The sequence below is a fragment of the Bacteroides sp. 90-K9/2 genome (assembly GCF_047310725.1).
GTDB lineage: Bacteria > Bacteroidota > Bacteroidia > Bacteroidales > Bacteroidaceae > Bacteroides > Bacteroides vicugnae.
In genome coordinates, this window is the sequence record NZ_JBCGVL010000001.1 from 1,087,613 (window position 1) to 1,145,283 (window position 57,671).

At 40.5% G+C, this 57,671-nt stretch carries 60 protein-coding genes, 1 tRNA gene and 1 riboswitch (1 of these 62 cut by a window edge); of the genes, 29 read left to right on the plus strand and 32 right to left on the minus strand.

What is annotated here, in order from left to right:
* The 4 genes in view from mads8 to AAHJ11_RS04180 are tightly spaced (at most 23 nt apart) and all read left to right on the plus strand, a layout consistent with a single transcriptional unit that may run on beyond the window.
* Positions 1-1,806, plus strand: the final stretch of a protein-coding gene (gene mads8, locus AAHJ11_RS04165; protein WP_413579107.1) for a methylation-associated defense system ATP-binding protein MAD8. 3,645 nt of this gene lie to the left of the window's left edge; 1,806 of the gene's 5,451 nt are visible here — the last part of the coding sequence; its start codon lies beyond the left edge, outside the window; the stop codon is at positions 1,804-1,806.
* On the plus strand, positions 1,806-2,492 hold the full coding sequence (locus AAHJ11_RS04170) for a PP2C family protein-serine/threonine phosphatase (protein WP_005785836.1): 687 nt from the start codon (positions 1,806-1,808) through the stop codon (positions 2,490-2,492). The genes mads8 and AAHJ11_RS04170 overlap by 1 nt, the downstream gene beginning before the upstream one ends.
* A gap of 1 nt (position 2,493) precedes the next feature.
* A complete protein-coding gene (locus tag AAHJ11_RS04175; RefSeq protein ID WP_413579109.1) occupies positions 2,494-2,787 on the plus strand; it encodes a hypothetical protein in 294 nt (97 codons plus the stop codon).
* 23 nt (positions 2,788-2,810) lie between these two features.
* On the plus strand, positions 2,811-3,029 hold the full coding sequence (locus tag AAHJ11_RS04180) for a hypothetical protein (RefSeq protein ID WP_232304507.1): 219 nt from the start codon (positions 2,811-2,813) through the stop codon (positions 3,027-3,029).
* A gap of 408 nt (positions 3,030-3,437) precedes the next feature.
* On the opposite strand, the gene AAHJ11_RS04185 is transcribed toward AAHJ11_RS04180, so the two are convergent.
* The 10 genes from AAHJ11_RS04185 to AAHJ11_RS04230 all read right to left on the minus strand — a co-directional run bounded on the left by AAHJ11_RS04185 (position 3,438) and on the right by AAHJ11_RS04230 (position 13,495).
* Positions 3,438-4,091, minus strand: a complete 654-nt coding sequence (locus AAHJ11_RS04185; RefSeq protein WP_234069605.1) for a hypothetical protein — start codon at positions 4,089-4,091, stop codon at positions 3,438-3,440.
* Positions 4,091-4,984 (minus strand): relaxase/mobilization nuclease domain-containing protein, encoded by an 894-nt coding sequence (locus AAHJ11_RS04190; protein ID WP_035448938.1) that lies wholly within the window; start codon positions 4,982-4,984, stop codon positions 4,091-4,093. The genes AAHJ11_RS04185 and AAHJ11_RS04190 overlap by 1 nt, the downstream gene beginning before the upstream one ends.
* Positions 4,968-5,336, minus strand: a complete 369-nt coding sequence (locus tag AAHJ11_RS04195; RefSeq protein WP_007845365.1) for a MobC family plasmid mobilization relaxosome protein — start codon at positions 5,334-5,336, stop codon at positions 4,968-4,970. The genes AAHJ11_RS04190 and AAHJ11_RS04195 overlap by 17 nt, the downstream gene beginning before the upstream one ends.
* A gap of 101 nt (positions 5,337-5,437) precedes the next feature.
* On the minus strand, positions 5,438-7,243 hold the full coding sequence (locus AAHJ11_RS04200) for a DUF3987 domain-containing protein (RefSeq protein ID WP_413579111.1): 1,806 nt from the start codon (positions 7,241-7,243) through the stop codon (positions 5,438-5,440).
* Entirely contained in the window at positions 7,194-7,793 is a 600-nt protein-coding gene (locus AAHJ11_RS04205) for a BT4734/BF3469 family protein (protein ID WP_065762863.1), read from the minus strand. The genes AAHJ11_RS04200 and AAHJ11_RS04205 overlap by 50 nt, the downstream gene beginning before the upstream one ends.
* The gene (mads1, locus tag AAHJ11_RS04210) at positions 7,790-8,143 is read right to left on the minus strand and encodes a methylation-associated defense system helix-turn-helix domain-containing protein MAD1 (protein ID WP_004313943.1); all 354 of its coding nucleotides are present in this window, start codon (positions 8,141-8,143) and stop codon (positions 7,790-7,792) included. The genes AAHJ11_RS04205 and mads1 overlap by 4 nt, the downstream gene beginning before the upstream one ends.
* 314 nt (positions 8,144-8,457) lie before the next feature.
* The gene (locus AAHJ11_RS04215; protein WP_413579112.1) at positions 8,458-9,720 is read right to left on the minus strand and encodes a site-specific integrase; all 1,263 of its coding nucleotides are present in this window, start codon (positions 9,718-9,720) and stop codon (positions 8,458-8,460) included.
* Complete coding sequence (locus tag AAHJ11_RS04220) at positions 9,717-10,262, minus strand: helix-turn-helix domain-containing protein (RefSeq protein ID WP_007845372.1); 546 nt, start codon at positions 10,260-10,262, stop codon at positions 9,717-9,719. Before AAHJ11_RS04220 ends, AAHJ11_RS04215 begins: the two co-directional genes overlap by 4 nt.
* Before the next feature lie 203 nt (positions 10,263-10,465).
* Positions 10,466-12,379: a molecular chaperone DnaK gene (gene dnaK, locus AAHJ11_RS04225; protein ID WP_143260363.1), complete on the minus strand. Its 1,914-nt coding sequence runs from the start codon at positions 12,377-12,379 to the stop codon at positions 10,466-10,468.
* Between the two features lie 327 nt (positions 12,380-12,706).
* Positions 12,707-13,495 carry an META domain-containing protein gene (locus AAHJ11_RS04230; protein WP_148364544.1) on the minus strand — a complete coding sequence of 263 codons (789 nt, stop codon included), beginning with the start codon at positions 13,493-13,495 and terminating at the stop codon, positions 12,707-12,709.
* A gap of 144 nt (positions 13,496-13,639) precedes the next feature.
* Between AAHJ11_RS04230 and AAHJ11_RS04235 the strand changes: the two genes are divergently transcribed.
* The 4 genes from AAHJ11_RS04235 to recA all read left to right on the plus strand — a co-directional run bounded on the left by AAHJ11_RS04235 (position 13,640) and on the right by recA (position 17,760).
* Positions 13,640-14,923 carry a hypothetical protein gene (locus AAHJ11_RS04235; protein ID WP_321020377.1) on the plus strand — a complete coding sequence of 428 codons (1,284 nt, stop codon included), beginning with the start codon at positions 13,640-13,642 and terminating at the stop codon, positions 14,921-14,923.
* A gap of 98 nt (positions 14,924-15,021) precedes the next feature.
* The gene (locus AAHJ11_RS04240; protein WP_004302080.1) at positions 15,022-16,215 is read left to right on the plus strand and encodes a saccharopine dehydrogenase family protein; all 1,194 of its coding nucleotides are present in this window, start codon (positions 15,022-15,024) and stop codon (positions 16,213-16,215) included.
* A 29-nt stretch (positions 16,216-16,244) separates the two neighbouring features.
* Positions 16,245-16,700, plus strand: a complete 456-nt coding sequence (gene bcp / locus AAHJ11_RS04245) for a thioredoxin-dependent thiol peroxidase (RefSeq protein ID WP_004325328.1) — start codon at positions 16,245-16,247, stop codon at positions 16,698-16,700.
* A gap of 25 nt (positions 16,701-16,725) precedes the next feature.
* Complete coding sequence (gene recA / locus AAHJ11_RS04250) at positions 16,726-17,760, plus strand: recombinase RecA (protein ID WP_148364542.1); 1,035 nt, start codon at positions 16,726-16,728, stop codon at positions 17,758-17,760.
* Between the two features lie 117 nt (positions 17,761-17,877).
* Here the strand turns inward: recA and AAHJ11_RS04255 are convergent, their stop codons facing one another.
* From AAHJ11_RS04255 to AAHJ11_RS04275, 5 genes are all read right to left on the minus strand, one after another.
* The gene (locus AAHJ11_RS04255) at positions 17,878-18,870 is read right to left on the minus strand and encodes a YeiH family protein (protein WP_148364541.1); all 993 of its coding nucleotides are present in this window, start codon (positions 18,868-18,870) and stop codon (positions 17,878-17,880) included.
* Between the two features lie 119 nt (positions 18,871-18,989).
* Complete coding sequence (locus AAHJ11_RS04260; protein WP_258979852.1) at positions 18,990-19,364, minus strand: YccF domain-containing protein; 375 nt, start codon at positions 19,362-19,364, stop codon at positions 18,990-18,992.
* 18 nt (positions 19,365-19,382) lie between these two features.
* Positions 19,383-19,814, minus strand: a complete 432-nt coding sequence (locus tag AAHJ11_RS04265) for a DUF1810 domain-containing protein (protein WP_413579115.1) — start codon at positions 19,812-19,814, stop codon at positions 19,383-19,385.
* Between the two features lie 60 nt (positions 19,815-19,874).
* Positions 19,875-20,807 (minus strand): GNAT family N-acetyltransferase, encoded by a 933-nt coding sequence (locus tag AAHJ11_RS04270; protein ID WP_195649234.1) that lies wholly within the window; start codon positions 20,805-20,807, stop codon positions 19,875-19,877.
* A 31-nt stretch (positions 20,808-20,838) separates the two neighbouring features.
* A complete protein-coding gene (locus AAHJ11_RS04275; RefSeq protein WP_320979136.1) occupies positions 20,839-21,177 on the minus strand; it encodes a DsrE family protein in 339 nt (112 codons plus the stop codon).
* A 429-nt stretch (positions 21,178-21,606) separates the two neighbouring features.
* On the opposite strand from AAHJ11_RS04275, the gene AAHJ11_RS04280 reads away from it, so the two are divergent.
* A complete protein-coding gene (locus AAHJ11_RS04280; protein ID WP_320979988.1) occupies positions 21,607-22,251 on the plus strand; it encodes an HU family DNA-binding protein in 645 nt (214 codons plus the stop codon).
* Positions 22,252-22,470: 219 nt separating this feature from the next.
* Here the strand turns inward: AAHJ11_RS04280 and AAHJ11_RS04285 are convergent, their stop codons facing one another.
* Together AAHJ11_RS04285 and AAHJ11_RS04290 are read right to left on the minus strand one after the other, a co-directional pair.
* Positions 22,471-23,367, minus strand: coding sequence for a LysR family transcriptional regulator (locus AAHJ11_RS04285; RefSeq protein WP_008651317.1), 897 nt, complete (start codon positions 23,365-23,367; stop codon positions 22,471-22,473).
* Between the two features lie 72 nt (positions 23,368-23,439).
* Positions 23,440-24,027, minus strand: a complete 588-nt coding sequence (locus AAHJ11_RS04290; RefSeq protein ID WP_004305640.1) for a DUF6621 family protein — start codon at positions 24,025-24,027, stop codon at positions 23,440-23,442.
* A 285-nt stretch (positions 24,028-24,312) separates the two neighbouring features.
* Between AAHJ11_RS04290 and clpB the strand changes: the two genes are divergently transcribed.
* The gene (gene clpB / locus AAHJ11_RS04295; RefSeq protein WP_148364536.1) at positions 24,313-26,901 is read left to right on the plus strand and encodes an ATP-dependent chaperone ClpB; all 2,589 of its coding nucleotides are present in this window, start codon (positions 24,313-24,315) and stop codon (positions 26,899-26,901) included.
* A 56-nt stretch (positions 26,902-26,957) separates the two neighbouring features.
* Here clpB and AAHJ11_RS04300 read toward each other — a convergent pair whose 3' ends face one another.
* The 6 genes from AAHJ11_RS04300 to nusB all read right to left on the minus strand — a co-directional run bounded on the left by AAHJ11_RS04300 (position 26,958) and on the right by nusB (position 30,806).
* Positions 26,958-27,206 (minus strand): hypothetical protein, encoded by a 249-nt coding sequence (locus AAHJ11_RS04300; RefSeq protein WP_074557097.1) that lies wholly within the window; start codon positions 27,204-27,206, stop codon positions 26,958-26,960.
* Between the two features lie 219 nt (positions 27,207-27,425).
* Positions 27,426-27,854, minus strand: coding sequence for a DUF5606 domain-containing protein (locus tag AAHJ11_RS04305; protein WP_074635621.1), 429 nt, complete (start codon positions 27,852-27,854; stop codon positions 27,426-27,428).
* 24 nt (positions 27,855-27,878) lie between these two features.
* Entirely contained in the window at positions 27,879-28,493 is a 615-nt protein-coding gene (gene coaE, locus AAHJ11_RS04310) for a dephospho-CoA kinase (protein WP_259022531.1), read from the minus strand.
* Positions 28,483-29,496 (minus strand): CdaR family protein, encoded by a 1,014-nt coding sequence (locus tag AAHJ11_RS04315; RefSeq protein WP_004309789.1) that lies wholly within the window; start codon positions 29,494-29,496, stop codon positions 28,483-28,485. The genes coaE and AAHJ11_RS04315 overlap by 11 nt, the downstream gene beginning before the upstream one ends.
* Before the next feature lie 20 nt (positions 29,497-29,516).
* Complete coding sequence (gene yajC, locus AAHJ11_RS04320; RefSeq protein ID WP_074635624.1) at positions 29,517-29,840, minus strand: preprotein translocase subunit YajC; 324 nt, start codon at positions 29,838-29,840, stop codon at positions 29,517-29,519.
* Positions 29,841-29,879: 39 nt separating this feature from the next.
* The gene (gene nusB / locus AAHJ11_RS04325) at positions 29,880-30,806 is read right to left on the minus strand and encodes a transcription antitermination factor NusB (RefSeq protein ID WP_009000694.1); all 927 of its coding nucleotides are present in this window, start codon (positions 30,804-30,806) and stop codon (positions 29,880-29,882) included.
* Positions 30,807-30,974: 168 nt separating this feature from the next.
* On the opposite strand from nusB, the gene AAHJ11_RS04330 reads away from it, so the two are divergent.
* The 4 genes from AAHJ11_RS04330 (at position 30,975) to AAHJ11_RS04345 (ending at position 33,325) form a co-directional block, all read left to right on the plus strand.
* Positions 30,975-31,376, plus strand: a complete 402-nt coding sequence (locus AAHJ11_RS04330) for a PUR family DNA/RNA-binding protein (protein ID WP_074557094.1) — start codon at positions 30,975-30,977, stop codon at positions 31,374-31,376.
* A 137-nt stretch (positions 31,377-31,513) separates the two neighbouring features.
* Positions 31,514-32,104: a 50S ribosomal protein L25/general stress protein Ctc gene (locus AAHJ11_RS04335; RefSeq protein WP_004302060.1), complete on the plus strand. Its 591-nt coding sequence runs from the start codon at positions 31,514-31,516 to the stop codon at positions 32,102-32,104.
* 137 nt (positions 32,105-32,241) lie between these two features.
* Complete coding sequence (gene pth / locus AAHJ11_RS04340) at positions 32,242-32,808, plus strand: aminoacyl-tRNA hydrolase (RefSeq protein WP_148364583.1); 567 nt, start codon at positions 32,242-32,244, stop codon at positions 32,806-32,808.
* Between the two features lie 100 nt (positions 32,809-32,908).
* Positions 32,909-33,325, plus strand: coding sequence for an RNA-binding S4 domain-containing protein (locus AAHJ11_RS04345; protein ID WP_004302058.1), 417 nt, complete (start codon positions 32,909-32,911; stop codon positions 33,323-33,325).
* 153 nt (positions 33,326-33,478) lie between these two features.
* Here the strand turns inward: AAHJ11_RS04345 and AAHJ11_RS04350 are convergent, their stop codons facing one another.
* From AAHJ11_RS04350 to AAHJ11_RS04375, 6 genes are all read right to left on the minus strand, one after another.
* Entirely contained in the window at positions 33,479-33,904 is a 426-nt protein-coding gene (locus AAHJ11_RS04350) for an HIT family protein (RefSeq protein WP_074635632.1), read from the minus strand.
* Positions 33,905-33,953: 49 nt separating this feature from the next.
* Positions 33,954-36,227: a cation:proton antiporter gene (locus tag AAHJ11_RS04355; RefSeq protein ID WP_008644441.1), complete on the minus strand. Its 2,274-nt coding sequence runs from the start codon at positions 36,225-36,227 to the stop codon at positions 33,954-33,956.
* Positions 36,228-36,378: 151 nt separating this feature from the next.
* On the minus strand, positions 36,379-37,464 hold the full coding sequence (gene gcvT / locus AAHJ11_RS04360; RefSeq protein WP_148364533.1) for a glycine cleavage system aminomethyltransferase GcvT: 1,086 nt from the start codon (positions 37,462-37,464) through the stop codon (positions 36,379-36,381).
* A gap of 68 nt (positions 37,465-37,532) precedes the next feature.
* On the minus strand, positions 37,533-38,756 hold the full coding sequence (gene pepT / locus AAHJ11_RS04365; protein ID WP_148364532.1) for a peptidase T: 1,224 nt from the start codon (positions 38,754-38,756) through the stop codon (positions 37,533-37,535).
* Positions 38,757-38,909: 153 nt separating this feature from the next.
* Complete coding sequence (locus AAHJ11_RS04370; RefSeq protein WP_148364531.1) at positions 38,910-40,319, minus strand: amidophosphoribosyltransferase; 1,410 nt, start codon at positions 40,317-40,319, stop codon at positions 38,910-38,912.
* Positions 40,320-40,483: 164 nt separating this feature from the next.
* Positions 40,484-42,643: a glycoside hydrolase family 97 protein gene (locus tag AAHJ11_RS04375; RefSeq protein ID WP_413579116.1), complete on the minus strand. Its 2,160-nt coding sequence runs from the start codon at positions 42,641-42,643 to the stop codon at positions 40,484-40,486.
* A gap of 329 nt (positions 42,644-42,972) precedes the next feature.
* Here AAHJ11_RS04375 and AAHJ11_RS04380 point away from each other — a divergent pair, with 329 nt between their 5' ends.
* The 6 genes from AAHJ11_RS04380 (at position 42,973) to AAHJ11_RS04405 (ending at position 48,115) form a co-directional block, all read left to right on the plus strand.
* On the plus strand, positions 42,973-43,806 hold the full coding sequence (locus tag AAHJ11_RS04380; protein ID WP_074557089.1) for a hypothetical protein: 834 nt from the start codon (positions 42,973-42,975) through the stop codon (positions 43,804-43,806).
* A gap of 10 nt (positions 43,807-43,816) precedes the next feature.
* A complete protein-coding gene (locus AAHJ11_RS04385; RefSeq protein WP_074557088.1) occupies positions 43,817-44,593 on the plus strand; it encodes a hypothetical protein in 777 nt (258 codons plus the stop codon).
* Between the two features lie 17 nt (positions 44,594-44,610).
* Positions 44,611-44,673: riboswitch (Fluoride riboswitch) on the plus strand.
* A gap of 27 nt (positions 44,674-44,700) precedes the next feature.
* On the plus strand, positions 44,701-45,078 hold the full coding sequence (crcB, locus tag AAHJ11_RS04390) for a fluoride efflux transporter CrcB (RefSeq protein ID WP_217723377.1): 378 nt from the start codon (positions 44,701-44,703) through the stop codon (positions 45,076-45,078).
* Positions 45,079-45,115: 37 nt separating this feature from the next.
* A complete protein-coding gene (locus tag AAHJ11_RS04395) occupies positions 45,116-45,778 on the plus strand; it encodes a pentapeptide repeat-containing protein (protein ID WP_009000687.1) in 663 nt (220 codons plus the stop codon).
* A 179-nt stretch (positions 45,779-45,957) separates the two neighbouring features.
* Complete coding sequence (gene eno / locus AAHJ11_RS04400) at positions 45,958-47,238, plus strand: phosphopyruvate hydratase (protein WP_413579119.1); 1,281 nt, start codon at positions 45,958-45,960, stop codon at positions 47,236-47,238.
* Positions 47,239-47,641: 403 nt separating this feature from the next.
* Positions 47,642-48,115 carry a hypothetical protein gene (locus AAHJ11_RS04405; RefSeq protein WP_004309775.1) on the plus strand — a complete coding sequence of 158 codons (474 nt, stop codon included), beginning with the start codon at positions 47,642-47,644 and terminating at the stop codon, positions 48,113-48,115.
* Positions 48,116-48,283: 168 nt separating this feature from the next.
* On the opposite strand, the gene AAHJ11_RS04410 is transcribed toward AAHJ11_RS04405, so the two are convergent.
* Positions 48,284-48,357 (minus strand) — tRNA-Thr (locus AAHJ11_RS04410).
* A gap of 308 nt (positions 48,358-48,665) precedes the next feature.
* Between AAHJ11_RS04410 and AAHJ11_RS04415 the strand changes: the two genes are divergently transcribed.
* From AAHJ11_RS04415 to AAHJ11_RS04440, 6 genes are read left to right on the plus strand one after another with little or no spacing between them, the layout of a single operon-like run.
* On the plus strand, positions 48,666-49,223 hold the full coding sequence (locus AAHJ11_RS04415; RefSeq protein ID WP_015532571.1) for a DUF4199 domain-containing protein: 558 nt from the start codon (positions 48,666-48,668) through the stop codon (positions 49,221-49,223).
* A gap of 32 nt (positions 49,224-49,255) precedes the next feature.
* A complete protein-coding gene (locus AAHJ11_RS04420) occupies positions 49,256-50,206 on the plus strand; it encodes a glycosyltransferase family 2 protein (RefSeq protein ID WP_148364525.1) in 951 nt (316 codons plus the stop codon).
* A gap of 21 nt (positions 50,207-50,227) precedes the next feature.
* On the plus strand, positions 50,228-50,815 hold the full coding sequence (locus AAHJ11_RS04425) for a DUF6452 family protein (RefSeq protein ID WP_320982700.1): 588 nt from the start codon (positions 50,228-50,230) through the stop codon (positions 50,813-50,815).
* Positions 50,799-51,548: a DUF6048 family protein gene (locus tag AAHJ11_RS04430; protein ID WP_234133337.1), complete on the plus strand. Its 750-nt coding sequence runs from the start codon at positions 50,799-50,801 to the stop codon at positions 51,546-51,548. Before AAHJ11_RS04425 ends, AAHJ11_RS04430 begins: the two co-directional genes overlap by 17 nt.
* 6 nt (positions 51,549-51,554) lie before the next feature.
* Entirely contained in the window at positions 51,555-52,136 is a 582-nt protein-coding gene (locus AAHJ11_RS04435; RefSeq protein ID WP_148364523.1) for a manganese efflux pump MntP family protein, read from the plus strand.
* Between the two features lie 30 nt (positions 52,137-52,166).
* Positions 52,167-53,180 (plus strand): FAD:protein FMN transferase, encoded by a 1,014-nt coding sequence (locus AAHJ11_RS04440; protein WP_148364522.1) that lies wholly within the window; start codon positions 52,167-52,169, stop codon positions 53,178-53,180.
* 113 nt (positions 53,181-53,293) lie between these two features.
* Here AAHJ11_RS04440 and AAHJ11_RS04445 read toward each other — a convergent pair whose 3' ends face one another.
* Both AAHJ11_RS04445 and AAHJ11_RS04450 read right to left on the minus strand, forming a co-directional pair.
* Positions 53,294-53,665: a DMT family protein gene (locus AAHJ11_RS04445; protein ID WP_004304892.1), complete on the minus strand. Its 372-nt coding sequence runs from the start codon at positions 53,663-53,665 to the stop codon at positions 53,294-53,296.
* A gap of 15 nt (positions 53,666-53,680) precedes the next feature.
* Positions 53,681-54,427: an ATP-binding protein gene (locus tag AAHJ11_RS04450; protein WP_148364521.1), complete on the minus strand. Its 747-nt coding sequence runs from the start codon at positions 54,425-54,427 to the stop codon at positions 53,681-53,683.
* Between the two features lie 183 nt (positions 54,428-54,610).
* Here AAHJ11_RS04450 and AAHJ11_RS04455 point away from each other — a divergent pair, with 183 nt between their 5' ends.
* From AAHJ11_RS04455 to floA, 3 genes are read left to right on the plus strand one after another with little or no spacing between them, the layout of a single operon-like run.
* A complete protein-coding gene (locus tag AAHJ11_RS04455) occupies positions 54,611-56,032 on the plus strand; it encodes a tetratricopeptide repeat protein (protein ID WP_148364520.1) in 1,422 nt (473 codons plus the stop codon).
* A 16-nt stretch (positions 56,033-56,048) separates the two neighbouring features.
* Positions 56,049-56,519 (plus strand): NfeD family protein, encoded by a 471-nt coding sequence (locus tag AAHJ11_RS04460; RefSeq protein ID WP_148364519.1) that lies wholly within the window; start codon positions 56,049-56,051, stop codon positions 56,517-56,519.
* Between the two features lie 23 nt (positions 56,520-56,542).
* Positions 56,543-57,544, plus strand: coding sequence for a flotillin-like protein FloA (gene floA, locus AAHJ11_RS04465; RefSeq protein WP_143258399.1), 1,002 nt, complete (start codon positions 56,543-56,545; stop codon positions 57,542-57,544).
* Positions 57,545-57,671 lie beyond the last annotated feature (127 nt).

The window sequence follows — 57,671 nt, forward strand, 5'->3', positions numbered from 1 at the left end:
TTCCTTGAGTTCTATATTCGTCGCTCAATGAGATATGGTCAGCTTGATCCTATTGTTGCACATGAATATTTATTATTCTTGAGCAAACTTTCAGAGGGTTATACTATTAGGTTCAAGCAATTAGGTGTAATTTTCAATTTCCTACAGACAGAAAGACAGAAAAAGGATTTCTATGGAGATGCTGTGATTTATACTATGGGACAAGCTGTTATTGAGGATATTCTCGACGAGAATGCAACTCTCAATACACAGAAACTCGAAAATATGGATCACGATGAGTTTGCAAACTTCTTTGAGCCTACTTTGAATCTCTTTGGAAAACCACACGTAAAGAGTGAGCTACTTCAGGACGAAGTTATCCAAAATGAAGACAACGACTCTCATGATGAAGAAATAGAACAGGTTCAAGAAACAGATGATAATGAAGTCATAGAAATCCCTTCAGTTTCATTTGAAAATTCTCAAAATTCAGACGCAGAACAACCAGCATCCGATAATGACGAAAATTCAAATGAAGCATCTGTGGTAGAAATTGAGATCGAAGAGCCTGAAGAATCCAATGCTCAAGAGGTTGATGTAGATCCTAATTATGAAGAGCCAAAATGTGATGTTACCATAGGTAAAAATAGTGATTCATTACAGTTTGGTATTTTGGGTAAAGCACTAAGCAATAATAGAAAGATTGCTATTGACCTAAACGAGTGTAATACTATCAGTTTATTTGGAGTACAAGGTGCAGGTAAGAGTTATACTATCGGTTCTATCACAGAAATGGTAGTTAAGCAGTTCTCTAAAGTCAATCTACTTCCAGCTCCTATGGCTAGCATCATTTTCCATTATAGTGATAGTATGGACTATGCACCGGAGTTCACATCTATGGTTTATCCAAATGACGATGCTGGTCAGTTAGCAAAACTCAAAGCAGAATATGGAGCAGAGGCATCATCGGTAAATGATGTCGTACTTCTTGCACCAGCAAGCCAAGTTGAAATTCGCAAGAGTGAGTACCCAAGTATAGATGTCCATCCTATTGGTTTCGATTCATCTGAGTTGGCCGTTAGAGATTGGATGTTCTTATTAGGTGCTATGGGTAATGACTCTACATATATTAAGGAGCTTAAACAAATCATGAAAGCTTGCAGATATGATATGTCATTGGCCAATATTCGCAAAGGCGTTGCTGAGAGCTCACATATGTCTTCTTCTCAAAGGTCATTAGCTGAGCAGAAATTAGATTTTGCTAGTGAGTATATTACAGATGGCAATAAGTTGCAACAATATTTACGACCTGGACGTTTGATTATAGTCGATCTTCGAGACGAGTTCATTGAGAAGGATGAAGCTCTAGGTTTATTTGTTGTTATGCTCAACGTATTCTCAAGTGTAATGAAAGTTGATGGTCGAGCTTTCAATAAATTCATTGTATTCGATGAAGCACATAAATACATGAATAACAGGGAACTTGTCGGTTCAATTACCACAGCCATCAGAGAGATGCGTCACAAAGGCGTTTCTGTTATGATTGCAAGCCAAGATCCAATGAGTTTGCCAACCGAGATTATTGAGTTGAGTTCTATTGTTGTTATGCATAGATTTAGCTCTCCTGCATGGGTTAAACATGTTCAGAAGGCTATTACGCCTTTACAGACATTGACACCAACGGAGATGGCTTCATTAGGTTCTGGAGAAGCTTATATTTGGGCAAACAAAGCAACTGACAAGGCCATAACTCAACGACCTATAAAAATCAGTATTAGACCTCGTGTTACAAAACATGGTGGTGATACAATACAAGCGATTAAGTAATGATAATATACGAATATAGCAATAAAGGATGCAGAGTAGAGAACCAAGACTATATCAGTCATGGTTCCCTACCTGATGATGGATATGTTTGCATTCTAACAGATGGTATGGGCGGATATTCTGCCGGAGATGAAGCAGCAAAAACAGTAGCAGAATCAATTCGGGCATATATACAAAACAATTATACCCAAACAAATATACCAAATATCATCAATGAAGCTATTACTTATTCTAACGACGAACTAATGTTAAAGCGTTTGAGTATTGGAGCCCAAAGAATGGGCTGTGTGCTAGCATTATTGGTTGTTACTAAAGAATATGCGTATATAGATTGGTTGGGTGATAGCAGAGTCTATATGTTTAGAAACGGTAAAGAAGTTTACAGAACAGAGGACCATTCTATGATAAATGAAATGGCTAGGTCCAATACCATTACAGCGGATAATATTAGAAAGTATTCATCTGTTGTCACAAGATCTATCATGGGAGAAGATAACCTTAAGTTAGAATCTATCGTAAAGATTAAAATCAAGCCCAATGATGTTTTTATCTTGTGTTCAGACGGTGTACATAGACAATTAAATATTGAAAAACTTATTGGCTATACTGATGGTCTGAAAGAGGATTACGACATTAAATCAAGTGATATGAGTGATAATTATTCGTTTATCAAATTGGTAATTTAATATGGTTTTCAGTGAAGATATAAGCAATAAGGCTGGTCTGTTACTTGACAGAGCAGGTGATTTTGAATCACTGTCATCAAATGTTTATAAGGAAACTGGACGTACAATAGGCATTACAACTTTAAAACGCCTATTTAATTATATTCAAGATGATAGAAAAGCCAGTGAATATACCCTAAATACAATTGCAATCTATTTAGGTTTTGATAATTGGGAAACCTATCTAAAAGCAAAAAATATAGATAGTGAATGGGGGACTGTTCAGATTTTATTTATCCTCAAGAACTTGATTTAGATGATATTGTTGAAATTAAATATTTGAATAGAATAATAGAGTTTAGGGTTGTGGAATTTGAAGAAAGCAAAGCTATGAAAGTTTCTAAAGCCATAAATAGTAGCCTCTTAATTGGAGATGTTGTATTTGTTCATCATCTTAAAGTCGGGGAAAAACTTATAGCAGATAAAGTATATCGTAATGGCCTGATAGGTAATTATAAGAAAAATGGTGAACTATCATCTGTAGAAGTTAACCCATAATTATGAAGAAGACTCCCCAATTTGAGGAGTCTTCTTCTATTTCATAATGGAACTCTGCACAAGAAATTCAAGTATGGCATTCCGATTATATTGACCTTACAAGTCAGCATTGTTTTATACTTACTTTAAGTAGTTAAGTCTATATCACTCCCGCGAATGATATTAGGCTTTTTTATTAGAGTAGGATTTCAGAAGTAACATACTCAAGATGACCTGCGAAAATATCATCAACAGAGAGCTGATTGAGAACTGATGATATATTTGTTACTATCAGTTTTTACTTTTGACTACTTTGTGAATTTACGAGATCCTTGATTACGGTTGTTTGATTGTTACCTCAATTTGCATGGCTTCACTGAGATTTGGCACAACTTCGGACGGTATTTAAATTAATAGCTCCACAAATGGTTATTCTGTATTTCTTTTTAGCTCTATTCCTGCTTTTTCTAATAAGTACTGATGCTGCTCTTTCACAGCCCGATACATCGAATAATAAGCAAAGGCTTCTTCTCTATGCTTCATGCTACTAACCGACGCTGCAACAGCCCACGTAACAATAATAACAATAAAGGCTACAACATATCGAAGTTTTATATGACGCCCACGTATAAACATCCTATTGATATTGGGTGGAATAACCGTTACTGGAATTTTCAACTCATTGATTTTGGAAAATATTTCATCCTGCCGTTTTAATATGCAGTCGGTATTTGCTTCAATAGTCATACGATTAAGATTATAATCACAAACGTGCCGATAAAGATATTCAAGAAATTTAGACTTCTGCTTGAATAATTCAATGAGTTTCGGGAACCATAGCGAAAACGGCAATGTGTCCGATTGTTGTTTCCAGACATGTTGCTTTACCACAGACAAGGCTTCGTTCCAGCAAGTACAGAAACTTTTGGCGACTCCATTATAAATGGTCTTTTCGTCAAAGTCCACTTTTACAGATTGATCTAGTTTGGGAACTGTAGTATTCTGTTTTTCAATACATTCTTTTAGCTCGTTGATACTTTGGCGCAAATTTGCAAGATTTGCAGCTACTACATCTTCTTTCATTATCTTCTACGTTTTGAGGGTTTATAAAAAGGTTCGTTTCTTTGGTTATCTTTGTCGTCTCGCCATCCTTGTTCATTACTTGTTCCTCCACCTCCACCGGAGGTTATGGCTTGATGAGGTTGAATAATCAGTTCCGATGCCACATTGCCCAACGTAACGCAAAGGTTGTTAAAGCTCAAATCACGGTCAAGTTTAGAACCGGCTATACTATACTCATTTTGACAGAATGATATGCCACGAATTTTATCAGAGTTATCTGTACGATTAAAGCGCATATCTATACCCTGACCTTTGAGAATGCCAAGAAAATCATTCCATGAACAAGATACAGCCAGTGCATCAAGAGTTGCAGAACGTAGATTATACTTCCGTAATTGATAAGGGCGCAAACGACTCTTGTTTCTGGCTTTGCTATTTTTAGGAGCAAAGTACAGTCCATATTCTTTCGTCAAAGCCCGGCATACTTTAGTATTACGTATTCTTTCATTGCTGTCAGAGATAAGATTGCCATCATTGTCTATCCGATTGAACACCAAATGACAATGAGGATGTTTCGTGTCGTGATGTCGGGCTATGATATATTGCGTATTACGAATCCCCATTTGCTCCATCCATTTCTTGGCAATCTCAACCATAAGCGCATCTCCTTCTTCGTTATCGGGAAAACGGCTAATGTCTTGCGAAGAGAAAGCAAGTGATACGTGCTTCACCGGACTTTTTACTTTCGGGCGCATGGACGCTTGTATCTGAAAAGAATCGGCTATGGTTTTATTGCTGATGGCACAGACACCTTCGTGTGCTAAAAGTGTGGCACACTTCTTCTTGTTCTTTTGGTCATTGGCGTAATTCACTATTCCTCCAAAATCTGCTCTTGTTTTAATCTTTGCTATCATGGCTATTGTTCTTTACTTGGTTGATAATTCTACTGACTTCTGATATGATTGAAAAGCATTGTTGTTTGACTGCTTCCAAACCATAAGTGTGCATCTGATGGGCAATCTGATTGACATTGTTGGCGATGCTGGAAAGGTCGCGAATTGCCGATGCCATTTCCGGACTGATGCGCTGACAGACCTGACAATCCATTGCCGCCTGATGGCAAAATTCATTGACAGACAATCCTGCTTGTTCCGCTTTGGATTGGATATAAATGTAGTCGTTCTCGGTAAACATTACCCGAAAACATTTGGTACGTTTCTGATAGTTCGCCAACTTAGGGCGACCACCAAGTTTCTTCTCCTTCATATTTATCTTAACTTTCAATGTTCATGAATTGATTTTTTGAGAGTGGCAGTTTATCCGCTTGCCGCATAGGTTTTAGTGGCACTAAAACACAAACTTGCCACTCAAAAAATCTTCCTATATTTCCCCTGCTCTATTCGGCATAGCTTACCATCTTTGATAAAGGCTTCTATCCACTTGTTTGCAGTACTTCCATTTTCACCCAAAGATGAAACCTGTACATCATAATCCTTCTTCGTGAAAGTATCGGGTAACATATTATAAAGGGTATTCTTTCGTGCATAAACGCCAGTTTCTTGCGAAGCGGAATTGAATCGTTTGGACTGATTTCCTGACAAATTCTGATAAATGAATACGGCATGATAAAGTAAGGTTTCGCAAATATTCATGACTGTAGAATAGTCATACTCATGGCAGACCAGTTGCTCTGTCTTGTCATGTGAGGAAGAATTGCGATGTACATTCTCCAAATGCCGGACAGCTGTCAGCACCATCATTATACGATAAGCAATCAGTCCCATCCGTCTGACTACTCCTTGCATCTTGTTATCCACTTCGTCACAACACTCTTCATTCACACGACTGAGGTATTCTATAAAGTGTTCCTGTAAATCGGAGGGAAGGGAGAATGAATAATTTCCCTGTCGTACAAATTCCTCATGCAGATGGCAGAATTTATCTCCCAATAGTTTGAACTTGGCATTTTTGGATTGGGAAATGTCGCTTGTGGCAAACACATTTCTTATACCTCGCTTGAAGCGAATGATATAGAAACAAAAGCGACTCATCAATCCGTTTTCCGCATCAGGTATCAATCTTCTTACTTGTTCGGGAGTTCCAGCCAAAGCTACTGACACTCTTGGATTAGCTACTTCACAATACTCCCTATCCTTGCGACGGCTCAAACTTACCAACTCATGATGAAATGCCTTTCGCAACACATCGGAATAATTACCATAGTCCGACTTCAATGTTTGGCTTAACGTGTCGCCCTCCGATTCAAACAACAGTCCGATTCCGTCATTATCTCCCAGTATCTTCAAGAAAGAGCTTGCGCTGCTATTGGCAGGAATGACAAGCATACGCATGGGCGGCTCGGCTGGCATAGTCATTCCACTATCTTTCTTACCTTTGATATAAGCATTCATCGCTTCTTTATATTCCTGTTCCAATCGTTTTGAGAGTTCATGCAAATTGCGGTTAATGGGTACTACCAGTTCTCTGCATAGGGTTAATGCCCCCTTTCCCATACCTGCATCTGCCACAACAAACAGATAAAGATTCGGAAAAACAATGCGCTCATCGTACACACCACAAACATTATGAAAGCATACCGACAAACACACAATAGTTCCTATCAATATCGTATCACGGTCATCCACCGAAATGGAATTGTTGACAATCTCATGTAGAAAAGGAGGAAGATGCTCAAACACACATTCAGGAAATGCAGGAAGTTCTTCCTCTGACTTTATCCATTTGCCCGTTTTACCATTTTGGATATTTGGCAAAATGGATAAATGTTCTTTGTTGGATGGAGCCAATGAGATTCCGGCTTGATTTGCCAAATGGAAGAAAGAACGGATAGTAATACCTTGCCCTTTGGATTGCAGACAATGCGTATATTGTTTGTCTGTTTCTTCCCTTTGATAGGTAGGGTAAAACCTGCTGATGCGATGATAATACTCCCGTCCGTTCTCTCCCAATCCGTCCACAAGCGCGAAACCCAACTCCATCCAATCTTTATAATTGGGTGCTATATCAATGCCACGTTGTTCTATCACCCGAACAACACTTTCCACATCGTCTTTAACCTTATTATATATAGGAGCAACATCAGGCGTATGTGTTTGCAGTATTTCAGAAGGGACATTCTCCCAATCTTGGGCGGAAAATATTTTCTTCGACATCATCTTTGTATTTAGGGTTAATATATGCTTGTGGGTCGTATGGCAGGAAGCAAGAACGAGCCACATCACTGCCGGACATATCCACTGATGGCAAACCTGTTGCTTTGATACAGTTGGTGACAGCCTTGAAGTACCGGGAATGTTCCCATCCTTTCAAGTCAACAGGTATTATCCACTTCAATCCATTACCGGATGGGCTGACAAATAACAGTTCCGTATCGAAATACTCATGATTGAGTAATTGCTGTTTTAGCTCCACGATATTCTCCACATGGTCGAAATCCAAACACATCAATCCTGAATGCATAATCAGTTCCTTTTCATTCCGTTTGCGGAATAATCCCGAAAAAGTACAATAGTCGAAATGGGTGGCTTTGTATCTTTTAGCTTCTGGAGAAGATAGCATCAAACGCAGGGCTTCGGTTTGTGGTTGGGCATAATGCCCGATGATATAACGATACACATCCACAATGCCTACCGCCCTTATCGGTTCAATGTTTTGAATGGGCTTGCGAAAGAACGAAAAGCAATAATCTGTTGTTCCCATCATCTGATAATCTTTTTAGATTCGACAAATCGTCTGGCTTCTTCCATTAAGTCATCTTGGGTCTTGTGCGATTTGTTCTTCAACCAATCGTCAATCTCCGATTGTAGGAAAGCCAAAGCTTTATTTATTTTATGTACGGGAATCTGTTTGGTAGATACCCATCCATAAACTGTCTGTTTGGCTGGATGTGATGGCAGATAAGCACAAAGCTCGTCTATATCCATCCACTTGGGTGAATTACTTGCCTGCTTATGTTGCAAGGCATTTACTTTGGATTGTAGTACTTCTACGGACTCAATCAGGTAGGACAACGCATTTGGCATTTCCTCCAATGAATTTACTTTATAAGCCATTTTTTCTTCGTATTAAAGTTGATGCCGCAAAAGTATAGGGATGTTTATGAGTGCTAAATAGGTGCTTGAAAGCCACCAATTAGCCACTTATTTGCCACCGATAGATTTAGTTTTCATTAACACAATGATTTACTGAAAGAGATAATAAAATAGGGATAAACCACTATTAGGACTAATACCCTCTTCACAGAGAACATCTATACAACAAAATCCCCCTCAAAAAGCCGATGCTTCATGAGGGGAATACGGTGGTAAGTGTGTCGTTGATATTATATAAGTCGTTGTTGCTCAATGGTGGAAGTTTCCACTACCAGCTATAAGTCCAAATTTTCTATATGTAGCGTATTGGCGGCTTTCTCTTTTTGTTCGTTTACGATATGCGTATAAATCTGCGTGGTTTTGACATTTGTATGTCCCATTAAAGACTTGATAGTGTATATGTCAACACCATTTTCCAACAATAGCGAAGCGTAGCTATGCCTTCCGCAATGGAAGGTGATATGTTTCTTGATGCCGGATGCTTCTATCCAAGCTTTCAAAGGACGGGAAATCCAAGAGGCATCTGTCAATCCCTCAAAAACGAGTGCTTCATCATTACTTGGACGTTTACCACATAATTGAAGGGCTTGTTGAATGACAGGCTTATAATCGGGTCGTTTTGTTTTTTGCTGAATCACGACCGCTTGCCATGTACCTTTGCTTGTCTGTTGAATCTGCTGCCATTTCAATGCCTGAATATCGCTATGTCGCAATCCTGTAAGGATAGAAAACAAGAACGCACGTTTCAAAACATCATCTTTGCAAGGAGTATCAACCAGCATTTGCACTTCATTCATGGTAAGTGCAACACGAGGTGTCTCTATGTTTGTTATTCCTTTTACTTTTGCGCTGATGTCAACCGTCAGATATTCATCAACGAACGCCTGCTTCAATCCGGCTTTGAGGATGGAGAAATAGGTGGATGCCGTATTCTGTGAGATAGTTCCTTTCTTATTACCTCCCATCGGGGCACGTAACAGGAACATCTTGATGTCTTCAAGTAGTTTTACGGAAATCGTCTTAAACGGAATCGGGTTGCCTTGCGAATAGATTTTCAATAATTCTCCCACACGGGTCCAGTTGACTATGATTGAATTAGAGCTATTGGGATGCCGTTTGCTGATGATGCCATTGAAGTACTTGATAAAGTCCTGTTCGCTTCGTTCATTTTGTGCCGCGATTTCGTTTTCCTTATCAGTGTAGAGGACTGCACTGTCATATTCGTGTTGGCGTAACTTACGCACATTGTCGGCATAGATACAAGCCTCTTGGTCTATCGTTGAACGGCATTGGATGATTCCATTCAAATCACGCTTAGGCTTATAGTTGAATGTTCCATCCGGCAAGATACGTGCAATGGACGACTTCTCCCAAACAGGTGTGGATATAGTCCGGTTAATAGATTCCACCACACGGCTTGCCCGTTTAGAACCTCTCTTGTAAACCGGGTACGACTCTATAATCAGATACCACTCTTCTTTGTAATTCGACCTTCTGAGCTTGACGGTCACTTTGGTATTAGGTAATGCTTTCTTCATAACGACTTATATAATTTATCAATTTCAGATTTGGGAACATAAACATAATTACCAATTTGGCGTGTAGGAATAGAATGACGGCGTATGTGCTTAAAGACACTGCTGTCATTGATATGGAACTTTTTGGCAATCTCTCCGATAGTGTAACAGTCTTTGGGTTCAAAGGACAATGCTTCCTTTTTTCTCTTTCTACTGCCAGCCTTTGTTTTGAAGTGTTCATCCATATACTGCCGACTAAGGCGTGTCAGACGCTGACCAAAATTGTATGATGGTATCAAGCCCTGCCGTATCATACGATAAAGTACATCTTTACTAATGCCGTAAATCAGCACAGACTCTTTAACTGTCAGATACCCCTTGTTGGATGGTATTCGCCTGACTAATGCTTGACGTATCGCCTCTTTCTCCTTTGCGATTTGCCTTTTCTTGTACGCCCTTTTGGAACAAGTTGGACAACAATACTTTGACATCAATGTGGGAGGAGTAAAGATTTTACCGCACTCCTCGCAACTTCTTTGAATAGTGTAATTTCCTCTTGGCATATTCTTCTCGTTTTAAATGGTTTATATCAATTTAAGTTGTACCTTATCACCAAATAAGACGTGTCGCAAACATGTCGCAAATAAGAGATAAAAAAACCCATAGAAAACGCATAGCAACCATGAACCCTATAAACGCAAAAAGCGTGCAACTCATTGAGCTGCACGCTTTTGCTTATTGTTTGTTATCTGTTTCCTTATCGGAATCATTTGACTTCCTCGAAGTCAGCATCCTGAACGTTATCTCCGTGCTTGCTGTTATCTTGCTGGCCAGCACCACCGTTCATATCAGGACCAGCCTGTGCTCCACCTTGTGCACCGCTCTGTGCATACATTTCAGCACTTGCAGCCTGGAAAGCAGTATTGATTTCTGCCATAGCAGTATCAATAGCAGCCAAATCCTGTGCCTTGTGAGCATCTTTCAATTTCTGCAAAGCAGCTTCAATCGGAGCTTTCTTGTCAGCAGGCAACTTATCACCTAATTCCTTCAACTGATTTTCAGTAGAGAAGATTACGCTGTCAGCCTGGTTCAGCTTGTCGATCTTTTCACGTTCTTTCTTATCTGCTTCAGCATTAGCTTCAGCTTCAGCCTTCATCTTTTCGATTTCTTCCTTGCTCAAACCGCTGGATGCTTCGATACGGATAGCCTGTTCCTTACCGGTAGCCTTATCTTTTGCAGATACTTTCAAGATACCGTTGGCATCGATATCAAATGTAACCTCAATTTGAGGAACACCACGGCGAGCCGGAGCAATACCTGTCAAGTTGAACTGACCGATTGATTTGTTCTGCGCAGCCATCGGACGTTCTCCCTGTAATACGTGGATAGTAACTTCCGTCTGGTTATCGGCAGCAGTAGAGAATGTTTCACTCTTGCGAGCCGGGATGGTAGTGTTAGCGTCGATCAACTTAGTCATTACACCACCCAGTGTTTCGATACCCATTGACAACGGAGTAACATCCAATAATACTACACCTTTGATTTCATCTGTCAAAACAGCACCCTGTACAGCAGCACCAATAGCTACCACTTCATCCGGATTCACACCTTTAGAAGGAGTCTTGCCGAAGAAATCTTCTACCAACTTCTGAACAGCCGGAATACGGGAAGAACCACCAACAAGGATTACTTCATCAATATCAGCATTGTTCAAACCTGCATCGCTCATTGCTTTCTTACATGGTTCAAGACAAGCCTGAATCAATTCGTGAGCCAGAGATTCGAATTTTGCACGAGTCAAAGTCTTCACCAAGTGCTTAGGCACACCACCTACCGGCATGATATACGGCAAGTTGATTTCTGTACTTGTAGAAGAAGAAAGCTCAATCTTAGCTTTTTCAGCAGCTTCTTTCAGACGTTGCAAAGCCATCGGATCCTGAGTCAAGTCAGCACCTTCGTCATTCTTGAATTCCTGTACCAACCAGTTGATGATTACCTGGTCGAAGTCATCGCCACCCAGATGAGTATCACCATTTGTAGAAAGTACTTCAAACACACCACCACCAAATTCAAGGATAGAGATATCGAATGTACCACCACCAAGGTCGAATACAGCAATCTTCATATCTTTGTGAGCCTTATCCAGACCGTAAGCAAGAGCAGCGGCTGTCGGTTCGTTTACAATACGTTTTACTTCCAGACCGGCAATCTGTCCGGCTTCTTTAGTAGCCTGACGTTGAGAGTCGGAGAAATATGCAGGAACGGTGATAACTGCTTCTGTCACTTCCTGTCCAAGATAGTCTTCAGCAGTCTTCTTCATCTTCTGAAGAATCATAGCAGAGATTTCCTGCGGAGTGTACAGACGTCCGTCAATGTCAACACGCGGAGTGTTATTGTCACCTTTCACTACTTTATAAGGAACACGAGTCACCTCTTTTTGCACCTGATCCCAAGTTTCACCCATGAAACGTTTGATAGAGAAGATTGTACGTGTAGGATTCGTAATAGCCTGACGTTTTGCAGGATCTCCTACCTTACGTTCACCGCCATCTACGAAAGCGACAACAGAAGGAGTCGTACGTTTACCTTCACTGTTTGCAATTACTACAGGTTCGTTACCTTCAAATACGGCAACACAAGAGTTTGTAGTTCCTAAGTCAATACCAATAATTTTTCCCATGATCGTTATTTTTTATTTATTATTTATTCTATGATTTCTTTTTGTCCGGTTGTTTCTCCGGCTCTTATCAGCGAGCCTCGTCGCGAACGGACGCTTACTAAAAAGCAAACCGTGTGCCAAAAGGAAATTATACGAATGCATGACATAATATCTGCCAAAAAGACAGTTTTAATAAATAGACACTGCTGACATAGTCATATTCAAAGCCAGTCAGCAACTGTTTCTTTAAACAAATGCAGACGGCTCTGGTTCGATGAAAAGAAAAAAAATATGCCTGTGTCATCATGTGCGACACAGGCATATCCTATTATATAGATAATCTATTTATTACTTTTCCAGCACGATGACCAATGCGCCATTTGCATCATACAAGCCAATGCCACCACCGGACAACACATCGAATGACTTCACCTCATTGATAGCTTTCAGCACCTTACCTTCTGTTTCCATGTCCGGACAAGCCATCATTGTGCTCGCTACTCCCGGGAAAGAAATAGATTTGGCATTACTGGTACTGGTTTCAAAACCGCCATTAATCAGATTACATCCGGCATTGCCATGAATTGTCTTTTTCTTCACATCAAAAGCAATGAAAGGTTGTTTTTCCATTCCGGAAGGAATTGCCTCACCATTCACTTCTTTAATTTTCCATTCTCCATTCAAAACCGAAAGTTTCACATCAGCCTCCTTCTTTTGTAGAACGACAACCGGGCGGTTGGACGAATTGCAAAGATACATTTTGTCTTTACCTGCCTTCTTATATCCTTTTACTTGCGCAAAAGCATTCAATACATTATTTTCAGTAGTCATATCCGGACACATCATCCGGGTACTAGCCATTCCTGTAAGTTCAAGACTTCCCGGCTTCGCATTTACATCGAAGCTACCCATCATCCGATTACAGCCGCTATTGCCGGACACACGACCGGTTGCTGTATCAAAAGCGATAAAAGGAAGGGATTTACTTTCGCCCGGAGTGATTTTCGAGCCATTGACTTCTATGATATTCCATTCACCATTGATAGATGACAGGGGAATTGCCTTCTCAACCGAACGGCACGAAGACATTGCAAGTGCTGCACCAGCAATGCAAATTGAAACAAATACTTTCTTCATATTGTTATAACGTTTAAGTTAAAATCGGGGGCAAAGATATCAAAAGATTGGGAAATAATATCCAATGCAACATAAAATATATACATTTGCCAATAAATATACAACAAACGAACAATTTACATAGTTCACTTAAAGTAAACAAATATGAGAATAATTGTCCTGTCTTTGATTCTATTCTGCTGTGTTACGCCTCCTATCACAGCTCAAAGCGATTATATCGTCACTACTCCTTCCGCACAGGAAATCCCTGTAGGTCAAGAAGAACAGTTTATCAGGAGTAATTTTCCGCTGCTACCGCTGGGCAAATGGACACCCGGAATGAAATTTATGTTCGTTCCATCTCCACGGAGCATGTTCCTTCCCACCCTTTCCAGCTATGACACCGAGAAAGGGGTAGACAACAGCCTGCTGAAACATAAAATACTCACTTTCACAGGAACTGAAGAGAAAGCTCAAAATATCTCCAACGGGACTAACTACTCCACCCGCTTCATCTTCGAATGTGAGGGAGGAAAATATTATTATGAGATAAAGAATATGCGGCTGGAGGAGATCTCCGAAAAGGCTCCCCGTGCCGGCATCAACGGATTGGTTTATCTGAAAGATGTGGATACTGCAAAAGAACTGTTGGTAGGAAAAACAGTCTATATACAAGCAGAAAGTGTCCGGATAGACGATGCCAACAATTATTCCGGCTACCGGGATATAGCCATTCCCGTCAATACGGAAGCAACGATTACCGCTATCGGAGTCGGCAGTCAGGCATATCCGGCAAAAATCGTATTCAAAGACACACAGGGACATTCTTATTATCTGGAAGTTGCCCTCTCACGAACAAACTCCGGCATGGACCTGAATGATTTTCAAGGAGAAAAGAGAATGAAATATTTCTCAAATGCATTCAGTTTCACCAATAAGAGCCTGGGCACTATCGAAAGCCTGAAAAACAAATATATGGGAATGACAGTTTATCCTAAAAAGGTGCTGCCAGCCAAAAGAATCATATCTTTTGAAGACAAGCAGACCGAATCACGCGTTCACCTGCCCCGATATACAGTTCTGCAAATCAAAGATATTAGATTATCTCCTCCCGGCAGTCTGGCTGTTCTCTCATTAGAAGACAAGGACGGAGCAATCTATGAATTGGAAACCGATCTGAAATATGATGTTATCGTCAGAAATGAAAATTATATCGAAGACTTTTTCGGATTCGAAGATATACATAAAAAATATCCGGGTATCACAGAAAATCGTTGGCAGATTATCTCCCGGGGAGATCTGGAGACGGGCATGAGTACAGTGGAATGTCGTTTATCCATTGGTGATCCGATAGAAATCGAGCTAAAAAAAGACAATCGTTTCGAAACTTGGTTCTACAATGGCAAAACACTGGATTTTGAAAATGGAACCTTGCAGCGTTACAAATAAAAATGGAGTAGCTGCGAATGATTATCTGAAAATAATCACGTATATTTGCAAAGCTAACAATTCCAATATTCTTAATATTTTAATTCGCAATTAACGAAATGGGTAGAGTTCTTATTATTGGTGCGGGCGGTGTTGGCACTGTCGTTGCGCACAAAGTGGCACAAAATGCCGATGTATTTACAGATATCATGATTGCCAGCCGTACGAAAGAGAAATGCGATAAAATCGTCGAGGCAATAGGTAACCCCAATATAAAAACAGCTAAAGTTGATGCAGACAATGTAGATGAGCTGGTAGCCTTATTCAACGATTTCAAACCGGAAATGGTGATTAATGTGGCTCTCCCTTATCAGGATCTGACTATTATGGAAGCTTGTCTGAAAGCTGGAGTGAACTATCTGGACACCGCTAACTACGAGCCGAAGGATGAAGCTCACTTTGAATACAGTTGGCAGTGGGCTTACCACGATCGCTTCAAAGAAGCAGGTCTGACAGCTATTCTCGGTTGCGGATTCGACCCGGGAGTAAGTGGCATCTATACCGCTTATGCAGCTAAACATTATTTTGATGAGATTCAATATCTGGACATTGTAGACTGTAATGCGGGTAACCATCATAAAGCATTTGCTACGAACTTCAATCCGGAAATCAACATCCGCGAAATTACGCAGAACGGACGCTATTATGAAAATGGCAAATGGGTAACTACCGGTCCGCTGGAAATCCATAAAGACCTGACATATCCGAACATCGGTCCCCGTGATTCTTATCTTCTTTATCACGAAGAACTGGAGTCATTGGTGAAACATTACCCGACCATCAAACGTGCACGTTTCTGGATGACTTTCGGACAAGAGTATTTAACTCACTTACGCGTTATCCAAAACATCGGTATGGCACGAATCGACGAAGTTGATTACAACGGAGTGAAGATTGTGCCGCTGCAATTCTTGAAAGCTGTATTGCCTAACCCGCAGGATTTAGGAGAAAACTACGAAGGAGAAACCTCTATCGGTTGTCGTATCCGCGGTTTGAAAGATGGCAAGGAACGTACTTATTATGTATACAACAACTGCAGCCATCAGGAAGCTTACCGGGAAACTGGTATGCAAGGAGTGAGCTACACCACCGGAGTTCCGGCAATGATCGGAGCCATGATGTTCTTCAAAGGTGAGTGGAAACGCCCGGGTGTAAACAACGTAGAAGAGTTCAATCCGGATCCGTTTATGGAACAACTCAATAAGCAAGGTCTTCCCTGGCATGAAGAGTTCGACAAAAATCTGGAATTATAAGAGTAGACCTGTTCATTAAAAAGATAGTTATGATAAACGTAGGAGATAAAGCACCGGAAATCTTAGGCATCAATGAAAAAGGCGAAGAAATCCGTTTAAGTGCTTATAAAGGAAAAAAGATTGTGTTGTACTTCTACCCGAAGGACAGTACATCGGGTTGCACCGCACAAGCGTGTAATCTACGCGACAACTATTCCGAACTACGTAAAGCCGGCTATGAAGTAATCGGTGTCAGCGTAGACAATGAAAAGTCGCACCAGAAATTTATCGAAAAGAACAATCTTCCTTTTACCCTGATTGCCGACACTGACAAAAAGTTAGTGGAAGAATTTGGCGTATGGGGAGAAAAGAAACTGTACGGACGTGCTTACATGGGTACTTTCCGCACTACTTTCCTGATTAATGAAGAGGGAATCGTAGAACGGATTATCACTCCAAAAGAAGTGAAGACCAAGGAACATGCCTCACAGATTTTAAATCAATAACTCCATTAATTATATTAGATAAGGTATGGCAAAGAAAGATGAACTTAATTTTGAAACAGATAATAAAATGGCATCAAGCGAAAAACTAAAAGCCTTACAGGCTGCCATGGAAAAGATAGAAAAGAGCTTCGGTAAAGGTTCTATCATGAAAATGGGTGATAATAGTGTTGAACAAGTAGAAGTGATCCCGACAGGTTCTATTGCCTTGAACGTGGCACTTGGCGTTGGAGGTTACCCAAGAGGTAGAATTATCGAAATCTATGGCCCGGAATCATCCGGTAAAACGACATTGGCTATTCATGCCATTGCTGAAGCGCAGAAGGCTGGCGGTATCGCTGCTTTCATTGATGCCGAACACGCTTTCGACCGTTTCTATGCATCTAAGCTGGGAGTGAACATTGATGATCTTTATATCTCTCAACCGGACAATGGAGAACAGGCTTTGGAAATTGCAGAACAACTGATCCGTTCTTCTGCTATCGACATCATCGTTATCGACTCTGTAGCCGCACTGACTCCTAAAGCGGAAATCGAAGGTGACATGGGTGACAACAAGGTAGGTCTTCAGGCACGTTTGATGTCTCAGGCACTTCGTAAGCTGACAGCTGCAGTGAGTAAGACACGTACGACTTGCATTTTCATTAACCAGTTGCGTGAAAAGATCGGTGTTATGTTCGGTAACCCGGAAACAACTACCGGTGGTAACGCTTTGAAGTTTTATGCTTCTGTACGTTTGGATATCCGTGGCAGCCAACCCATCAAAGATGGTGAAGAGATTCTTGGTAAACTGACCAAAGTGAAAGTAGTGAAAAACAAAGTAGCGCCTCCTTTCCGCAAAGCTGAATTTGACATCATGTTCGGTGAAGGTATCTCCCACTCCGGAGAAATCATCGACTTGGGTGCTGACTTAGGGATCATCAAGAAGAGCGGTTCATGGTATAGTTACAACGACACCAAGCTAGGACAAGGACGTGATGCTGCTAAACAATGCATTATGGATAATCCTGAACTGGCAGAAGAACTGGAAGGACTGATTTTTGAAGAATTGAAGAAGAAATAATTCGCTTTGAATCTGCTTATCCGTAAACTGAAAGCTAATAAATAAAGGTGGGAGAAAGTCGTTTACGATCATTCTCCCACCTTTTTCTCTTTTATATCATTCTCTCTTTTATCTCTCTTATACAAAATAAATGTATGCCAATGTACTCAAGCTGATAATTACCCAAAGCAATATTCCTTGAATCAGAGGTTTAATTCCAACAGCTTTCAAAACATCAATAGAAAGAGAAGCACCGATAAAGAACATAGTTATCGTCAAAGTCTTACGGGCAATACCGTTGATAGCTGCTCCTAATTGTGGCACTCCATCCAGTAAATAAGTATTTACCACCAATGCCAATACAAAGAAGAGGATAAACCATGGAATACTGATCTTTTGTCCTTTGCTCTTGAATATAAATGAGGTAGCAAAAGCCATCGGGATAATCCAAAGAGCACGGGTCAATTTGATAGTAGTAGCCACTTTCAATGCTTCTTCTCCATAGGCAGCTCCCGCACCTACTACAGAACTGGTATCATGAATGGCAATAGCTGCCCATGTTCCGAACTGTTGTTGATCCATATTCAATGCATGACCAATGGCAGGGAAAATGAAAAGTGCAATAGCGTTCAAGATAAAGATTGTACCTAATGCCACAGACATTTCACTGTCCTTCGCTTTCAACACCGGTCCCACTGCTGCAATAGCACTACCGCCACAGATAGCGGTTCCCGAACTGATAAGATAAGCTGTATTCCGGTCTATTTTAAATAACTTACGTCCGATGAACCAGCCAATCACCAATGTTCCGATTACTGAAATAACCGTAAATTCCATACCTTCCTTACCGGAAGCTAAAGCAGAATGAAGATTCATACCGAATCCCAGTCCTACTACTGAATACTGCAACAGATATTTCGATGTTTTCTTATTAAACTTTGGATGCGCTTGTCCGCAAGTTAATGCAAAAATAAGTCCGAGGAACAAAGCAACCGGAGGAGTTACCCAAGCCGACCATGCTTCCAATCCCGGAATATAGTCTAAAAACAGGAAAAAAGTCAGAGTGGAAAGCAGTGCAACATAAATCATTTTATTATTTGACTGCAAAGTTTTTGTAGCTGTTGAAATCATATCTTTTATCTTTAATTGTTTTCCGGGCGCAAAGGTACGGTAAACAATCAAGACCCGCCAATAGTTTCTAATTATGCATTATAACTTTTAATTATAAGCAGATTCTCTCCCAACTACTCTTACACTGTTACAATGTCTTTCCCAAAAGGTGATAATGCCAAAGCTGCCAACTTGAAGTGTTGCAATCCAAAAGGGATTCCGATAATGGTAATGCACAATACAGCCCCGAAAACCAAATGTGACAGACAGATCCAAATGCCACCCAGAAATATCCACAGGATATTCATCAATATATAGAGGCAGCCACCGGAACGGTTCCCACTTCTGACTTCTTTACCGAAAGGCCATAAAGCAAGTCCGGCCAACTTCAATGTTTGCATTCCAAAAGGAATGCCGATAATGGTCAGCATCATCAATAAACTCGAAATGAGGTATTCGACAGCGGTAAAGATACCACCAAGCAACAGCCATAATAGATTCATTAAACAGCCCATATAAATTAGTATTAGTTATTATTCCAATTTTCTTTTTGTTGTCTCATCCACTTTACCCTGATAATAACGGTCGATCACTTGCTGAAACAAATCATCCGAAGCAACTTCATTAAAAAGCGTCATACATGACAATACTTTCACCGCATCTAACGAACCGAAAACTTCCTGCGCCGTTTTATTCTTCAATTGAAGAAAAACAGACGTTATTTCACGCAGTCTTTCTCCCAAAATTGGATGGGCAAGATATGCTTCAGCCTCTTCTTTGCCGCTAAGACCATAATACTGTGAATTATAACTCATGCCCAATCCTTTCAGTTGAGGAAATATATACCAAATCCAATGGGAATATTTCCGCCCGTTTCTAACTTCTGCAAGGGCTTGTTCATAATCCCCTCGCTGAGCATCTAAAAATCGTTGTAAGTTATAGTCAGTCATAGATACTTCTCGCATTTTTTTTAAGTTATCATACTTTTAGGAGATAATAGAATCAAATAAGTGATTTATTTCGAATCACAGCACTTTTTTCAATTCTATTAAAGCCGAGACTTCGTTTTCCTTATTAATATACTTCTCTATTTCATAGGGTTTATATCCTAATTTAGTATATAACAGAAGCCCATTCGTATTAGTATCAAAGCAAGACAAATGAAGCTCCGATACATTATATTGCTTTTTCCCAATATATTCCATAGTATTTATCAGAAATGTGCCAACACCACGATTACGAAAACAAGGACTTACTATTACATTTCCAATAGCACAATATTGAGATTCTCTTACCTCATAGAAGTTTGCAAACCCTACTACTTCATTATTAAATAAAACAACAGTCGAATCAAATCTATCTTTTATTGTATTCTTTAATTGATCGATTGTTAAAGGAAAATCAGCTTTAGGAAACATAAAAAACAGTTCCTGCTTGTTTCGAGGTAATTTACAAACAGTTTCTAAATCGTCAGACGTAAAATCTCTATAAGTAAGTTTTTCTTTTTCCATAATAATCATGCTGATACCCTCCATTTCTTTTCTACATACAATATTATAACCGACTTTGCTATATAGATGCAAAGTATTGGGTGTCTCTTCGCCCGTAAAAAGAGAGAACTTATGACAGTGAGGAAATAATCGTTCTATTTCAGTCATAAGTTCTCTACCTATGCCTTTATTCTGAAAATCGGGATGCACTATCAATTTACCAATATGACATACTCTATTTTCATCCATACATCCCCTGACAGAACCTACAATCTGTCCATCATCTGATACGTATTTTAGAATAATGCCTGTCTGATACTCATCACAAATCTCATCCTGATTTTGCAACAAAGGGGGAAAATCGAATTTATTCATTCGTTCGGCCACCACCATAAAAGATTTCTTTTGCAAAGATAAAATGTTTACCAAATCATTTTCTTCAGCTTGCATGATATTAGTATGTCCCATTGGTCCACTTTCTAAATTTAATAGCAACAATCTAAATAGTCAGAATCTTTTCTCCATCTTTTATATATTGAGTAAATGGTGCACCCATATATTTAACATCAATGCCTAGATTCTTTATAATCGAAGTCACACCAAATGTTTCACAACAATCTTGACAGGCTTCAATAGTTATACCAGTTTGTATCATTTCCAAAACTTCAGTTTGTACTTGGGTATCATTAGCTACCAACTTCACGGATGCTCCCCAAAGAATAATATTCAGATGCTTCCACCAACCTCTATTAACAGAGTTTACCGCATACATAGAGAGCATATTAAAAATGGTGTCTCTGTTATCAGTGGTCCACAATATATTCAATTTATCATCCATCGCACCTAATTATTTATCAGTTATACTTTATGATTCATAATATCACAAATATACACTTTTCTAAAAACTAACAGAAACATTGCATCCACTTTTTAGGAAATAATATATTAAGCATAAAATCCCGCTATATCCTTTCTCGTTAATCATCTTCATTCCCTCTCAAACTATTAATAGAAAACTTCTTCTTTATTAAGGATAAACTTCTTTTTGTCAAATAGAAAACTTATCTTTGCATAGGAACAAACTATAAATGCAAGCTTTGATTATAAAAATGAAAGCTTTGTTTTTATAAATGCAAGCTTCAATTATAAAAACAAAAGTTGCATTTATAGTTTATAATTAATCAACAAGAACTTTACTATTAGAAGAAAGGAAGTTTGCCTCTAATACAAAAGAACTTATCTATTAACACTTTAAACAATAGATGATATGGCAAGATATATCATAGAGGAGATGCCCGATCTTCAGAAAACAGGCAAAAGAATTACTTATCCTAAATTTGCGCGGATAGATAATGCAAGCATAAAAGAGTTAGCGCAACGAGTTGGTGACGTCAGTGGATTCAGTGCAGGAGACATAGAAGGCGTACTACTTCAAACCGCGATTGAAATGGCGCATCTGATGGCAGAAGGACGTTCAGTAAAAATAGACGGAATAGGAACGTTTACTCCCTCTCTTACCTTAGGCAGAGACAAGGAGCGGGAAGATCCGGAAGAAGGTGGAACTCATCGCAACGCACAAAGTATCTTTATAGGAGGTGTAAACTTTCGGGTAGACCGAGAAATGGTGAGAAATATCAGCGAAAGATGCCAACTGGAAAGAGCACCCTGGAAAAAACAACGCTCCTCTAAAAAATTCACATCGGAACAACGACTGGCATTAGCTCTAAAGTATCTGGATGAACATCCCTTCCTGACCGTTTGGGAATATCGCAAACTAACAGGATTGTTGCAAACAGCAGCAACCAACGAACTAAGACAGTGGGGACATCAACCGGATTCTGGAATAGAAATCACTGGAAGAGGAGCACACAGGGTATATATAAAGAAAAAAACAGCAGAACAAAGTGAATAACAGTATGAGAAATACCCCGGAAATAGATGAGAAATAACTGTTTTGAGGCCTATTTCACTAAAGAAACTATGAGAAATAGGCTTTCTCAAAACGTTTCTCATTCGGTAATCAACTGGTTATAAAATTATTATATAGTGATTATGAGAATATGAGAAATGAAAATCATTTTTCTCATTCTGGGGAACCCTACCTAAGCCTGCACGAGAGAAAAAGACAAACTTACAGGCTTTTACTATGATGTCCGGCGAAACGCATAAATACCTGTGACAATCCTCCCTCCTGCCCTTGCAGTTGTACAAAGTTAAATTCGCGCAGCATCGGCATTCCTTTTATTTCGACTACACGGAGATTACCAGCTACAAGCTCTTTATGCACCGAACGGATAGAAACAATTCCCATACAGTCTGTATGTTCCAAAAAAAGTTTGATACTCTCTGTACTACCGAGATACATCAATACATTTAAAGAAGAAAGTTTGAGATTATGTTGCAATAAGGCACGTTCAAATACATCTAACGTACCGGAACCCCTCTCCCGCAAAACCAAAGGAATATTCAGCAAATCTTCCGGAGTAATCTCATCCGAGACAGCTAACTTACTCTGTGTATGCACCACGGCAACCAGTTCATCTTGCAAAAATGGAGTATATTTCAGATTAGGTAGGCGGAAGATCCCTTCGACCAATCCCAAATCAATCCGATGCTCTTGCAAGGCAGCTTCCACTCCGCGGGAATTTCCATTAATCAAAGAAAGATTAATTTGCGGAAACTTGGCTATAAAGTTCGCCAACAAAGGAGGAAGTACATATTGTGCAATCGTAGTGCTGGCTCCCAATTTCAGTTCACCGATATATTCATTATGCAACAGATGCATCTCATATTCCAACTGTTTATAATCGTCCAGGATTTTCTCGCTATGTTTCAGCAGCAATTCTCCGGCCTTAGTCAATGAGATTTTGCTCCCTTGACGGTCGAACAAACGAGCTTGATAGTAAGTCTCCAGTTCCTGAATATGTTTGGTAATAGCAGGTTGGCTGACAAACAATTCTTGCGAAGCCTTCGTAAAGCTTAGATTCTTCGCTACGCTCTGAAATACTTTTAAACGAAAATCGGACACGGCAATTATGATTAAAACAGTTAAGAAATCAATGACGAATAATGAATTACAGAAAGAATAAAAGCACAATAGTTATTGCAATTCTTCCGCTTTTATCCCCAACGCCTGCATGACAGGGAAAGCCAGCATATCCCATTTATAATCCACCGGAAGTTCCGGCTCATTCATACGGAATTGAATGACCTCTTTGCCTTTCACTTCATGCAAAGCATCAGTCACTTTCTTTCCATACTCCTCATTGAAAGAAATAACGATCATCCTTTTCACGTCTGCCGAATCGGAAACGATAGAGAGTAAATCCAAAAACAAATCTTCTCTTGACACCATTCCTTCCGACGGAACGCTAGCAAAAGAATATTCGCCATAAGGGCTCTGAAACGCAACTCCATTCAATTCTTCCTGCAAATCGGAAGGTTGGCAATATTGCAATCGACTGGATTCTTTATCATACACAAAAAGAAATTGTACCTCGTTCTTCCCTTCTGTAATCCCTGCATCCAAGGTTATATAGGTAGTCAACATCGAAAGGTCTATCTCTTGTAAAGAACGATGCAAAGTCTCTTCAAAATATCCTTTTATATCCGTTATTACAAAATTCAAAAAAGCAGCGTCAATCAACACCACTGTTTCAGCAAGTTTTATTTGGGGCTTATCACTCATATACCATCTATATTATTACAGCGGATAAAGATACTACAATACTTTTATTTATCCACTTTTCAATATTTATTTTCTTTCATCACAGGCCAAGATTACACAAACAAGCGTATCATGTAGCAAATGATATTTGATAGCAAATTCGTCAGTTACTCCCGGATAAAAAAGGTCATTTTGTCCTTTAACTCCTTAATACTCATGCTATTTTGTCATATTTTTATACTTGGCAAATCTTTTGCGCCCTCTTAGGTGTTATTAAAACGTGAAATAAGAAAGGAGAACAAAGATATGAACTTTAACAATTTTACCATCAAATCTCAAGAAGCGGTACAGGAGGCCGTGAACCTCGTACAAAGCCGGGGGCAACAAGCCATTGAACCTGTCCACATCATGCAGGGAGTAATGAAGGTAGGTGAAAATGTCACTAACTTCATCTTCCAGAAACTTGGCATGAACGGACAGCAGGTAGCTCTCGTTGTCGATAAACAAATCGACTCCCTGCCCAAAGTATCCGGCGGAGAACCGTATCTAAGTCGTGAATCCAACGAAGTATTGCAGAAAGCAACGCAGTATTCTAAAGAAATGGGCGACGAGTTTGTTTCATTAGAACATATCATACTGGCATTGCTGACTGTAAAAAGTACCGTCTCCACTATCTTGAAAGATGCCGGTATGACGGAAAAAGAATTACGCAATGCCATCAGCGAGTTGAGGAAAGGAGAAAAAGTAACATCACAATCCAGTGAAGACACTTATCAATCATTGGAAAAGTACGCTATCAACCTGAATGAAGCTGCCCGTAGCGGAAAACTGGATCCTGTAATCGGACGTGATGAAGAAATCCGCCGGGTACTCCAGATATTGAGCCGCCGTACAAAAAACAACCCGATTCTAATCGGTGAACCGGGAACTGGTAAGACAGCGATCGTAGAAGGCTTGGCACATCGTATTCTTCGAGGAGATGTACCTGAAAACCTGAAAAACAAACAGGTCTATTCACTGGATATGGGGGCACTGGTTGCCGGTGCAAAGTATAAAGGTGAGTTTGAAGAACGGCTGAAATCAGTTGTCAATGAAGTGAAGAAATCAGAAGGTGATATTATTCTGTTCATTGATGAGATTCATACACTGGTAGGAGCCGGCAAGGGTGAGGGCGCCATGGATGCCGCAAACATTCTAAAACCTGCCTTAGCTCGTGGAGAATTACGTTCCATCGGAGCAACAACCCTCGACGAATATCAAAAATACTTCGAAAAGGACAAAGCTTTGGAGCGTCGTTTCCAAATCGTACAAGTGGATGAACCGGACAACTTGAGTACCATTTCTATCCTTCGTGGACTGAAAGAGCGTTACGAGAACCATCACCATGTACGTATCAAAGATGATGCAATCATTGCAGCCGTCGAATTGAGCAGCCGTTATATCACCGACCGTTTCCTGCCGGACAAAGCCATTGACCTGATGGATGAAGCCGCAGCCAAACTGCGTATGGAGGTAGATTCTGTTCCTGAAGAACTGGATGAAATCTCCCGCAAAATCAAGCAGTTGGAAATCGAACGGGAAGCTATCAAACGTGAAAACGATAAACCGAAACTGGAAATCATCGGTAAGGAGCTTGCCGAACTTAAAGAACAGGAAAAGTCCTTTAAAGCCAAATGGCAGAGTGAAAAAACACTGATGGATAAAATCCAGCAGAATAAGGTTGAAATAGAGAATCTTAAATTTGAAGCAGAAAAAGCAGAACGTGAAGGTGACTATGGTAAAGTAGCCGAAATCCGTTACGGTAAACTTCAGGCTTTGGACAAAGAGATAGAAGATACTCAAAAGCAGCTACGTGATATGCAAGGCGATAAGGCCATGATTAAGGAAGAGGTAGATGCGGAGGATATTGCCGATGTTGTTTCCCGTTGGACAGGTATTCCTGTCAGCAAGATGCTGCAAAGTGAGAAAGACAAACTATTGCACCTGGAAGAAGAACTCCATCAACGTGTAATCGGTCAGGATGAAGCGATTGAAGCCGTGGCAGATGCCGTGCGCCGTAGTCGTGCCGGATTACAGGATCCGAAACGTCCGATTGGCTCGTTCATTTTCCTCGGAACCACCGGTGTAGGTAAGACCGAACTGGCGAAGGCATTGGCGGAATTCCTGTTCGATGACGAAACGATGATGACTCGTATCGACATGAGCGAGTATCAGGAAAAGCATAGTGTTTCCCGTTTAGTCGGAGCGCCTCCGGGATACGTAGGATATGATGAAGGCGGTCAGCTGACAGAAGCTATACGTCGGAAACCTTACTCTGTTGTCCTGTTTGACGAAATAGAAAAAGCCCATCCGGATGTTTTCAATATCCTGTTACAGGTATTGGATGACGGACGACTGACTGACAATAAAGGAAGGGTAGTCAACTTCAAGAATACCATCATCATCATGACTTCGAATATGGGTAGTTCTTATATACAAAGTCAGATGGAAAAGTTGCACGGTTCCAATAAAGAAGAAGTGATTGAAGAAACGAAGAAGGAAGTCTTGAATATGTTGAAAAAGACGATTCGCCCGGAATTCCTGAACCGTATTGATGAAACGATCATGTTCTTACCATTGAACGAAAAGGAAATCAAGCAGATCGTACTCTTACAAATCAAGGGAGTACAGAAAATGCTTGCCGAAAACGGAGTGGAACTAAAACTCACGGAAGGAGCATTGGACTTCTTATCTCAAGTGGGATATGATCCTGAATTTGGAGCTCGTCCGGTAAAGAGGGCTATTCAACGTTATCTGTTGAACGATTTATCCAAAAAGTTACTTTCCCAGGAAGTCGACCGCAGCAAAGCAATTACCGTTGACGCTGGTGGAGACGGATTGGTATTCAGAAATTAAGAGTTTCCATTTAAATAGAATGCCGGTATGCTTCTTATTAAGCATACCGGCATTATTTATATCCCTGAATATGTAAACCTCCGGACTTCCGGTTGGCAGTTCGGATGACTCATTACCAAAACATAGGTACCCTGTTGAGGGATTTCCATAGTCAATGAAGGCAAAGCAAATTTATGTTTGCCTTTTAGCTCTCCCTGTGAATCGTAAAGGAATACCATTGTACCTGCCAACAAACGCGTCAGGCATAATGTCCCTTTTTCATTGTCCAAATGGACGTTTACTTCTTTATTTGTTATTGTCTCCATACCCAATATTTACCTATCATTCTCAAGAATAGTGAACAGCGACAAAGATACATAAAAAGCATCATTATTTACAATATAAGTAGAAGATATTTATTATAGTAAAAGATAACCCAAATAATACTAATATTTTCCGAATTCACAAGCATTTATACAAAAAAAACATGATAACCACCTCAAATGATTATCATGTTTTTATTTCGTTTAAATAAACGATACAAATTATTCTGCAGTCACTTCTTCCTTAACTTCGCCTTCCGGTTTGAATTCTGTAATTCCATTAGAAATCAAGATGTTATACCAGGCTACCAATTTCTTGATATCGGCTACATATACGCGTTCACGATCAAAGTTAGGCAATACCTCAGCCAAGTATTCACGCAATTGTTCAGGTGTAGCCTTTTTAGGATCGATAGAAGCCTGCGCTGATTTTTCTTTCTCTTTTATAGATTCCAGCACATCATACAAAGGAACTTCTGCATCGTCCGTGTACATTGCTATATCGGCCAAAGAAATAATTTTTTCATTACCATAAGCGGGGAAACGTTTCTTCTCAGCATTGACTGATTCAACAATCAACATATTTTTTCCTTGCGAAATAAGTTTGTATAATCCCGGTTTACCTGAGATAGACAAGATAGTCTTCAACATAGTATATATCCTTTTATTTATTAATTATTTTTTTGCGGAGCAAAGGTAATGATTATTTTTAGATAGCAAAGAAATAAGCTCCAAAACCTGCGGAATTAACGCTGTTTCATCATCATTGACTATCACGAAATCAGCATGACTTCTCTTAACTTCATCACTCATTTGTGCTTCAATACGCTTCATTACCTGTTCTCTCGATGAACAATCCCGCTTTATGGCGCGCTCCAGTCTCACTTCCAACGGCGCATACACCATAACCAGAAAATCAACTTCATTCCTGAAACCGGCTTCCACAAGTATGGCAGACTCCATACCGACCAATTGTTCACCCCCGAACCGGGCAGTCCACCGACGAAAATCTTCCTTCACCTGTGGATGAATAATTTCATTCACTTTCTGCACACGATCCGGATGACCGAACATATAGGATGCCAGCAAAGAACGATTCAACACACCATTTTGAAACACATTCTGGCCGACCAGCGCACAAAGTTCCCGGCAAATCACCGGGTCTGTCTGCGTGATACGTTTTGCTTCTACATCTGAAATATAAACAGGAATTCCCATTATTCCAAATAGCCTGGAAACTACACTCTTTCCGCTACCGATACCACCGGTTATACCAATCTTAATCGACATTAGAAGTAATTTGTTCTATCAAGAAGTCTACTTGCTCAGGAACAATACGGATTTGATTGATTCCGCTCGGAAAGGACTTCAATTTAACCGTATATTTATCAGAACCGAGCTTCAACAACTCTTCGTAAGAAATATTGATGATAAAATCGCTTGCTTTTATGCTGCGAAACCGCTTCAACCCCACCTGAAAAGTAATCTGAACTTTGGAAGGGAAGGTACGCAATGCCTTATCGGCCGGGAAGTTAACTCCGTGCAATGGCACCTCTACTGTTTTCTCCGTATAAATATCTACCGGAAAGGTCATTTCTACCGAAGCCGGAACAAACTTCACCCCTCTTTCAGAATTCAGCGGAATTCGTCGCCGGGTTGTATCTGAAATATTCTCCAGATTTATCTTTTGAGTATATGCGGTGGTGATAGTATCCAGAATTCCTTCCGGAGCATAAACCAATACAGAGTCCGGATTGCAAATCGTATCTGATACATAATATTGAAGTCCGGCTGTCACTTTCCCCTGAAAGCGGACAGGTACTAACTTAGACTTTCCTTCAGAATAAATATACTCTAATGTATCCGGCTTGATTGAAAGTATTTTAGAGGACACATTCAATTGGCTCAATATCTTTTTCTCAAAATCAGATGCGTAAATCTTCACATGATTATCTTTTCCTTTATAATCAAGAAAACCTAGATTTACCGGAAAAAAACTTTTCCCCAACATATAATTGAGAAGCACCGTACCTTTATCTTTCACTCTGACACGAAGTTCGGAAGGTGGTTCTGAAGTCAGCACTACATTATTGGGAACATCTTTCATTCGTACCGGAATGGAGAACTCCGCTTCATAGTCACTATTCAGAGTCTGAAGCAGCCAAAATCCACCGGCTATCAGGAAGAAAAATAAAAAAATTAAGAACTCTCTGCTCTTATCACTGAGCAGAAAATCCTTAATTTTCTTTGATAGTTTTAAATATGTATATTCTATTTTCCTACGATCAAACATAGGCACTTATTTATCAACTATTATTTAGATTGATTGCTAGCAGCTGAAGCATCAGCGAAAATAGAATTCTTGTCTATTTTAATCCTTACATTAGAAGCAATTTCAAGTACTATATAATCGTCAGTAATTTCCTTGATTGTTCCGTGAATACCACCTGCAGTAATCACATTCTGATTTACCTGAAGAGATTTACGGAAATTTGCTATTTCTTTTTGCTTCTTATTCTGAGGACGGATCATAAAGAAATACATGATAACAAACATAGCTATCAGCATGATCCACATCATACTTCCACCTCCGGCAGCACCGGCAGGAGCTTGCAATAATACAGTCAATACGTTCATAAATAATCTGTTTTAGTTTCTACTATATGGACAAAGGTATCAGTTTTTAGTCAACTTACCTTCTTTTTTTAATTGATTAACTATTCCATCCAGCGTACCGTTGATAAAGCTACCGCTTTTAGCTGTGCTATACAACTTCGCTATCTCTACATATTCATTTAACGAAACACTGACCGGAATGTTCGGGAAACTAAGAATTTCTGCTAATGCAGTCTGCATAATGATAACGTCCATAAATGCAATACGGTCCAGATCCCAGTTTTTCGTATTCTCACTAACCAAATGACGGTAATAGTCGGAATTCAAAATAGTACGGCGGAACAAACGACGTGCAAACTCTTGGTCTTCGTCATCCTTAAATTCCGGAAGCAGTTCCTGGTTGGCACCCTTCTTTTCATCAAAACGTTTGATTGTTTTCAGGACGAATGTATCTACAATTTCTTTGTCATCATTCCAATACAGACTCTGATCTTCCAATACCTGATCGAGAGAATCATTATTAAAGATGTATGTTTTATAGAGTTTTCTCCACAATTCACGATCGGCCTCGTATGAGTGATCGTCAGAAGCCATATAATCTTTATAGATATCGGTTTCTACAATTTTCTCATAAAGCTCCTTGATGAAGTCCTGGTCGTTTGCCCAGGTTCTTTTTTGATTGGCTATAAACTCTACCAATTGCTTATTGACTTCCAATTGAGCAATAAATTTGTTATCCACGAATTTCTTGTTGGGGTACAACTCTTCTTTCGTAGGTGCCAATTTAGCTTTTGCCGCATCAATACGTTTTTGTGCATACTCTGTTAATGCTATCATCAGCATTAGCAAATAATTATAAAGGTCATACGCCTTTGAAAGACTAAAGAATAACTCTTTCTCCGCTGAGTCTAGATTTTTGCTGCCATTTTGATAATAGGCATATACTATTTGTATAATCTTAAGACGAATAAGAACTCTGTTGATCATAATTCAAATTAATACTGTTGTTATCGAACTGCAAAAGTAGATATTTTTAATGAGTTTCCACTAATAAATCACATTTTTTAATGCAGTATTTGATTCTCTGCGCTTTTTCTTTTGACAGTTTAAAAAAAATATCCAATTTTGAAGCCGATTATAAACGGACCGAAAGATATGGAAGATTTAAAAAAGAAAATGAGCGCAGACATGAATGATAAGGAGATTGTATTCTCCAAGTCCATTAAAGCAGGTAAACGCATCTATTACCTTGACGTAAAGAAGAATCGTAAAGATGAAATGTTCCTGGCTATTACAGAGAGTAAAAAAGTGATAACGGGAGAAGGTGACGATTCTCAGGTTAGTTTCGAAAAACACAAAATCTTCCTATATAGGGAGGACTTTCAGAAGTTTATGGCAGGACTCGAAGAAGCAGTCAATTTCATCGAGTGCAGTGATGTGAACGAATACATCGCCCGCCTGAACACCGAAGCTGATGAAGAAAGTGAACAGAAAGCAATCGAAGAAGCCCGGGAAAACAAGTTAGAGAGCGAAATTAAGATCGATATTGACTTTTAAGAAAGTAACTCTTTGATATTTCAAAAAAAAGACGTACTTTTGCACCGCTTTTTTGCAACATCGTGTGATAATCCACATCGTGTGATGGTGAATTAAGCAAACTAACTTAATTTAGAGTAACACAAATTTTTAAAGAAATGAAATCAATTGAAGTAAAAGGAACTGCAAGAACAATTGCAGAACGCTCTTCTGAACAAGCTAGAGCTTTGAAAGAAATTCGTAAAAACGGTGGTGTACCTTGTGTACTTTACGGAGGTAATGAAGTAGTTCACTTCACAGTGACTAACGAAGGACTTCGTAACTTGGTTTATACTCCGCACATCTACGTTGTAGACCTGGTTATCGATGGCAAAAAAGTAAACGCTATCCTGAAAGATATTCAGTTCCATCCGGTAAAAGATACTATCCTGCACGTTGACTTCTATCAGATTGACGAAGCTAAACCTATCGTAATGGAAGTACCTGTACAGTTGGAAGGTCTTGCAGAAGGTGTGAAAGCCGGTGGTAAACTTGCACTGCAGATGCGTAAGATCAAAGTGAAAGCTTTGTACAATGTTATTCCTGAGAAACTGATCGTTAACGTTTCTCACCTGGGATTGGGTAAGACTGTTAAAGTTGGCGAATTGAGCTTCGAAGGTCTTGAACTGATTAGTGCTAAAGAAGCCGTTGTATGTGCAGTTAAGTTGACTCGTGCAGCAAGAGGTGCAGCAGCAGCCGCTGGCAAGTAATTTGAGATTATCCCTGTAAAGAGATATACTTCAAACGCAGATTAATGCAGATTAAAGCAGATGTTCAGTCTGCATTAATTTGTATTAATCTGCGTTTCTCTTTCTATATTAATGAACTGTTTTACGGAAAAACGATGATAAAATATTTAGTTGTCGGACTGGGAAACATTGGTCCCGAGTATCATGAAACCCGACATAATATCGGATTCATGACAGTAGAAGCATTGGCCAGAGTCAACAATGCTCCTCCTTTTATGGATGGGCGCTATGGATTCACCACCAGCTTTTCTATCAAAGGACGTCAGTTGATCCTGCTCAAGCCATCGACTTTTATGAACCTGAGTGGATTGGCCGTTCGCTATTGGATGCAGAAAGAAAATATTCCACTGGAAAATGTGCTGATCGTAGTAGATGATCTGGCTCTTCCTTTCGGAACGTTACGTCTAAAAGGAAAAGGAAGTGATGCAGGCCATAACGGATTGAAGCATATTGCCGCCACTCTGGGCACTCAAAACTATGCGCGTCTGCGTTTTGGAATCGGGAGTGATTTTCCACGTGGCGGACAAATCGATTACGTACTCGGTCACTTCACTGATGAAGACTGGAAGACAATGGATGAAAGACTGGAGATGGCAGGGGAAATTATCAAAAGTTTCTGTCTTGCCGGTATCGACATCACAATGAACCAGTTCAACAAGAAATGATGAACCTGTTCCATAAAAATAAAAATAGCAATGAACGGTTAGCGATCAATGATAACGTCCACTAACCGCCTAATTACTGATCACTAAATAACTAACTAAAATGGCTGAAGCAAGAATAGATAAATGGATGTGGGCTGTCCGCATCTTCAAGACACGGACGATTGCAGCAGAAGCCTGCAAAAAAGGACGTATTACCATCAACGGTTCGCTGGTCAAAGCCGCCCGTATGATAAAACCGGGTGATGTTATTCAAGTGAAGAAACCACCTATCACATACTCATTCAAGGTATTACAACCGATTGAGAAACGTGTAGGAGCCAAACTTGTATCGGAAATGATGGAAAATGTAACGACGCCCGATCAATATGAATTACTTGAAATGAGCAAAATCAGCGGGTTCGTAGACCGGGCACGTGGAACCGGACGCCCGACCAAAAAAGATCGCCGGGAACTGGAAGAATTTACAACTCCAGAGTTTATGGATGATTTTGACTTTGATTTCGATTTCGAAGAATAGTTCACCACAGAGGACACGGAGGACACAGAGGAATATCAAAGTATACCTACTGGTATCCTGTAATTGTAATTAAGAGTATAATTCGTAAAAGACTTTTTCCCTTTATTTCCTCCGTGTCCTCAGTGTCCTCTGTGGTGAATTGTAAAATACCATTTACAGATTTGCTTTAACAGCATCAATCAGTTCCTGATATTCTGCATCAGTCAGATAAACCTTTCCCGGGTTCATTTGGAATATACCTCCATAATCAGGTCCATCCACATATTTAGGTGCCAAATGAAAATGCAAATGAGACAATTTATCCGAGTAAGCACCATAATTAATCTTTTCCGGCTGGAAAGCTTTTTGCATGGCACGAGTGACACGCGCTACATCTGCCATAAAAGCATTACGGTCTTCATCACTCAATTCATTCAAATCGTTCACATGGTCTTTATAAGAAACAAGACAACGTCCACGGTAGGTTTGTTCCTTAAACAAAAACACACGTGACACACTCAATTCCGCAATCTCAATCATCAGATTATGCAGCGTTTCATTGTTCTGGCAATACAGACATTCTTTCGGATCACTCTTCATGATATTATTATTTTAAGTTTTTATCGTTGCAAAAATAGGTATTCCATTCTTATCCGGCTTGTACTTTTTCGTTTTTTTGATCGACTAATTGGTACACATCCTCTTTTTCGCCTACCACCCAGACAACATCACCTTCTTCGAGCGGAGCATTTACATCAGGAACCATCAGTGTACCGTCTTCACTTTCAACACCGGCTATCATACAATGATATTTGTCGCGGATACCCGATTCACGAATCGTTTTACCCAGAAAAACAGAATCACTGTCAATGATAAACTGCTTCAAAGCCATCTCGCTCTTTTCATAGACCTCCCAGTCTATCTTCGCTCCGTTTTGCATCGCCTCATTAAACACACTTAATTGTTCATCCGTACCTATCACCTGTATCTTATCCATCGGAAACAGGCGGACAGAACCACCGGGGATATTAATCCTCCTCTTTCCACGAAGAATAGAAGCAACATGAACTCCAAACTTCTTCCCCAGATTCAGCTCCATCAATGTCTTTCCCGCCCAACTGGATTCACCCGGAATTTCCATATCGGCAAGATGCAAATCATGCGACAACAAACGACCGGCATACTCCGGCTTTTTCTCTCCCAGATACTCTGCACGTACATCTCTGGAACGGAGATTCTGAAAGAAACGACGTTCAATCAATATCGATTGCTTTTTCAAACGGCGAGACCATACCATCAACAATACAACAAGTACAGCCACTCCAATAATCAATCCGATAGACGCCTTAAATAATCCGGAAATAACAAAGATGACGAAAAGTGCCGCTATCATAATACGAATCACGATTGTCGATACCAGCGGTGCACGGTTGGCACGGCTGTCATGCCATAAGGTCATAAACTCAACCGAATGATTTTTCTTCACCATAATGGCACGCAAGAAAGGAGCAATACACAGAATGATAAATACCGCTCCCAACAATGATGCCCAGAAATGAGGCAGATTCTCTTTAAAGAATGGCACGACAAAACGAAAAGAAAGTGCAATAATCGACATACTGACAATTGAATAAACAACTGTTATACGTACCATTGACAAGATGAGCTTCTTCCACAAATTCTCGTGATTCAGGGCTGTTTGCGAACCGGAAGAATAACGCATCATTATTTTTTTCCATGATTCCGGAAGATGAGCATCCACAAAAGTAGAAGCCGGCTCGGCAAAACGAATCATATAAGGAGTCAGGAAAGTAGTAATCACAGAAACCGCTACCACTATCGGATACAGAAAGTCACTCGTCACATGCAAAGAGACTCCCAAAGAAGCAATAATAAACGCAAATTCTCCGATCTGCGTTAAACTAAAGCCGCATTGCATAGCTGTCTTTAAAGGCTTTCCGGAGAGAATAACACCGAATGTTCCAAAAACAGCCTGCCCCAAGATAACAGCCAAAGTAATAACTATAATAGGTACGGCATATTCTACAATCATTGCAGGATCCACCATCATACCGACCGATACGAAAAAGATAGCTCCAAAAAGATCCTTTACCGGTTTCACCAGCCGGTCTATGGATTCCGCCTCGATTGTTTCCGCCAGAATAGATCCCATTATAAATGCACCAAATGCAGCAGAGAATCCTGTATGAGCCGCCATCACTACCATACCGAAACAAAGTGCCAACGACACAATAAGCAGAGTCTCCTCTCCCATCAATTTCCGGCAGCGTTTCAAGAATTCAGGAATCAGATAGATACCGACAACAAACCACAGAATAAGGAAAAACAACAATTTCCCGATACTCTCCAACATCTCGGTACCTTCAAAATGTTGGCTCACCGCCATGGTGGAAAGCATCACCATTAATACAATGGCCAAAATATCTTCCAAAATCAAGATACTCAACACTAGTCCGGTAAACTGCTTCTTCCTTAATCCTAAATCATCAAAAGCTTTATAAATAATAGTAGTAGACGACATCGCAATCATACCGCCCAAAAACAGACTGTCCATCCTGTGCCAGCCGAAACCCATGCCGACTCCTATTCCTAACAAAATCATACAAAAGATGATGGTACAGGCAGCAATGATGGCAGAACCACCCACCTTGACAATCTTCTTAAAACTAAATTCCAAACCAAGAGCAAACAGCAAGAAAATAACACCAATATCCGCCCAAGTCTTAATATTGGCAGTATCCATCACTGAAGGAGTATACGGCATATGCGGACTTGCCAGAAATCCGGCAACTACATATCCCAAGACCAGAGGTTGTTTCAACTTCTTAAACAACAAAGTCATAACACCGGCACAAATCAATATAAGTGCGAGGTCAGCTATAAGAGTAGGTAATTGAGACATTATTTTATCGTATTTGATGACAAAATTATATTATTTCTATGGGATAAACAACATATTTACGGATATGTTTTGTAATAACCATCATAAAATAAGTTAGCCCCGGATAGAGTCGTAACTTATCCGGGGCTATACACAATAACAAGCCTATTTTTTACTTTCTAAAAGGTGGTTTCACTACTACAGCTTTCAATTTCCGACCACGCATATCGATACAGATTTCAGTACCCACCTTACTATATTCCGGTTTCACATATCCCATACCGATGCCAATCCTACGGGTAGGCGACATCGTACCGGAGGTCACTACTCCGACTTTCCCGCCTTCATCATTCACCAGTTCATAGCCATGACGGGGAATTCCTCGATCAATCATTTCAAAGCCAACCAGTTTACGGGTAACACCTTCCGCTTTCTGTTTTTCCAGCATCGGACGATTGACAAAATCCTTGCCTTCCACAAACTTAGTGATCCATCCCAATCCGGCTTCTATCGGAGAAGTCGTATCATCCAGATCATTGCCATACAGACAGAAGCCCATTTCCAACCGGAGCGTATCACGGGCACCCAAACCGATAGGTTTAATGCCATACTCTTCACCAGCCTCAAAAATAGCCTTCCATATAGAATCAGCCGCAGACGGATAGAAATAAAGTTCGAAACCTCCCGCACCGGTATAACCCGTATTGGAGATAATCACATTCTCTTCACCTGCAAACGTTCCAACCTTAAATGTATAATAAGGAATAGAAGCAAGATCAATATCCGTCAACTTTTGCAGAACCGAAATAGCCTTCGGACCCTGTATAGCAAGTTGAGCTATATTGTCCGACGAATTTTCCAACTCGGCTCCCTCCGTATTATGAGAAACACACCAGTTCCAGTCTTTTTCCGTATTGGAAGCATTCACCACCAACATGTATTTTTCCGGTTCATACTGATAAACCAGCAAATCATCTACAATACCTCCATCCTCATTAGGAAAACAAGTATATTGTATTTTACCCGGAGTCAGTGCCGCCACATTGTTAGATGTTATTTTCTGCAGAAAGGCCAACGCTTGCGGACCTTTCACCCAAAATTCTCCCATATGCGATACATCAAATACACCGGCACCCTGACAAACAGTTATGTGTTCATCAATGATACCGGAATATTCAATAGGCATATTATAACCTGCAAACTCGTGCATTTTAGCACCAAGTGCTATATGTTTCTCTGTAAACGGAGTGGTTTTCATTATTTTAAAGTATTAAGTTTTAAGTATTAAGTATCAGGTATTAAGTATTACCGGAGCTTACCGTCTTTTTATTTGGAAGCCACCAGTTCTGCTATTTTCACAATCACTTTCATTGCTTTCTCCATATTCTGGATAGGCACAAATTCGTAACGACCGTGGAAATTCAGCCCACCGGCAAAGATATTCGGACAAGGCAATCCCTTAAAGGAAAGCTGCGCACCATCCGTACCTCCACGAATCGGTTTTACATTCGGTTTCACACCCACAGCTTCCATCGCAGCAAAAGCGGTATCGATGATATGCATTACCGGTTCTATCTTCTCACGCATATTATAATACTGGTCGCGCAATTCGAGAGTTGCAGTACCCGCTCCATGTTCAGCATTCATTTGAGCAACCAGACGTTCCATCTCTTTTTTACGGTTCTCAAATTTCGCACGGTCATGATCGCGGATGATATAAGATACAGTGCTTTGCTCCACATCTCCCTGAATACCGATTAAATGATAAAATCCTTCGTAACCGGTCGTATGCTCCGGTCTTTCCTGAGAGGGTAGCAATGTGATAAATTGATTGGCAAGATAGATTGAGTTAATCATCTTATTCTTGGCATATCCCGGATGCACATTACGTCCTTTAAAGGTAATTTTAGCAGCGGCAGCATTGAAATTTTCAAATTCTAACTCCCCTACTTCACCTCCATCCATCGTATATCCCCATTCGCAACCGAATTTCTCTACATCAAATTTATGGGCACCTTCACCAATTTCTTCGTCCGGATTGAAGCCGATACGGATTTTTCCGTGCTTGATTTCCGGATGTTCCTTCAGATACACCATTGCAGATACAATTTCCGCAATCCCGGCTTTATCGTCAGCACCAAGCAACGTCTTTCCATTGGTCACAATCAAGTCTTCCCCCTTATGATCCAGTAATTCCGGAAATTGTGACGGAGAAAGGACCACCTTCTCTTCAGCACAAAGCACAATATCCGAACCGTCATACTTTTCCACAATGCGTGGAGTGACATCCTTACCCGTCATATCAGGACTTGTATCCATATGGGCAATAAACCCGATAGTGGGTACTTCTTTATCTATATTGGCAGGAAGTGTAGCAAAAAGATATCCATGCTCATCCAAAGTAATATCTTCCAATCCCAAAGATTCCAACTCTTTTTTCAAGTATTCAGCAAAAATCATCTGCTTCGGAGTACTTGGAGTAAGCCCTGTCGATTCATCAGATTGTGTATCGAAGCTTACATACTTTAAAAATCTGTCTACTAAAGTCATATTGTTTTAATTACAAGTTACTAATTACAATTTACAAATTGATAGTTTATAGTGCCGTAAAGGTAAAAAAAGAGCCGTGAATTACAAAGCAATTCACGGCTCTTTTTTATTGTATACTTTTATCCGGATACTTAAATATCCTATCTGACTACTTTAAAAATGGCTGCTACCATCAAAGCAATGTGTACAAACCTTACATTTAGGTAATCCGATAGCCTCAATCAGCGTTTCCAGCGTATTAAACTTCAATGAACTGAGACCGAAACGCTCGGCAATAATGCTAACCATTTTTTCGTATTCCGGCGAACCGGTAGTAGCATATTTCTCCAGGTTCTTATTCTCGTCCCCTTCCAGTTCCTTGATAATGCGACGGGTAATCAACTCCAATGCATTTTTGGAAGCCGAAAAGCCAACAAACGGACAAGCGTAAATCAATGGCGGACAAGCGATACGCATGTGTACCTCCTTCGCTCCGTAATCATACAGAATCTTCACATTGTCACGCAATTGAGTTCCCCGTACGATTGAATCGTCACAAAACAACAAACGTTTATTTTGCAGCATGGCACGGTTTGGAATCAACTTCATCTTGGCAACAAGCGAACGCATCTCCTGATTGCTCGGAGTGAAGCTACGAGGCCATGTCGGTGTATATTTGGAAATAGCACGATGATAGGGAACCCCCTTTCCTTCGGCATATCCTAAAGCCATACCCACTCCCGAATCAGGAATACCGCAGGCACAATCCACTTCCGATTCATCTGTCTGTCCCATTTTCAATCCGCTGGTGAAACGCACTTCCTCTACATTCTTTCCTTCATAACAAGAAGTCGGGAACCCGTAGTACACCCACAAAAACGAACAAATCTGCATATCCTCGTTGGGCTTGCGAAGTTGGTCAACATGATCGTCATACATACGGACAATCTCACCGGGACCTAAATATTTCTCAATCTCATAATCCAGATTCGGAAAACTGGACGATTCGCTTGTTGCAGCATAAGCACCGTCTTTCCTTCCAATCACCACCGGAGTACGTCCCCACCAGTCACGTGCTGCGATGATACTTCCGTCTTCCGTCAGAAGCAACATCGAACAAGACCCCTTAATGTGCTTAAACACATTTTCGATACCTTCCACAAAAGTTCTACCTTGTATAATAAGCAATGCGATAAGTTCCGTCTGGTTGGTGTTGCTCGAACTAAGTTCGGCGAAGTGCATGTTTTGACTGAGAAGCTCTTCTTCCAATTCCTGGATATTGACTATTTTAGCGACTGTGACAATGGCGAAGCGCCCGAGGTGAGAATTGATGATGATAGGTTGTGCGTCTGTGTCGCTAATGATGCCGATTCCGGCGTTTCCTTTGAATTTGTCGAGTTCTCCTTCAAACTTGGTTCGGAAATAAGTACTTTCCAAATTGTGAATGGAGCGTATAAAACCTTTTTCCTCACTATATGTTGCGAGTCCTCCCCGCTTGGTACCCAGATGTGAGTTATAATCTGTGCCATAGAATAAATCAGTCACGCAACTAGTTTTCGAGACTGTTCCGAAAAAACCTCCCATGTTGTTCTCTTTATTGATGATGTTTTAAAAAAGATGGCGCAAAAGTACAAAAAAGAATCCATCCTATAAAAAAAGCGCTCCGCAAAGTTTTAGTTTTCTTTGCGAAGCACAACTAATATTTATTAAAAAGCGGGGAATCCGTAAACAATCTTTTTACCTGAATCTTATTTCCATTTCTTGATCGTTTTCAAGTCAGCGGGAGTTGCTTCAATCAGACTTACCGCAAATCCTCCGCTGCGTGCCAGCTTCACAGACATCTTATTCTTGTTTGTTACAAGTCCTTTTTTTATCTGGTAAGAAGTAGGATTCTTTTCAAAATCCGCCTCCTTTCCGTCAGCGTAGAGAGTAGCTACATATTGTTTTCCCGGTTCGAGAAAATCAAGTGTAAAAGCAGAAGTACGGGGATTCTCATCGGTGATACCACCTACAAACCAGTTATCAGTACCTTTTGCCTTACGTGCTACGGTAATATAATCTCCCGGTTCCGCTTCCAGATACTTGCTGTCATCCCAATCAACGGCTACATCCTTGATAAATTGAAATGCATCCATGTGACGTTCGTAACTTTCCGGAAGGTCGGCTGCCATTTGCAAAGGACTGTACATCGTTACATAAAGTGCCAATTGTTTTGCCAAAGTAGTACGTACAAAGCTATGGTCGCCCGACAGGAAAGAAAGTTTTGTATCAAAGATACCCGGTGTATAATCCATCGGTCCACCAATCTGACGAGTGAAAGGAAGCAAGGTAGTATGGAACGGCTTATTCCCTGCAAAGGCTTCATATTCCGTGCCACGAGCCGATTCATTACCGATCAGATTCGGATATGTGCGACATAATCCTGTCGGGCGGGTTGCTTCGTGAGCATTTACACAGATCTTATATTCGGCCGCTTTTTCCACCGCATATAAATAATGATTGTTCATCCACTGCCCGTAATGATGTTCTCCACGGGGAATAATATTACCTACATACCCGCTCTTCACAGCATTGTATCCGTTATCTATCATAAACTGATAGGCTTTATCAAGATGACGCACGTAGTTACGTACAGAAGCGGAAGTCTCGTGATGCATCATCAGCTTCACTCCTTTTTCCTTTGCATACGCATTGAGCATCTTCACGTCAAAATCAGGATACGGAGTTACGAAATCAAAGACATAATCCTTCGAATTTCCGAACCAGTCTTCCCAGCCTTCATTCCAGCCTTCCACTAAGATCTGGTCGAATCCATGTTCGGAAGCAAAGTCAATGTAACGCTTCACTTTGTCATTATTGGCCGCATGACGCCCGCTCGGTTTTGTTTTGGAATAATCCGTCTGTCCCAGTTTCACAGAATAAACATCATCCGTGTACGACCATGAACTTTTTCCGGTAATCATTTCCCACCACACACCGATGTATTTCACCGGCTTAATCCAAGAAACATCTTCGTAGGCACAAGGCTCATTCAAGTTCAAAGTCAATTTGGAAGCCAGAATATCACGAGCATCATCACTGACAATCACCGTGCGCCAAGGTGAACGGCAAGGCGTTTGCATATAACCTTTATCCCCTTTTGCATCAGGAGTCAACCATGATTCAAAAATCAGATTCTGATCGTCAAGGTTCAGATGCATACAAGAATAATCAACCAAAGCCGCTTCATGCAGATTGATATATAACCCATCGGCTGTCTTCATTTGCAAGGACGTTTGTACCCCCGTTGGAGAGAAAGATGTTTGAGAAGCATTGCCGGTGATTGCACCCTGCAGCAATCCGCGAATTTCAGAAAGCTTGGATTCGGTATAGTCATATTCCTGCGTATCATAATCGCCAGGAATCCAGAATGCCGTATGATCGCCGGCCATAGCAAACTGCGAATGTTCTTCTTTTATAACGAAGTAATTCAGATTCTTTTGTTGCGGGAACTCATAGCGGAAGCCCAAGCCATCATTATAAAGACGAAAACAAATAATCAGATTACGATCTTGTGCCTTTTGATTCAGGGTAACAGCCATTTCATTATAATGGTTGCGGATTGATTTCACCTCTCCCCACACCGGTTCCCATGTTTCATCAAAAGCTGAAGTTTTAATATCGGCCAGAGTGAATCCGTTCATCAGTCCGGGATCATTTTTCAATTCCAGTCCCAGTTTCGAAGGTTTAATCACCTCTTTTCCTTTATAAGAGAGTTCATACACCGGTTCTCCTTGCGTGTTGACAGAGAAATTTAGTTTTAATTGTCCGTCAGGAGAAGTGATACTTTCGGCCTTTGCTGATGTGCCGAAGAAAAAAGAGAGCAACAGGCAGACCCATATTGCAGTTCCTATTTTCATGTTCTTCATGATATAAATGAGTTAGTTAATAATCGTATGGCAAAGATAGACAGGAATGACAAGCATTACTCCGGATTATAAATAAAATATAGTATTTCCGAATATCACAAAAGAGATAAGAAGCTATTAATAAGCACAATAGCAAAGTCATTCAACAGAAAAAATATAGTATCTACATGGAATAACAAAGCATATTATCATACTGAAATAGCCTAAAAATCCATGTCTAATAAAAAATAGAGGCTAAAAAGTTCAAAGAATACAGTGATATTAATATATAATTGATAAATTTGTAAGCAAAATATCTTACTTTAAAAAACACATAATCTAATATTATTATGATACAAGATCTTAAATACACGATATTGTTTCTCTTTATATTATCTACAACTTATACCTCCGCTCAATCCCTACGAAAATTAATGGAGATGCCTCCCCGTATCATTGAATCGAAATGGGAACAGACCCCAGAGGGAGGGACAGAATTAAACTATTACAACGAAGACCTGTGCAGCTATTATCTATTTCGCGAAAACGACCGTTCATACAATCTAAATCCAGGGAAAAACACGGTATTCAGAATAGAGAAAGGTTCCAATGCCAATAATCCCTTCAAGAATTCAAGCAGATATATGTTCTTTCGCGGACAATTTCCTAAAGATTTTAAAATCAGCACTCCTTACGCACTTCCCGTAAAAGCTGGTAAAGAAACAAAATGGCAAATCGCCTTGCAAGAATCTGCAAAAACGATGATATTCCAAATTCAGGAAGGTGACACCATTTATGCCACCCGCAGAGGAGTGGCATGTACAACAGTGTTACCACAACAATTATTAATATACCACCCCGATCACACTTTTGCCGCATACCTTATGATGAGCCAGAATTTCATCCAAGGGGGTGAGGAAATCATGACTGGGCAACCAATAGGAATAGCCGGAGTACTTGGAGTATCAATCTCCTACTTTTTTCTAGATAACAATAAATTCGATTCAAATGGTCCTCTAGGTTATCCGTACTCTCATTTTACTCCTGTATTCCGTACAGATAAAGGAGATATAAAACTAGATGAAAAAGTTGCCTATAAATCGGCTATAGATGACGAGCTGATCATGCTTGAAATGACGAAACGTGAAAAAAAGAAATTTCAGAAACAGAAATACTCAAAATAAAGAAAAGAATATGCGTGTATTTCATCTAATCCTCCTTTGGGTCTGTTTTTGCGATTTACTTCATGCACAGACCGTACAAATCACTTATGAAGGCGACCCGCTTACTGACAAAGAACGCCGGAAGATTGAACAGACTCTTCAATATGAAGTTGAATTCTACTCACAATTCGGACTTCCTGATACGCTTAACCTCAAGTTAACAGTGTTCAACAAAAGAGAAGACGCTCTAACTTATCTGGATAAATTCAACATTCATCCCCCCAAAGGCACAAACGGTTTATATATACCCAGATTACAGAAAGCTATTATATTAAGCAGAGAGAAAGAATATCAACAAGGCCTTGGCATCATCTATCACGAACTGAGCCATCACCTCACCTTGAAAATTACAGCAGGGCGTCCTCCCATTTGGTTTAACGAGGGACTTGCTGAATACTTTGAGCACTGTAAAGCTAATAAAAAAGGACTCCAACATACATTTACCGAATACGAAAAAGGAAGAATCCGTACTATATATATGTTAGGGGACATTGATTTACTCACCTTCATCAACAGTCGCCAGAAAGAATTTATGCAGCAACAAAGAACCGATGAGCAATATGCCTATATCCTTTCCCATGCACTTGTTACTTTTTGGATTGAGAAAATTCCCCGGCAGATATTCCATGATTTTGTGCACTCCCTCCAAAACAAAAACAATTCGTCCACAGTGTCCGAACAGATAGATCAGATTTATACCGGAGGCTTCAAACAATTTGAAAAAGATTTTGAAGCTTTCTGCAGATAGTTTTATCTTTTTTCTATCTTTGCATCGGCTATGGGATTAGCCTTTAACCGCCCTTTGGAGCTGATGATCCCTACAATTTGAATGTATAACTCTTAAATTGTCAGCTAATGCTCAAAACTTTATTATTTATCGGCATGGGAAGTTTCACTGGAGGCATACTACGTTACCTCATCTCACGCTATGCACAGAATTATCAGATCACTTCCTTTCCTTTAGGAACCTTTCTGGTCAACGTACTCGGTTGTTTTGCCATCGGTCTGTTTTATGGACTCTTCGAACGAGGGAATCTGATGAACTCCAATCTAAGAATGTTTCTTACCGTAGGGTTCTGCGGAGGATTCACCACCTTTTCAACGTTCATGAATGAGAACTTTCAACTAATTAAAAATGATAATTTCTTCTATCTCTCGCTTTATGTTACTCTTAGCTTGTTTTTAGGATTTGTTATGTTATACCTTGGGCATGCACTTACAAAATTATTCTGAAATGGAAATGATAAAAACATAACATACTGACATATTTATGATTAAAAGAAACCCAACCAAACCCGTCCGCGTTGTTCCTCCCATGATGGAAGAGCAGGAAGTCAGTACTACTACCCTACAGGAATGGCTCGACAGAGAAGAAACCGTCTCTCATCTTTTATTCTGCAAAGGAAAAGAAGAAGGCATCGACAAATCTTATAAAAGTTTCAAAAACTGCACCTTTCAGCATCAGACATTCAGCGAATGTAAATTCCGTTCCTCCCAGCTGACCGATGTCAGGTTCGAGAACTGCGACCTATCCAATATTTCTTTCGCTGAAAGTTCTCTTTACCGGGTAGAATTCATTTCCTGCAAACTATTGGGTACCAATTTATCGGAAACAACGATGAATCACGTCTTGCTGCATGACTGCAACGCAGGTTATATCAATCTGGCTATGAGTAAAATGAACCAGGTACGTTTTGCACACAGCCAGCTCCGCAACGGAAGTCTGAACGACTGCCGTTTTTCATCCGTCGCATTTGAGAGTTGTGATCTCGTGGAAGCCGATTTTTCACATGCTCCGCTTCGTGGAATAGATTTGCGCACTTCCCGTATCAGCGGAATCACGCTTAACATCAGTGATCTGAAAGGGGCTGTCATCACTTCCCTGCAAGCAATGGATTTGCTTCCATTGTTAGGGGTTATTATCGAAGATTAAAATCCTGCAAATTCACCCCTTCGCACTCAAACAAAAAGCATCGTCCCGTTGTTATAATATAAGGTCGGACTAACGACATATAGGGAATAGGCACAAAAAGAATACCTATTTATAGTGATTTCTCACTCCCCGTCAAGTCCGTACTTTTGCAGAAATCTTATTCAAAAACAATAGAAACGATGAAAATTGAAAAAATTGTAGCTCGAGAAATTCTCGATTCAAGAGGTAACCCCACAGTAGAAGTTGACGTAGTATTGGAATCCGGCATTATGGGACGTGCCTCTGTGCCGTCGGGTGCTTCCACAGGTGAACACGAAGCATTGGAGCTTCGCGATGGTGACAAACAGCGCTATGGTGGAAAAGGAGTACAAAAAGCGGTTGATAATGTAAATAAAATCATCGCTCCGAAGCTGATTGGTATGTCTTCACTCAATCAGAGAGGTATCGACTACGCAATGCTGGCATTGGACGGCACTAAGACTAAATCTAATTTAGGTGCTAACGCTATTCTTGGTGTATCTCTTGCCGTAGCCAAAGCTGCTGCCAACTATCTGGACCTTCCTCTATATCGCTATATCGGTGGAACAAATACGTATGTAATGCCTGTACCGATGATGAACATCATCAACGGTGGTTCACATAGTGATGCTCCTATCGCATTTCAGGAATTTATGATCCGCCCCGTAGGTGCTCCTTCTTTCAGAGAAGGTTTGCGTATGGGCGCCGAAGTATTCCATGCCTTGAAGAAGGTTTTGAAAGACCGTGGCCTTAGCACTGCCGTAGGTGACGAAGGTGGTTTCGCTCCTAACCTGGAAGGTACGGAAGATGCTTTGAACTCTATTATGACCGCTATCAAAGCAGCAGGATACGAACCGGGCAAGGACGTAATGATCGGCATGGACTGTGCTGCTTCCGAATTCTACCACGATGGTATTTACGATTATACCAAGTTTGAAGGTGAAAAAGGTAAGAAACGCACTTCCGCAGAACAAGTTGACTACCTGGAAGAACTAATCAACAAATTCCCTATCGACTCTATCGAAGACGGTATGAACGAAAACGACTGGGAAGGCTGGAAAAAGCTGACTGAACGCATCGGCAACCGTTGCCAGCTGGTAGGTGACGACCTGTTCGTAACCAACGTAGATTTCCTTGCAATGGGTATCGAAAAAGGCTGTGCCAACTCTATCCTGATTAAAGTAAACCAAATCGGTTCGCTGACAGAAACACTGAACGCTATCGAAATGGCTCACCGTCATGGATACACTACTGTTACTTCTCACCGTTCGGGTGAAACGGAAGATGCTACTATTGCAGACATCGCAGTAGCTACCAACAGCGGACAGATCAAAACCGGTTCTTTGAGCCGTTCCGACCGTATGGCGAAATACAACCAGTTACTCCGTATCGAAGAAGAACTGGGAGATTTGGCTGTATATGGTTACAAGAGAATTAAATAATTCAATATTCTCTTACTTGAATAATCCATCCCCGGACAATTTGATTATCCGGGGATTTTTACATATTAACCATTCACTAAATCTTTTTGCATCGTAAGAAAACTAGCTTCACTAAGCATCAATAAATATCTCCAATATTTTGCGGATTGAATTAATAAGGCTACATTTGCAACGTCTAACATATTAACAGACGGTGGGGAAACCTGCCTACTATCGCAGCGAGCATTTTTATGTTCGTATGTGAACTCTTATATGGGCGGTTTCGTACCCCCATAGAGAGTGTTAATGCACCTCTAAACCTGCCGTCGGTATGTTAGACAATGGGACAGGCGAAACCGCTTTTTTATTAGCACTTCTTCCTCTCCCATCAATCTAATTATTCATCTTTTAAATTCTAATGATTATGGAAAACAGTCAATTAAAAGACTTACAGGAAGAGGTTTCAGAAGCTACGAAACAGTATATCCTGACTACATTCAATTCTGAAAATGGAATGAAAACGTATTATTTGCAGATGTCAAACATAATACGCTCTGCGCACATTAATCCTCCCATTGACACCGAATACAACAGTTTAAAAAAGCTAAGCAAAAAGCTCAAGCAATATTGTACTTTCATTCAAACACTTGGCGAACATGAATGGGATAAGGGAATAGCTGATATTCAGAAAGCATTAGGCATTTATCTAATGCAAAATAACATCGAAAGTAAAGAACGCAAACAAACGAATCAGGAAATTGCCTCTCAACTGCAATTCATCGTTTTTCTCTCCGGGAATATAAATATCATCAAGCAACTTCATGGAATATTGCAACGCCATTTATCCAATGTTATGCTTTTACTCAGATCCTATCCGGAGCATAATATACAAGAATGAATAACAATGATGAATCAAAAAGAAACTATAAATATTTGCTTTTCTTAAAAATGGAATATTACAACAATTAGGGAACTGCGTATTTCGATAATATGCAAATATAAAAAAAAGCATCCAGACTAATACCTGAATGCTTTTTTCTTGGATTTGTTATATATCCTTTTTTTGAGCCTCTTGTCGGATTCGAACCAACGACCCCGAGATTACAAATCACGTGCTCTGGCCAACTGAGCTAAAGAGGCGGGTGGGTAAGCTATCTATATCGCGCCGCTACAACCAACTACCTTTGCTGCGATCAAGCCCTGGAGGATTCGAAGGGAGCTGGCCGTATAGGACTTACCCGTTTTGCGGTTGCAAAGGTAGACATTTTTATGTATTCTGCAATAGCTGCAGACAACTTTTTTACTAATAAAAGACTAACAGGCTACATTTCAGGCAATTAAAATTGCAAAAAAATATTCAGACAGCAACTTCCTCTGCTTTATTAACTTTAACAACCAGATTTCCCCTACCAACCGATATTATTTGTACCTTTGTGCGCAATTTATAAATGAAGATGACAGAGAACAGAAGCTATTTACAAAAATATGCCATGCATTTTGGCACGTATATGGGAATCTACTGGATATTGAAGTTCATATTATTTCCGTTGGGATTCCACATACCTTTCCTTTCGCTTTTATTTGTAATCCTGACATTGTCCGTACCTTTCATCGGATATCACTATGCGAAAATGTACCGGGATAAGATTTGCGGGGGAAGTATCCAATTTTCGCATGCCATGCTCTTTACCATATTTATGTATATGTTTGCTTCTCTGCTGGTAGCTGTGGCCCACTACGCCTATTTCCAATTCATCGATCATGGATTTATCATCAACTCTTACATCCAGTTGTGGGACGAACTGATGACCAACACCCCGGCTCTGATAGAAAACAAAGAAGTTATAAAAGAAACGATAGATACCGCCCGTTCACTTACTTCCATCAATATCACCATGCAACTATTGTCATGGGATGTATTTTGGGGAAGCATCCTGGCCATTCCCACCGCATTGATGGTAATGAAAAAGGCCAAACCGGAAAATGACGGAGTGTCTCAATCGTAATTTGTAATTCGTAAGTAATTAGTAATTAAAAAATGGATATATCAGTTGTAATCCCATTATTCAATGAAGAAGAGTCACTACCCGAACTCTATGCTTGGATAGAACGGGTAATGCAAGCCAACGGATTCTCATTCGAAGTGATTTTCGTAAACGATGGAAGTACCGACCATTCATGGGAAGTGATCGAAAAGCTTAAAGCTCAATCGGAACATGTAAAAGGTATCAAATTCCGCCGTAACTACGGTAAATCACCTGCACTCTACTGTGGATTCGCTGAAGCGGAAGGAAATGTAGTCATAACGATGGATGCCGACCTGCAAGATAGCCCGGATGAAATCCCCGAACTTTACCGGATGATTACAAAGGATGGCTATGACCTGGTATCCGGCTGGAAGCAAAAGAGATATGATCCTATTTCAAAGACACTGCCCACCAAGTTGTTTAATGCTACCGCCCGCAAAGTATCAGGCATCAAAAACCTGCACGACTTCAACTGTGGTCTGAAAGCATATCGAAAAGACGTTGTAAAACATATCGAAGTCTATGGCGAGATGCACCGTTACATCCCCTATCTGGCAAAGAATGCCGGATTCAAGAAAATCGGTGAAAAGGCGGTACACCATCAGGCACGCAAATATGGAACAACTAAATTCGGACTAAACCGCTTTGTAAACGGATATCTGGATTTGATTTCCTTGTGGTTCCTTTCCAAATTCGGAGTTAAACCGATGCATTTCTTCGGACTGCTGGGATCATTGATGTTCCTGATCGGTATGATTTCTGTCATCATTGTAGGCGCCAGTAAATTATACGCCATGTCCAACGGTCTCCCTTACCGACTGGTGACCGACTCTCCCTATTTCTATTTGTCACTTACGGCAATGATTATAGGTACACAATTATTCTTAGCCGGATTCCTTGGCGAACTCATCTCGCGCAATGCACCGGAACGGAATAACTATCAGATAGAAAAGAAAATTTGATTCACATTCAATAAACTGACTATGAAGAATTTAATTCGCATCTTTCTCATATTGACTATCATTGGCGGTGCAGTCAGCTTACATAGTGCCTGCTCGGATGAGAACGATTGCTCATTGGCAGGACGTCCGATGATGTACTGCACAATATATACCATTGATCCGGATAATCCTACTGTTGCATTAAAAGACACGCTTGATTCATTAACAATCACAGCATTGGGCACCGACTCTATCATCCTGAACAATGAAAAGAATGTGCATACCCTGATGCTGCCACTACGATACACAAATGACACTACTGTGTTCATATTCAGATATAATCCAAAACGCAACGAAGGCAAAGATGTTGACACATTATACATTGTACAACAGAATACCCCTTATTTCCAGTCCATGGAATGTGGTTATATGATGAAACAAAATATACTCAGCGCCAAATTTGGAAAACCGGGAAGACCGGGCAACCCTCCCCCCTCTGGCAACGGGCAGCCGGACCAGATAGATTCTCTTCATATAAAAAATAAAGAAGCCAATACAAATGAAATCGAGAACTTGCAGATATTCTATAATTATCGGCCAGAACGCACACCTGATGAAACGACTAATTAGTCTGCTTCTACTCTTTTGCATTGGGCTTCCGTTGCTGGCACAACAGCAACGTCCGGCGCAAACGCCTAAAAGAGACCAGAAGAAAAAAGAGGTTGCCGAGATAGATACCATTCCGCTTTACAATGGTACGTATGTCGGTGTGGATTTATATGGTATTGGAAGCAAGCTGCTGGGAGGTGACTTTATGAGTTCCGAAGTCAGTGTAGCCGTTAACCTCAAGAACAAATTCATCCCTACCATTGAGTTTGGTATGGGAGGAACAGATACCTGGAGCGAAACAGGCATACACTACAAAAGCAAAATGGCTCCATTCTTCCGAATCGGCGTGGATTACAACACCATGGCAAAGAAAAAAGAGAAGAACAGCTACTTGTATGCAGGACTTCGCTATGCATTCAGTTCATTTAAATATGATGTTTCCACGATGCCGGCAGACGATCCTATCTGGGGAGATGCGATAAGCAACCCGAGTTTGGAAGACGGTTATTGGGGAGGAAGTGTGCCATTCAGCCATCTGGGCATGAAAGGATCGGTGCAATGGCTGGAAATCGTTTTAGGCGTCAAAGTACGTATTTACAAAAACTTCAACATGGGGTGGTCAGTACGTATGAAATACAAAACCAAAGCATCTACCGGAGAATATGGAGACCCATGGTACGTGCCCGGTTACGGAAAATTTAAATCGAGTAACATGGGAATCACTTATTCCCTTATTTATAAATTGCCTCTTTAGAATACAATGACAGGACTAGAGATTTGGCTGCTTGCAATAGGTCTGGCGATGGATTGTTTCGCTGTCTCAATTGCAAGCGGTATTATTTTGAAACGTACCCGATGGAAACCCATGCTAGTCATGGCTTTTGCTTTCGGCCTTTTTCAGGCAATCATGCCATTTATCGGATGGATATGTGCAAAGACATTCAGTCATCTTATAGAAAGTGTAGACCATTGGATTGCTTTCGCGATTCTTGCCTTCTTAGGCGGACGAATGATTTTAGAATCTTTCAAAGAAGAAGAATGTTGTAAACTGTTCAATCCGGCAAATCCGAAAGTGGTATTGACGATGGCGATAGCCACAAGTATTGATGCATTGGCAGTCGGTATCTCCTTTGCTTGTTTAGGAGTGCAGGACTATACAGAAATCATCTCTCCTATCCTTATCATCGGATTTGTATCTTTCGCCATGTCGCTCATCGGGCTGATCTTTGGTATCCAATGTGGCTGTGGCATCGCCCGGAAACTGAAAGCGGAGTTATGGGGAGGTATCATTCTAGTCATTATCGGACTAAAGATATTAATTGAACATTTATTTCTTCAATAAAACGAGTTTTCTCATCAAATAGAAGAGCGTATGAAAACAAAGAAAAGTTTCCTTTGGCTGGCTTTCTTGATTTTGGCAACTATCTGGATATTAGTCAGACATAATCAACAAGTTGGCTATTATAGTGTCAAAGGTTTGGTATTTGGGACAGTGTATAAAATTACTTATCAGCATGACGGTGATTTAAAACCGGAAATAGAAGCTGAACTGAAACGCTTCGACCAATCTTTATCTCCATTCAATGACAGTTCTGTTATCAGTCGCGTCAACCGCAATGAAGAGCTGGTGACTGATAGTTTTTTCCAGAAATGTTTCAACCGCTCGATGGAAATTTCCCGCGAGACAAAGGGTGCTTTCGACATTACAGTGGCCCCTCTTGCCAATGCTTGGGGATTCGGTTTCAAAAAAGGTGCTTTTCCTGATTCATTAATGATAGACAGTCTGTTACAAATCACCGGATATGAAAAAGTGAAAATGGATAACGGCAAAGTCATCAAACAGGATCCTCGCACTATGTTAAGTTGTAGTGCCGTCGCCAAAGGGTATTCGGTAGACGTAATCGCACAACTGCTCGACCGTAAGGGAATAAAAAACTATATGGTAGATATAGGCGGCGAGGTGGTAGTGAAAGGGAAAAATCCTTCCAAAGGCTTATGGCGCATTGGAATCAATAAGCCCGTCGACGATTCACTGGCCGTAAACCAAGACTTACAGACAATTCTTGAGATAACAGATTTAGGCTTGGCTACTTCCGGAAACTATCGTAACTATTATTATAAGGATGGGAAGAAATACGCCCATACGATTGACCCCAGAACTGGCTATCCGGTACAACACAACATCTTGTCCTCTACGGTAATCGCCAAAGACTGTATGACTGCCGACGCCCTTGCCACCGCCTTCATGGTGATGGGACTGGAAGAAGCGGAAGCTTTCTGCAAAGCGGATACAACGATTGACGCCTACTTTATTTATAGCGGAGAAAATGGAGAGTTCAAGACTTTCTACACGGAAGGAATGAAAAAATACATAGCTACTCCATAATAATATATATTTTATACAAGCAGAGGCTCTATTGGACATTAATAGAGCCTCTGCTTGTATAAAATAGAGGTTCTACTTGAGTAAAACAGAGCCTCTATTCAATTGGCAAATATCTATTTCATAAACACGAAATACACTGCTGCAATCAGACAAACAAATGCAGCCAGATGATTCCAATGTAAAGCCTCACCTTTAAAGAAGATTGTAGTGAACACTGTAAAAATAACAAGTGTTATTACCTCTTGAATGACTTTTAGTTGCATCAATGAAAACGGGCCTCCATTACCTATAAAGCCAATACGATTGGCCGGTATCTGACAGGAATATTCAAAAAAGGCGATCGCCCAGCTGAACGCAATCACACCGATCAGCGGAAGAGCCGCAAACCAACTGTACTCCTGTTTCATCTTTAAATGTCCGTACCAAGCGAATGTCATAAAGACATTAGATACGATCAGCAACAAAATGGTATAGAATCCTTTCATAACAATCTATTCAAATTAATCTATTTTATCTGGTAATAATTCCTCCTGTACATTAGTCATGCTACCCCAAAGGCTATAACGAGCTTCCGGGTTCATCGCTTCCAACTGCTGTAAAACTCCTTTCATATCACTCCGGCTGGACTGCGATTCATAAGGACAATTCTTCACTTGCTTCTGATAATGACGCAAAGCCGCCAATTCTACCAAATCGGCTTCATGAACCAGACACATCGGACGAATAATTGTCATATCAAACTTCTTCATCACCAACCGGGGCGGCATTGTACTGAAAGCTCCCTGATAAGTGATATTCATCAATAAAGTTTCCAAAATATCATCCATATGGTGACCGAGAGCGATTTTATTGCATCCGTGTTCCTTGGCAACTGTGAACAAGGCTTTCCGACGGTTCCATGAACAGAGGAAACAGGGAGATTTACGTGTGTCGGTAGCAGGATCAAAGGCAGTCTCATACTGCACAAAGGGAACTCCATACGCTTCACAGTGCGCTTTCAAATATTCAGTATCACTCTGATAAGGAATATTCTTCATCACTACATGGACGGCAACGACAGAAAAGCGAGGTTTATAGATACGTGCGCGTCTCCCCAACAGTTCCACAAGCGCCAACGAATCTTTTCCTCCCGACAGTCCGATAAGGATTTTGTCTCCTTCTTCTATCAATCCATATTGCACCACTCCTTTGCTAAACCGCCGTTCAATGCGGCGAATGGTTTTCTCTTCTTCCGTAAATTGTGTCATATCTTTGAAAATCGGCTGCAAAAGTAAGCGAAAAGAATGATTTAAAGAAGAATTAACATAATAGAATCACTGAAAAAGGGTTTATTTCTAATAAATTTGTACTTTTGAACAATTGATAAATAGACCGGTGCCCGAAAGCAGCAATGTTTTCAATCTACCCGTCACTCATAAACGCTCAAAACGATGAAAGGAAAATATATTCTATTTTTAATTTGCAGCCTCTTCCTTTGCGAAGTCTCTGCACAAACGTTGGAACAGGCACGCACCTTATTTACCAAAGGTGAGTACGAACAAGCCAAACCAGTTTTTAAGAAGTATGCTAAATCACAACCGTCGAACGGGAATTATAATTATTGGTATGGCGTATGTTGCCTGAAAACCGGAGAGGCGGAAGAGGCAGTGAAACCTCTTGAAATAGCAGTAAAGAAACGTATCACCGGTGGACAACTCTATTTGGGACAAGCATATAATGAGACGTACCGCTTTGAAGACGCTGTGAACTGCTTTGAGGAATATATCGCAGATTTAAGTAAACGTAAAAAATCGACGGAAGAAGCGGAAAAGCTTCTGGAGAAAAGTAAATCCGACCTCCGTATGTTGAAGGGAGTTGAAGATGTGTGCATCATCGACAGTTTCGTTGTAGACAAGGCGACTTTCCTGAACGCTTACAAGATTAGCGAAGAATCGGGCAAGCTGTTTACTTTCAATGAGTTCTTCAAGACAGAAGGAGATCATCCGGGAACTGTTTATGAAACAGAAATCGGAAATAAAATTTATTATAGCGAAAAGGGTGAGAAAGGTAATCTTGACATCTTCTCAAAGAATAAATTGTTGAATGAATGGAGTGACGGACGCCCGTTACCGGGTAGTATCAATGCTTCCGGCAATGCGAATTATCCGTTTGTCCTATCGGACGGAGTCACCGTTTATTACGCCAGCGATGGCGAGGGACTGGGTGGTTATGATATTTTTGTCACTCGCTACAACACGAATACCGACACTTATCTTGTTCCGGAAAATGTGGGTATGCCGTTCAACTCGCCGTACAACGATTATATGTACGTCATTGATGAATACAACAACCTCGGATGGTTTGCTTCCGACCGTTTCCAACCGGAAGGAAAGGTATGTATTTATGTATTCATTCCTAACACTTCCAAACAGACTTATAATTATGAAGCAATGGAGCAGCAACAGATCATTCGTCTGGCGCAGATTCATTCGCTGAAAGAAACCTGGAAGGATAAACAAGCGGTTACCGAAGCACTGCAACGATTGGAAGCTGCTATCAGTCATAAGCCCAAAGAACGCCGTGCCATGGATTTTGAGTTTGTCATTGACGACCATACGACTTACTATCTGATGAGCGATTTTAAATCCGCAAAAGCCAAGACACTTTTCCAACGCTATCAGCAGATGGAAAAAGACTATTATCAACAAGAAGAAAAGCTGAACAGCCTTCGACAACAATATGCCGGTGCCAACCAACAGGGAAAAGCCAAAATGGCTCCTGCCATTCTCGACCTTGAAAAGCGGATATTGCAAATGTCCGAAGAACTGGATGCTCTCGAAGTGAATGTACGTAATGCAGAAAAAACAAAATAAATAATAACTCTGAACTATGGATATACTCATTATCGCCGTTCTCATTATTGCCGCAGTCATACTGTTTTTGGTAGAACTGTTCGTCATCCCAGGCATTAGCCTGGCCGGAATTTCTGCATTGGTTTGCATCCTGTATGCCAACTACTATGCGTTCGACAAATTAGGTATGGCAGGAGGATTCGTCACTCTTGGCATATCAGCGGTTGCCTGCATCGGATCTCTGATCTGGTTTATGCGATCGAAAATGCTGGATAAACTGGCGTTGAAAAAGGATATTGATTCAAAAGTAGACCGTAGCGCAGAAGATAGCGTCAAAGCGGGTGACACAGGAATCAGTACTACACGTCTGGCACAAATCGGTTATGCCGAGATAAACGGAAAAATTGTGGAAGTAAAGTCTATGGACGGATTCCTCAATGAGAAAACTCCGATTATTGTAAACCGTATTACCGACGGTACAATCATGGTTGAGAAACGCAAAGAATAATATTCACTTAATACAAATTATCAATGGAAACATCTCTGTACTTACCTATCCTTCTGATTGTTGGAGGTATTATTTTCCTAATACTATTTTTCCATTATGTGCCGTTCTTTTTATGGTTGTCGGCCAAAGTATCTGGTGTCAACATCTCGTTGATACAACTATTCCTGATGCGTATACGTAATGTTCCGCCTTATATCATTGTGCCGGGAATGATCGAGGCTCACAAAGCCGGATTAAAAAACATTACCCGTGACGAACTGGAAGCCCATTACCTGGCGGGAGGACATGTGGAAAAAGTAGTCCATGCCTTAGTATCCGCATCAAAGGCAAATATAGAATTATCGTTTCAAATGGCCACTGCCATCGACCTCGCAGGGCGAGATGTGTTTGAAGCAGTGCAGATGTCCGTAAATCCTAAAGTGATTGACACCCCTCCCGTTACGGCTGTTGCCAAAGATGGTATTCAGTTAATAGCTAAAGCCAGAGTAACAGTACGTGCCAGTATCAAACAGTTGGTCGGTGGTGCAGGTGAAGACACAATTCTTGCCCGCGTAGGCGAAGGTATCGTTTCGTCTATCGGTTCTTCTGAAAATCATAAATCGGTATTGGAAAATCCGGATTCTATTTCTAAACTGGTACTTCGCAAAGGTCTGGACGCAGGAACTGCTTTCGAGATCCTATCTATTGATATTGCGGACATCGACATAGGTAAGAACATCGGTGCGGCCCTGCAAATTGACCAGGCTAATGCAGACAAGAACATCGCACAGGCAAAAGCCGAAGAGCGCCGTGCTATGGCAGTAGCTTCCGAACAGGAAATGAAAGCAAAAGCACAGGAAGCCCGTGCCAAAGTGATCGAAGCAGAAGCTGAAGTTCCTAAAGCAATGGCTGAAGCTTTCCGCAGTGGAAACTTAGGCATCATGGATTATTATCGCATGAAGAATATCGAAGCTGATACTTCAATGCGTGAGAATATCGCCAAGCCTACAACAGGCAATACAGGCAACCAGCCATTGAGCAAATAATCTATTACAAACGCCGGAATCCGATTTCATTTCAGTTGCAAGACGTACTCCACTTTTCCAAAAGAAAAAGATAGAGGCTTCTTCTGAACTTAAATCCGGTTCCGGCGTTTCTATTTATAGATACAAT

Coding starts and splice junctions, on each gene's coding strand:
- AAHJ11_RS04220 (WP_007845372.1), bottom strand. CDS start 10,262: ATGCCAAGAGGAAATTACACTATTCAAAGAAGTTGCGAGGAGTGCGGT.
- AAHJ11_RS04315 (WP_004309789.1), bottom strand. CDS start 29,496: ATGTTTGATCGTAGGAAAATAGAATATACATATTTAAAACTATCAAAG.
- AAHJ11_RS04350 (WP_074635632.1), bottom strand. CDS start 33,904: ATGAAGAGTGATCCGAAAGAATGTCTGTATTGCCAGAACAATGAAACG.
- AAHJ11_RS04430 (WP_234133337.1), top strand. CDS start 50,799: ATGAAACGACTAATTAGTCTGCTTCTACTCTTTTGCATTGGGCTTCCG.
- AAHJ11_RS04175 (WP_413579109.1), top strand. CDS start 2,494: ATGGTTTTCAGTGAAGATATAAGCAATAAGGCTGGTCTGTTACTTGAC.
- AAHJ11_RS04290 (WP_004305640.1), bottom strand. CDS start 24,027: ATGAGTGATAAGCCCCAAATAAAACTTGCTGAAACAGTGGTGTTGATT.
- AAHJ11_RS04440 (WP_148364522.1), top strand. CDS start 52,167: ATGAAAACAAAGAAAAGTTTCCTTTGGCTGGCTTTCTTGATTTTGGCA.
- eno (WP_413579119.1), top strand. CDS start 45,958: ATGAAAATTGAAAAAATTGTAGCTCGAGAAATTCTCGATTCAAGAGGT.
- gcvT (WP_148364533.1), bottom strand. CDS start 37,464: ATGAAAACCACTCCGTTTACAGAGAAACATATAGCACTTGGTGCTAAA.
- AAHJ11_RS04170 (WP_005785836.1), top strand. CDS start 1,806: ATGATAATATACGAATATAGCAATAAAGGATGCAGAGTAGAGAACCAA.
- AAHJ11_RS04435 (WP_148364523.1), top strand. CDS start 51,555: ATGACAGGACTAGAGATTTGGCTGCTTGCAATAGGTCTGGCGATGGAT.
- pepT (WP_148364532.1), bottom strand. CDS start 38,756: ATGACTTTAGTAGACAGATTTTTAAAGTATGTAAGCTTCGATACACAA.
- AAHJ11_RS04405 (WP_004309775.1), top strand. CDS start 47,642: ATGGAAAACAGTCAATTAAAAGACTTACAGGAAGAGGTTTCAGAAGCT.
- AAHJ11_RS04375 (WP_413579116.1), bottom strand. CDS start 42,643: ATGAAGAACATGAAAATAGGAACTGCAATATGGGTCTGCCTGTTGCTC.
- AAHJ11_RS04255 (WP_148364541.1), bottom strand. CDS start 18,870: ATGATTTCAACAGCTACAAAAACTTTGCAGTCAAATAATAAAATGATT.
- mads1 (WP_004313943.1), bottom strand. CDS start 8,143: ATGGCTTATAAAGTAAATTCATTGGAGGAAATGCCAAATGCGTTGTCC.
- AAHJ11_RS04370 (WP_148364531.1), bottom strand. CDS start 40,319: ATGGGAGGTTTTTTCGGAACAGTCTCGAAAACTAGTTGCGTGACTGAT.
- AAHJ11_RS04355 (WP_008644441.1), bottom strand. CDS start 36,227: ATGTCTCAATTACCTACTCTTATAGCTGACCTCGCACTTATATTGATT.
- AAHJ11_RS04335 (WP_004302060.1), top strand. CDS start 31,514: ATGAAATCAATTGAAGTAAAAGGAACTGCAAGAACAATTGCAGAACGC.
- coaE (WP_259022531.1), bottom strand. CDS start 28,493: ATGTCGATTAAGATTGGTATAACCGGTGGTATCGGTAGCGGAAAGAGT.
- AAHJ11_RS04260 (WP_258979852.1), bottom strand. CDS start 19,364: ATGGGCTGTTTAATGAATCTATTATGGCTGTTGCTTGGTGGTATCTTT.
- AAHJ11_RS04280 (WP_320979988.1), top strand. CDS start 21,607: ATGGCAAGATATATCATAGAGGAGATGCCCGATCTTCAGAAAACAGGC.
- AAHJ11_RS04415 (WP_015532571.1), top strand. CDS start 48,666: ATGAAGATGACAGAGAACAGAAGCTATTTACAAAAATATGCCATGCAT.
- AAHJ11_RS04205 (WP_065762863.1), bottom strand. CDS start 7,793: ATGATGGGAACAACAGATTATTGCTTTTCGTTCTTTCGCAAGCCCATT.
- AAHJ11_RS04265 (WP_413579115.1), bottom strand. CDS start 19,814: ATGCGAGAAGTATCTATGACTGACTATAACTTACAACGATTTTTAGAT.
- clpB (WP_148364536.1), top strand. CDS start 24,313: ATGAACTTTAACAATTTTACCATCAAATCTCAAGAAGCGGTACAGGAG.
- AAHJ11_RS04240 (WP_004302080.1), top strand. CDS start 15,022: ATGGGTAGAGTTCTTATTATTGGTGCGGGCGGTGTTGGCACTGTCGTT.
- AAHJ11_RS04460 (WP_148364519.1), top strand. CDS start 56,049: ATGGATATACTCATTATCGCCGTTCTCATTATTGCCGCAGTCATACTG.
- AAHJ11_RS04230 (WP_148364544.1), bottom strand. CDS start 13,495: ATGAAGAAAGTATTTGTTTCAATTTGCATTGCTGGTGCAGCACTTGCA.
- dnaK (WP_143260363.1), bottom strand. CDS start 12,379: ATGGGAAAAATTATTGGTATTGACTTAGGAACTACAAACTCTTGTGTT.
- AAHJ11_RS04185 (WP_234069605.1), bottom strand. CDS start 4,091: ATGAAAGAAGATGTAGTAGCTGCAAATCTTGCAAATTTGCGCCAAAGT.
- AAHJ11_RS04450 (WP_148364521.1), bottom strand. CDS start 54,427: ATGACACAATTTACGGAAGAAGAGAAAACCATTCGCCGCATTGAACGG.
- bcp (WP_004325328.1), top strand. CDS start 16,245: ATGATAAACGTAGGAGATAAAGCACCGGAAATCTTAGGCATCAATGAA.
- AAHJ11_RS04425 (WP_320982700.1), top strand. CDS start 50,228: ATGAAGAATTTAATTCGCATCTTTCTCATATTGACTATCATTGGCGGT.
- crcB (WP_217723377.1), top strand. CDS start 44,701: ATGCTCAAAACTTTATTATTTATCGGCATGGGAAGTTTCACTGGAGGC.
- AAHJ11_RS04445 (WP_004304892.1), bottom strand. CDS start 53,665: ATGAAAGGATTCTATACCATTTTGTTGCTGATCGTATCTAATGTCTTT.
- AAHJ11_RS04455 (WP_148364520.1), top strand. CDS start 54,611: ATGAAAGGAAAATATATTCTATTTTTAATTTGCAGCCTCTTCCTTTGC.
- AAHJ11_RS04275 (WP_320979136.1), bottom strand. CDS start 21,177: ATGGATGATAAATTGAATATATTGTGGACCACTGATAACAGAGACACC.
- AAHJ11_RS04300 (WP_074557097.1), bottom strand. CDS start 27,206: ATGGAGACAATAACAAATAAAGAAGTAAACGTCCATTTGGACAATGAA.
- AAHJ11_RS04215 (WP_413579112.1), bottom strand. CDS start 9,720: ATGAAGAAAGCATTACCTAATACCAAAGTGACCGTCAAGCTCAGAAGG.
- AAHJ11_RS04420 (WP_148364525.1), top strand. CDS start 49,256: ATGGATATATCAGTTGTAATCCCATTATTCAATGAAGAAGAGTCACTA.
- AAHJ11_RS04305 (WP_074635621.1), bottom strand. CDS start 27,854: ATGTTGAAGACTATCTTGTCTATCTCAGGTAAACCGGGATTATACAAA.
- AAHJ11_RS04380 (WP_074557089.1), top strand. CDS start 42,973: ATGATACAAGATCTTAAATACACGATATTGTTTCTCTTTATATTATCT.
- AAHJ11_RS04395 (WP_009000687.1), top strand. CDS start 45,116: ATGATTAAAAGAAACCCAACCAAACCCGTCCGCGTTGTTCCTCCCATG.
- yajC (WP_074635624.1), bottom strand. CDS start 29,840: ATGAACGTATTGACTGTATTATTGCAAGCTCCTGCCGGTGCTGCCGGA.
- AAHJ11_RS04195 (WP_007845365.1), bottom strand. CDS start 5,336: ATGAAGGAGAAGAAACTTGGTGGTCGCCCTAAGTTGGCGAACTATCAG.
- AAHJ11_RS04235 (WP_321020377.1), top strand. CDS start 13,640: ATGAGAATAATTGTCCTGTCTTTGATTCTATTCTGCTGTGTTACGCCT.
- AAHJ11_RS04200 (WP_413579111.1), bottom strand. CDS start 7,243: ATGTCGAAGAAAATATTTTCCGCCCAAGATTGGGAGAATGTCCCTTCT.
- nusB (WP_009000694.1), bottom strand. CDS start 30,806: ATGATCAACAGAGTTCTTATTCGTCTTAAGATTATACAAATAGTATAT.
- recA (WP_148364542.1), top strand. CDS start 16,726: ATGGCAAAGAAAGATGAACTTAATTTTGAAACAGATAATAAAATGGCA.
- AAHJ11_RS04270 (WP_195649234.1), bottom strand. CDS start 20,807: ATGGGACATACTAATATCATGCAAGCTGAAGAAAATGATTTGGTAAAC.
- AAHJ11_RS04385 (WP_074557088.1), top strand. CDS start 43,817: ATGCGTGTATTTCATCTAATCCTCCTTTGGGTCTGTTTTTGCGATTTA.
- AAHJ11_RS04330 (WP_074557094.1), top strand. CDS start 30,975: ATGGAAGATTTAAAAAAGAAAATGAGCGCAGACATGAATGATAAGGAG.
- AAHJ11_RS04345 (WP_004302058.1), top strand. CDS start 32,909: ATGGCTGAAGCAAGAATAGATAAATGGATGTGGGCTGTCCGCATCTTC.
- floA (WP_143258399.1), top strand. CDS start 56,543: ATGGAAACATCTCTGTACTTACCTATCCTTCTGATTGTTGGAGGTATT.
- AAHJ11_RS04190 (WP_035448938.1), bottom strand. CDS start 4,984: ATGATAGCAAAGATTAAAACAAGAGCAGATTTTGGAGGAATAGTGAAT.